This is a genomic window from Amycolatopsis antarctica (assembly GCF_002262875.1).
GTDB lineage: Bacteria > Actinomycetota > Actinomycetes > Mycobacteriales > Pseudonocardiaceae > Amycolatopsis > Amycolatopsis antarctica.
On sequence record NZ_NKYE01000022.1, the window covers coordinates 1 to 57,671 of the forward strand.

At 71.1% G+C, this 57,671-nt stretch carries 43 protein-coding genes (1 of these 43 running past the window's edge); 24 read left to right on the top strand and 19 right to left on the bottom strand.

Translation table 11 applies throughout. The annotated features are described in order from the left end of the window. From CFN78_RS26160 to rlmN, 3 genes are all read left to right on the top strand, one after another. A partial coding sequence (locus CFN78_RS26160) for an SDR family NAD(P)-dependent oxidoreductase (RefSeq protein WP_133116491.1) occupies positions 1-9,744 on the top strand: 9,744 nt, incomplete at its 5' end. Positions 9,745-9,990: 246 nt separating this feature from the next. Continuing rightward, positions 9,991-10,755: a thioesterase II family protein gene (locus tag CFN78_RS26165; protein WP_094865708.1), complete on the top strand. Its 765-nt coding sequence runs from the start codon at positions 9,991-9,993 to the stop codon at positions 10,753-10,755. 280 nt (positions 10,756-11,035) lie between these two features. Continuing rightward, positions 11,036-12,157 (top strand): dual-specificity RNA methyltransferase RlmN, encoded by a 1,122-nt coding sequence (gene rlmN / locus CFN78_RS26170; RefSeq protein ID WP_094865709.1) that lies wholly within the window; start codon positions 11,036-11,038, stop codon positions 12,155-12,157. Between the two features lie 639 nt (positions 12,158-12,796). On the opposite strand, the gene CFN78_RS26175 is transcribed toward rlmN, so the two are convergent. From CFN78_RS26175 to CFN78_RS26195, 5 genes are all read right to left on the bottom strand, one after another. Continuing rightward, positions 12,797-13,906 (bottom strand): alpha/beta hydrolase family protein, encoded by a 1,110-nt coding sequence (locus tag CFN78_RS26175; protein WP_240519701.1) that lies wholly within the window; start codon positions 13,904-13,906, stop codon positions 12,797-12,799. Between the two features lie 75 nt (positions 13,907-13,981). Beyond that, positions 13,982-14,521, bottom strand: a complete 540-nt coding sequence (locus CFN78_RS26180) for a GNAT family N-acetyltransferase (RefSeq protein WP_240519702.1) — start codon at positions 14,519-14,521, stop codon at positions 13,982-13,984. A 95-nt stretch (positions 14,522-14,616) separates the two neighbouring features. Beyond that, positions 14,617-16,296, bottom strand: coding sequence for an alpha/beta hydrolase (locus CFN78_RS26185; RefSeq protein WP_165777719.1), 1,680 nt, complete (start codon positions 16,294-16,296; stop codon positions 14,617-14,619). A 124-nt stretch (positions 16,297-16,420) separates the two neighbouring features. After that, positions 16,421-17,116 carry a response regulator transcription factor gene (locus CFN78_RS26190; RefSeq protein ID WP_094865710.1) on the bottom strand — a complete coding sequence of 232 codons (696 nt, stop codon included), beginning with the start codon at positions 17,114-17,116 and terminating at the stop codon, positions 16,421-16,423. Further along, positions 17,104-18,279: a sensor histidine kinase gene (locus tag CFN78_RS26195; RefSeq protein WP_094865711.1), complete on the bottom strand. Its 1,176-nt coding sequence runs from the start codon at positions 18,277-18,279 to the stop codon at positions 17,104-17,106. The genes CFN78_RS26190 and CFN78_RS26195 overlap by 13 nt, the downstream gene beginning before the upstream one ends. 409 nt (positions 18,280-18,688) lie before the next feature. On the opposite strand from CFN78_RS26195, the gene CFN78_RS26200 reads away from it, so the two are divergent. Then, entirely contained in the window at positions 18,689-19,624 is a 936-nt protein-coding gene (locus tag CFN78_RS26200) for a DUF5996 family protein (protein WP_094865712.1), read from the top strand. An 81-nt stretch (positions 19,625-19,705) separates the two neighbouring features. Here CFN78_RS26200 and CFN78_RS26205 read toward each other — a convergent pair whose 3' ends face one another. Genes CFN78_RS26205 through CFN78_RS26230 form a run of 6 tightly spaced genes read right to left on the bottom strand, consistent with a single transcriptional unit; the run spans position 19,706 to position 27,138 of the window. Beyond that, the gene (locus CFN78_RS26205) at positions 19,706-20,491 is read right to left on the bottom strand and encodes an alpha/beta hydrolase family protein (RefSeq protein ID WP_094865713.1); all 786 of its coding nucleotides are present in this window, start codon (positions 20,489-20,491) and stop codon (positions 19,706-19,708) included. Beyond that, positions 20,488-21,762 (bottom strand): transporter, encoded by a 1,275-nt coding sequence (locus tag CFN78_RS26210; protein ID WP_094865714.1) that lies wholly within the window; start codon positions 21,760-21,762, stop codon positions 20,488-20,490. The genes CFN78_RS26205 and CFN78_RS26210 overlap by 4 nt, the downstream gene beginning before the upstream one ends. Positions 21,763-21,765: 3 nt before the next feature. Continuing rightward, positions 21,766-22,314 carry a hypothetical protein gene (locus CFN78_RS26215; RefSeq protein WP_094865715.1) on the bottom strand — a complete coding sequence of 183 codons (549 nt, stop codon included), beginning with the start codon at positions 22,312-22,314 and terminating at the stop codon, positions 21,766-21,768. After that, positions 22,311-24,452 carry a hydantoinase/oxoprolinase family protein gene (locus CFN78_RS26220; RefSeq protein WP_094865716.1) on the bottom strand — a complete coding sequence of 714 codons (2,142 nt, stop codon included), beginning with the start codon at positions 24,450-24,452 and terminating at the stop codon, positions 22,311-22,313. The genes CFN78_RS26215 and CFN78_RS26220 overlap by 4 nt, the downstream gene beginning before the upstream one ends. Positions 24,453-24,472: 20 nt before the next feature. Continuing rightward, entirely contained in the window at positions 24,473-26,110 is a 1,638-nt protein-coding gene (locus tag CFN78_RS26225; protein WP_094865717.1) for an FAD-dependent oxidoreductase, read from the bottom strand. Continuing rightward, positions 26,107-27,138 (bottom strand): LacI family DNA-binding transcriptional regulator, encoded by a 1,032-nt coding sequence (locus CFN78_RS26230; RefSeq protein WP_094865718.1) that lies wholly within the window; start codon positions 27,136-27,138, stop codon positions 26,107-26,109. Before CFN78_RS26230 ends, CFN78_RS26225 begins: the two co-directional genes overlap by 4 nt. Positions 27,139-27,335: 197 nt before the next feature. Between CFN78_RS26230 and CFN78_RS29980 the strand changes: the two genes are divergently transcribed. Continuing rightward, on the top strand, positions 27,336-28,325 hold the full coding sequence (locus CFN78_RS29980) for a glycoside hydrolase family protein (RefSeq protein ID WP_094865719.1): 990 nt from the start codon (positions 27,336-27,338) through the stop codon (positions 28,323-28,325). Positions 28,326-28,376: 51 nt separating this feature from the next. On the opposite strand, the gene CFN78_RS26240 is transcribed toward CFN78_RS29980, so the two are convergent. After that, positions 28,377-29,093, bottom strand: a complete 717-nt coding sequence (locus CFN78_RS26240; RefSeq protein ID WP_094865720.1) for a MerR family transcriptional regulator — start codon at positions 29,091-29,093, stop codon at positions 28,377-28,379. 272 nt (positions 29,094-29,365) lie between these two features. Between CFN78_RS26240 and CFN78_RS26245 the strand changes: the two genes are divergently transcribed. From CFN78_RS26245 to map (CFN78_RS26265), 5 genes are all read left to right on the top strand, one after another. After that, a complete protein-coding gene (locus CFN78_RS26245; protein ID WP_094865721.1) occupies positions 29,366-29,758 on the top strand; it encodes a GntR family transcriptional regulator in 393 nt (130 codons plus the stop codon). Then, complete coding sequence (locus CFN78_RS26250; protein ID WP_205660658.1) at positions 29,755-30,615, top strand: ATP-binding cassette domain-containing protein; 861 nt, start codon at positions 29,755-29,757, stop codon at positions 30,613-30,615. The genes CFN78_RS26245 and CFN78_RS26250 overlap by 4 nt, the downstream gene beginning before the upstream one ends. Next, positions 30,612-31,565: a hypothetical protein gene (locus CFN78_RS26255; protein WP_094865722.1), complete on the top strand. Its 954-nt coding sequence runs from the start codon at positions 30,612-30,614 to the stop codon at positions 31,563-31,565. Before CFN78_RS26250 ends, CFN78_RS26255 begins: the two co-directional genes overlap by 4 nt. A gap of 220 nt (positions 31,566-31,785) precedes the next feature. Further along, on the top strand, positions 31,786-33,060 hold the full coding sequence (locus CFN78_RS26260) for an alpha/beta hydrolase family protein (RefSeq protein WP_133116492.1): 1,275 nt from the start codon (positions 31,786-31,788) through the stop codon (positions 33,058-33,060). Between the two features lie 133 nt (positions 33,061-33,193). Then, on the top strand, positions 33,194-33,970 hold the full coding sequence (map, locus tag CFN78_RS26265; protein WP_094865724.1) for a type I methionyl aminopeptidase: 777 nt from the start codon (positions 33,194-33,196) through the stop codon (positions 33,968-33,970). A 145-nt stretch (positions 33,971-34,115) separates the two neighbouring features. On the opposite strand, the gene CFN78_RS26270 is transcribed toward map (CFN78_RS26265), so the two are convergent. Then, the gene (locus CFN78_RS26270; RefSeq protein WP_094865725.1) at positions 34,116-34,385 is read right to left on the bottom strand and encodes a DUF2631 domain-containing protein; all 270 of its coding nucleotides are present in this window, start codon (positions 34,383-34,385) and stop codon (positions 34,116-34,118) included. Positions 34,386-34,488: 103 nt separating this feature from the next. On the opposite strand from CFN78_RS26270, the gene dxr reads away from it, so the two are divergent. From dxr to CFN78_RS26295, 5 genes are all read left to right on the top strand, one after another. Then, positions 34,489-35,715 (top strand): 1-deoxy-D-xylulose-5-phosphate reductoisomerase, encoded by a 1,227-nt coding sequence (gene dxr, locus CFN78_RS26275; protein WP_420807929.1) that lies wholly within the window; start codon positions 34,489-34,491, stop codon positions 35,713-35,715. 3 nt (positions 35,716-35,718) lie between these two features. After that, positions 35,719-36,945, top strand: coding sequence for a M50 family metallopeptidase (locus CFN78_RS26280; protein WP_094865727.1), 1,227 nt, complete (start codon positions 35,719-35,721; stop codon positions 36,943-36,945). 131 nt (positions 36,946-37,076) lie between these two features. Then, positions 37,077-38,237 carry a flavodoxin-dependent (E)-4-hydroxy-3-methylbut-2-enyl-diphosphate synthase gene (gene ispG, locus CFN78_RS26285; RefSeq protein WP_094865728.1) on the top strand — a complete coding sequence of 387 codons (1,161 nt, stop codon included), beginning with the start codon at positions 37,077-37,079 and terminating at the stop codon, positions 38,235-38,237. A gap of 143 nt (positions 38,238-38,380) precedes the next feature. After that, entirely contained in the window at positions 38,381-39,172 is a 792-nt protein-coding gene (locus tag CFN78_RS26290) for an AraC family transcriptional regulator (protein ID WP_094865777.1), read from the top strand. Further along, positions 39,169-39,561: a VOC family protein gene (locus CFN78_RS26295; RefSeq protein WP_094865729.1), complete on the top strand. Its 393-nt coding sequence runs from the start codon at positions 39,169-39,171 to the stop codon at positions 39,559-39,561. The genes CFN78_RS26290 and CFN78_RS26295 overlap by 4 nt, the downstream gene beginning before the upstream one ends. 8 nt (positions 39,562-39,569) lie before the next feature. Here the strand turns inward: CFN78_RS26295 and CFN78_RS26300 are convergent, their stop codons facing one another. Beyond that, positions 39,570-39,776: a DUF4177 domain-containing protein gene (locus CFN78_RS26300; RefSeq protein ID WP_094865730.1), complete on the bottom strand. Its 207-nt coding sequence runs from the start codon at positions 39,774-39,776 to the stop codon at positions 39,570-39,572. Positions 39,777-39,882: 106 nt separating this feature from the next. Here CFN78_RS26300 and CFN78_RS26305 point away from each other — a divergent pair, with 106 nt between their 5' ends. The 7 genes from CFN78_RS26305 (at position 39,883) to CFN78_RS26335 (ending at position 48,635) form a co-directional block, all read left to right on the top strand. Beyond that, positions 39,883-40,737 (top strand): GNAT family N-acetyltransferase, encoded by an 855-nt coding sequence (locus tag CFN78_RS26305; RefSeq protein WP_094865731.1) that lies wholly within the window; start codon positions 39,883-39,885, stop codon positions 40,735-40,737. A gap of 65 nt (positions 40,738-40,802) precedes the next feature. Further along, entirely contained in the window at positions 40,803-42,608 is a 1,806-nt protein-coding gene (locus CFN78_RS26310; RefSeq protein WP_094865732.1) for a penicillin-binding transpeptidase domain-containing protein, read from the top strand. A gap of 32 nt (positions 42,609-42,640) precedes the next feature. Then, positions 42,641-43,498, top strand: coding sequence for a type I methionyl aminopeptidase (map, locus tag CFN78_RS26315; RefSeq protein WP_094865733.1), 858 nt, complete (start codon positions 42,641-42,643; stop codon positions 43,496-43,498). 90 nt (positions 43,499-43,588) lie between these two features. Next, entirely contained in the window at positions 43,589-44,353 is a 765-nt protein-coding gene (locus CFN78_RS26320) for a 3-hydroxybutyrate dehydrogenase (RefSeq protein WP_094865734.1), read from the top strand. Between the two features lie 61 nt (positions 44,354-44,414). Continuing rightward, entirely contained in the window at positions 44,415-45,767 is a 1,353-nt protein-coding gene (locus CFN78_RS26325) for an MFS transporter (protein ID WP_165777720.1), read from the top strand. Positions 45,768-45,792: 25 nt separating this feature from the next. Continuing rightward, the gene (locus CFN78_RS26330) at positions 45,793-47,685 is read left to right on the top strand and encodes a helix-turn-helix domain-containing protein (protein ID WP_420807930.1); all 1,893 of its coding nucleotides are present in this window, start codon (positions 45,793-45,795) and stop codon (positions 47,683-47,685) included. A 71-nt stretch (positions 47,686-47,756) separates the two neighbouring features. Then, the gene (locus tag CFN78_RS26335) at positions 47,757-48,635 is read left to right on the top strand and encodes a TIGR03619 family F420-dependent LLM class oxidoreductase (RefSeq protein ID WP_205660659.1); all 879 of its coding nucleotides are present in this window, start codon (positions 47,757-47,759) and stop codon (positions 48,633-48,635) included. Positions 48,636-48,741: 106 nt separating this feature from the next. Here CFN78_RS26335 and CFN78_RS26340 read toward each other — a convergent pair whose 3' ends face one another. After that, on the bottom strand, positions 48,742-50,121 hold the full coding sequence (locus tag CFN78_RS26340; RefSeq protein ID WP_094865736.1) for a 3-hydroxybutyrate oligomer hydrolase family protein: 1,380 nt from the start codon (positions 50,119-50,121) through the stop codon (positions 48,742-48,744). A gap of 117 nt (positions 50,122-50,238) precedes the next feature. Next, complete coding sequence (locus tag CFN78_RS26345; RefSeq protein WP_094865737.1) at positions 50,239-50,907, bottom strand: FadR/GntR family transcriptional regulator; 669 nt, start codon at positions 50,905-50,907, stop codon at positions 50,239-50,241. A 63-nt stretch (positions 50,908-50,970) separates the two neighbouring features. Between CFN78_RS26345 and CFN78_RS26350 the strand changes: the two genes are divergently transcribed. After that, positions 50,971-52,218, top strand: coding sequence for a CynX/NimT family MFS transporter (locus tag CFN78_RS26350; RefSeq protein ID WP_094865738.1), 1,248 nt, complete (start codon positions 50,971-50,973; stop codon positions 52,216-52,218). Positions 52,219-52,230: 12 nt separating this feature from the next. On the opposite strand, the gene CFN78_RS26355 is transcribed toward CFN78_RS26350, so the two are convergent. The 3 genes from CFN78_RS26355 to CFN78_RS26365 all read right to left on the bottom strand — a co-directional run bounded on the left by CFN78_RS26355 (position 52,231) and on the right by CFN78_RS26365 (position 56,761). Further along, on the bottom strand, positions 52,231-53,625 hold the full coding sequence (locus CFN78_RS26355) for a mycothione reductase (RefSeq protein WP_094865739.1): 1,395 nt from the start codon (positions 53,623-53,625) through the stop codon (positions 52,231-52,233). Between the two features lie 417 nt (positions 53,626-54,042). Next, positions 54,043-55,248, bottom strand: a complete 1,206-nt coding sequence (locus CFN78_RS26360) for an HNH endonuclease signature motif containing protein (RefSeq protein WP_420807931.1) — start codon at positions 55,246-55,248, stop codon at positions 54,043-54,045. An 829-nt stretch (positions 55,249-56,077) separates the two neighbouring features. After that, entirely contained in the window at positions 56,078-56,761 is a 684-nt protein-coding gene (locus CFN78_RS26365) for a M15 family metallopeptidase (protein ID WP_165777721.1), read from the bottom strand. 476 nt (positions 56,762-57,237) lie between these two features. Between CFN78_RS26365 and CFN78_RS26370 the strand changes: the two genes are divergently transcribed. Further along, positions 57,238-57,671, top strand: the 5' portion of a protein-coding gene (locus CFN78_RS26370; protein ID WP_094865742.1) for a S1 family peptidase. 397 nt of this gene lie beyond the right edge of the window; only the first 434 of its 831 coding nucleotides appear in the window; its start codon is at positions 57,238-57,240; its stop codon lies off the right edge, out of view.

Here is a 57,671-nt window from a genome sequence, read left to right on the forward strand (position 1 = left end):
GGCCGGTGTAAGGCGTTTTCGGGTGCGGCGGATGGGACTGGTTGGTCGGAGGGTGTTGGGGTGGTGGTGTTGGAGCGGTTGTCGGATGCGCGGGCGAATGGGCATCGGGTGTTGGCGGTGGTGCGGGGTTCGGCGGTGAATTCGGATGGTGCGTCGAATGGGTTGACGGCGCCGAGTGGTCCGTCGCAGCAGCGGGTGATTCGTGCTGCTTTGGCGGCGGGGGGTGTGGCTGCGCGGGATGTGGATGTGGTGGAGGGGCATGGGACGGGTACGAGGTTGGGTGATCCGATTGAGGCGCAGGCGTTGTTGTCGGCGTATGGGCAGGGTCGGGATGTGCCGTTGTTGTTGGGGTCGGTGAAGTCGAATTTGGGTCATACGCAGGCTGCTGCGGGTGTGGCTGGTGTGATCAAGATGGTGATGGCGATGCGGCATGGTGTTGTGCCGCGGTCGTTGCATGTGGATGAGCCGACGCCGCATGTGGATTGGTCTGCGGGGTCGGTGGAGGTGGTGGGGGTCGAGCGTGGGTGGCCGGAGTCGGGTCGGTCGCGTCGGGCGGGGGTGTCTTCGTTCGGGGTCAGTGGCACCAACGCGCACGTCATCCTGGAGCAGGCGCCCGCCCCCGAGCCCGCAGCCGAGTCCGCAGCCGAGCCCGCTCCCGTCACGTCGACGCCGTGGGTGCTCTCCGCGCAGACGGTGCCGGCACTGCGCGCCCAGGCCGCCGCCCTGGCCGAGGCCGCGGAGACCGCCGCCCTCGCACCGGCCGACGTCGGCCGGTCCCTGCTCGCCACCCGCGCCGCTCTCGACCACGGCTGCGTCGTCGTCGGCGCGGACACCGCTGCCCTGGCCGCCGAACTGCGGGCCGTCGCCACCGACCTTCCCGACGCCCCCGCGGTCACCGGCGTCGGGGCCGGGGCCGGCCGCGGCCCGGTGTTCGTCTTCTCCGGTCACGGCGCCCACTGGGTGGGCATGTGCGCCGAGCTGCTCGATGAGTCGCCGGTGTTCGCCGAGTCGCTGCGCGCCTGCGCCGAGGCGCTGGCCCCGCACATCGACTGGTCCCTGATCGACGTGTTGCGCGGGGCGCCCGAGGCTCCCGACCCGGACCGCTTCGACGTCGTGCAGCCCACGCTGTGGGCGTGCATGGTCTCGCTGGCCGCGGTCTGGCGCGCGCACGGCGTCCACCCGGCCGCGGTGGTCGGCCACTCCCAGGGCGAGGTGGCCGCGGCATGCGTGGCCGGAGCGCTGTCACTGGCCGATGCCGCCATGATCATCGCGGTGCGCAGCCGGGTCATCGCCGAGGAACTGGGCGGCATCGGCGGCATGCTGTGGCTGCCGGTCTCCGCCGAACAGGCGCGCGAGCGGCTGCGCCCCTGGGAGGAGCGGCTCTCGGTCGCCGCCGAGAACAGCCCGACCGCATCGGTGGTGTCCGGCGACTACGTGGCGCTGGCCGAACTCGCCAAGGCGTGCGCTGCGGACGGCGTGCGCAGCCGGGAGGTCGGCGGCGACGTCCCCGCCCACTCCGCCTACTTCGACCGGGTGCGTGACCAGGTCGTCGCCGCGCTGGCCGGCGTCTGCCCGCGAGGCGACGCCGAGATCCCCATGCTCTCCACGGTCACCGCTGACTGGATCGCCCCAGCCGCACTGGACGCCGACTACTGGTTCGCCAACATGCGCGAGACCGTGCGGCTCGAGTCCGCCGTGCGCGCGCTGACCGAGCACGGCCACACCCTGTTCGTCGAGTCCACTCCGCATCCGGTGCTCAGCCCCAGCGTCGCCGACACCTCCGGCGCGGTCACCATCGGCACCTTGCGCCGCGACGACGGCGGTCTCGACCGCATGCTCCGCTCGCTGGGCGAAGCGCACCTGGCCGGTGTCCAGGTCGACTGGTCCCCGTGCTACCCGGGGGCGTCCATCGTGGACCTCCCGACCTACGCCTTCGACCTTGCCCGTTACTGGCCGCCGGCCAGGGCCGACGCCTCGGCCGGTCTCACCCCGGCCGGGCACCCGGTGCTGGACGGCACGATGGAGCTGGCCGAGAACGGCGAGTTCGTGCTCACGGGCGGCCTGTCCGTCGCCACCCATCCGTGGCTGGCCGACCACCTCGTGTTCGGTGCCGTGCTGTTCCCCGGAGCCGGGTTCGTCGAGTTGGCTGTGCGCGCGGGCGACGAGGTGGGCTGTGCCGAACTGGTCGAGCTGACCCTGGACGCGCCGATGATCATCCCCGCACAGGGCACGCTGCGGTTGCAGGTCCTGGTTGGCGCCGCGGAGGGTGACCGGCGGCGGATCGGTGTGCACTCTCGCCCCGCCGGCTCCGAGCAGCCGTGGACCCGGCACGCGGCCGGTGTTCTCGCCACCGGCTCGAACGCCCCGGCCACCGGGTTCGATGTCACCGCCTGGCCGCCACCCGGCGCGGATCCGATGCCCGTGGCCGGCTGCTACGACGAGTTCGCCGCCCAGGGCTTCGACTACGGCCCAGCGTTCCAGGGGCTGCGCGCGGCCTGGCGCCGTGGCGACGAGATCTTCGCCGAGGTCGACGGGGACACCACAGAAGGCGACGGGTTCGGACTGAGCCCGACCCTGCTCGACGCCGCCCTGCACGCCTGCCTGCTCGGCGAGGCCGCCACCGAGGGCCGGCTGCCCTTCTCCTGGGAGGGCGTGCGGCTACACGCCGCCGGAGCGGGCGCCCTGCGGGTCAGGGTGGCTCCGGCCGGGACCGACGCGGTGACGGTCGTCGCGGTCGACCCTGCGGGCGACCCGGTCGTCACGGCGGACGCGCTGCGCCTGCGGGCTTGGTCGGCCGCCGACCTGCCCACCGACCGGATCGCGTCGCTGCACGCGCTGGACTGGATCCCGGTCCAGTCGCCGGCCGGAGACCCGCCGGAGATCGGCGTACTCGGCCCGGACCCGTGGGGCCTGCCCGGACCGGCCGTGGACACGGTGGACGCCGCGCCCGTCGTGCTGGTCCCGGTCGCCATGTCGGCGAAGGACCCGGCTGCCGGCGCGCACCAGCTCACCCGGCGCGTCCTCGGTCTGTTGCAGGACTGGCTCGCCACCGAGCCGGACACCCGGCTGGTGTTCGTCACCACTGGTGCCACCACGGGCGCCGACCCGGCCGCCGCCGCGGTGTGGGGGCTGGTCCGCACGGCCCAGACCGAGAACCCCGACTGCTTCGGCCTGATCGATCTCGACCCCTCCGCCGATCCGGTCCTGCCGCCGGGCACGCTCGTCGGCGACGAACCACAGCTGCTGGTCCGGGACGGCGCCCTGTTCGCCGCCCGGCTGGTCCCGGCCCCCCCGCCGGCCGAGGCGTTCGACTGGCGGACCGAGGACACCGTGCTGGTCACCGGTGGCCTCACCGGGCTGGGCGCGATCACCGCGCGCCACCTGGCGGACCAGGGCGTCGGTCGGCTGGTGCTGGTCGGTCGGCGTGGCCAGAACACTCCGGGCGCCGCCGAGTTGGTCGCCGAGCTGGCCGAGCACGGCGCGACGGTCGCCGCCGTGGCCTGCGACCTCGCGGACCCGGCCGCGGTGGCCGAGCTGGTGGCCGACCTGCCCACGCTGACCGCGGTGGTGCACGCGGCCGGAGTGATCGAGGACGCCACGATCCCGGCGCTGACCCCCGAGCGACTCGACGCGGTGCTGCGCCCCAAGGTCGACGCCGCCTGGCGACTGCACGAGGCGACCCTCGGCCACGACCTGCGCGCCTTCGTGCTGTTCTCCTCCTCGGCCGGGCTCACCGGCGCGGCCGGGCAGGGAAACTACGCCGCCGGCAACGCGTTCCTGGACGCACTGGCCCGGCTGCGGCACGTCTCTGGTCTGCCCGCGACCGCGATGGCCTGGGGCGGCTGGGCCACGAACACCGGCATGATCACCGGACACGACGACGCCGAGCGAGACCGGATGGCCCGTCGCGGGATGCCGTTGCTGACCGTCGAGGAGGGGCTCGACCTGTTCGACGCCGCGCTCGCGCAGGGTGGACCGGACCTGCTCACCGCTCGTCTCGACCTGCCGGCCATCGCTGCCGGTGGCGAGGCGCCGACCTTGTTCCGCGGCCTGGTCCGGACCCGCCGCCGAACCGCGCGCCAGTCCCCGGCCGCGGCGGCCGACCTGGCCGGGCGACTCGCCGCGCTTCCCGCCGACCAGCGTCTCGACTTGCTCGGCGAGCTGGTGCGCACCCAGATCGCGGTCGTCCTGGGCCACGACGAGGCCGTCGCGATCGACCCGGACCGGGCGTTCAAGGACCTCGGCTTCGACTCGCTGACCGCCGTGGAGCTGCGCAACAAGCTCGGCGCGGCGACCGGGCTGCGGTTGCCTGCCACCCTGGTGTTCGACCATCCTTCGGCGACGGCGCTGACCGCCCACCTGCTGGCCGAGCTGGTCGGGAACGAAGCCCCGGCCACCCCTGTCGCCCGGGCGTCGGTGGTGGATGAGCCGGTCGCCATTGTGGGGATGGCCTGTCGTTATCCGGGTGGGGTTCGTTCGCCGGAGGACTTGTGGCGGCTGGTGTCCGATGGGGTGGACGCCATTACCGAGTTCCCGACGGATCGGGGGTGGGATCTTGGTCGGGTCTACGACCCCGATCCGGCGAATCCGGGCACGTCCTATACCCGGCACGGCGGATTCCTGCACGACGCCGCCGGGTTCGACGCGGCGTTCTTCGGGATGTCGCCGCGCGAGGCGATGGCCACCGACGTCCAGCAGCGACTGCTGCTGGAGGTCTCGTGGGAGGCGCTGGAGCGAGCCGGGGTGGACCCGACCTCGCTGCGCGGTGGTGACACGGGCGTCTACGCCGGGGTGATGTACAACGACTACGCCGCCCTGCTCACCGACCCGGAGTTCGAAGGCTTTCGCGGCAACGGCACCTCGCCCAGCATCGTCTCCGGTCGGGTGGCGTATGCGTTGGGGTTGGAGGGTCCGACGATGACGGTGGACACGGCGTGTTCGTCGTCGTTGGTGTCGTTGCATTTGGCCGTGCAGGCGTTGCGATCGGGGGAGTGTTCGTTGGCGCTGGCCGGTGGCGTCACCGTGATGGCCACCCCGCATCCGTTCATCGAGTTCTCCCGGCAGGGCGGGCTCTCGGTCGACGGCCGGTGCAAGCCGTACTCCGACGCCGCCGACGGTGCCGGCTGGTCTGAGGGTGTGGGTGTGGTGGTGGTGGAGCGGTTGTCGGATGCGGTGGCCAATGGGCATGAGGTGTTGGCGGTGGTGCGGGGTTCGGCGGTGAATTCGGATGGTGCGTCGAATGGGTTGACGGCGCCGAGTGGTCCGTCGCAGCAGCGGGTGATTCGTGCTGCTTTGGCGGCGGGGGGTGTGGCTGCGCGGGATGTGGATGTGGTGGAGGGTCATGGGACGGGTACGAGGTTGGGTGATCCGATTGAGGCGCAGGCGTTGTTGTCGGCGTATGGGCAGGACCGGTCGAGTCCTTTGTTGTTGGGGTCGGTGAAGTCGAATTTGGGTCATACGCAGGCTGCTGCGGGTGTGGCTGGTGTGATCAAGATGGTGTTGGCGATGCGGCATGGTGTTGTGCCGCGGTCGTTGCATGTGGATGTGCCGTCGTCGCATGTGGATTGGTCGGCGGGGTCGGTGGAGGTGGTGGGGGTCGAGCGTGGGTGGCCGGAGTCGGGTCGGTCGCGTCGGGCGGGGGTGTCTTCGTTCGGGGTCAGTGGCACCAACGCGCACGTCATCCTGGAACAGGCGCCCGCCCCGGTCGTCGGCTCACCGACTTCGGAACCGGAAACACTGCCCTGGCTGGTCTCCGCTCGCACGACCGACGCGCTGCGCGCCCAGGCCGCCCGGTTGGTGGCCGGCCTCGACGACGCGCCGCCGGCCGCGGTCGCCCGCGCCCTGGCCACCTCGCGGACCGCGTTCCGCCGTCGGGCCGTCATCGTCGCCGAGGACGCTCGGCGCGGCCTGGCCGCGCTGGCCACCGGCCGGGAAGACTCGACGCTGATACTCGGGCCTGCCGCGCCGACCCCCGGCCGCACCGCGGTCCTGTTCACCGGTCAGGGCTCGCAGCGCCTGGGCATGGGCCGCGAGCTGCACGCCCGGTTCCCGGTGTTCGCCGACGCGTTCGACGAGGCACTCGCCGAGCTGGACCGGCATCTGGACCGCCCGCTGCGCGAGGTGATCTGGGGCGAGGACGCCGACCTGCTCAATCGCACCGGCTGGACACAGCCGGCGCTGTTCGCCATGGAGGTCGCGCTTTACCGGCTGGTCGAGTCCTGGGGGGTGGTCGCCGACCAGGTCGCCGGACACTCGGTCGGCGAACTGGTCGCCGCGCACGTCGCCGGGGCGCTGACGCTGCCGGACGCCTGCGCGCTGGTGTGCGCCCGCGCCCGGCTGATGGAGTCGCTGCCCGGCGGAGCGATGGTTGCCGTACGCGCCGAGGAGGATCAGGTGCGGCCGCTGCTGGGCCCGTGGGTGGCGATCGCCGCGATCAACGCGCCCGGCTCGGTGGTGCTGGCGGGTACCGAGCCCGCGGTGGGTGAGGTGACCACTCGGCTGGCCGAGGCCGGCTGCGAGACCAGACGACTCGCGGTCAGTCACGCCTTCCACTCGCCGATGGTGGACCCGGTGATGAACGAGTTGACCGAGTTCGCGGCCGGTCTGACCGTCGCGGACCCGCGGATTCCGCTGGTGTCCGCGGTGACCGGCGAGCCGATCGAGGGGGACCAGCTGCGCGAGCCCAACCACTGGGCCGTTCACGCCAGGGAGACTGTGCGCTTCGCCGAGGTTGTGCACACCCTGCGCGCCGCCGGGACCGGTGTGTTTGTCGAACTCGGCCCCGACGCCGCGCTCACCCCGATGGTGGGGGACACCCTGGGCGCGGACAGCGAAGCGCTGGTCGTCCCGGCCCAGCGGGCCGATCGTGACGAGGTGGAGACGCTGCTGGGTGCGCTCGCCACCTTGCATTGCGCCGGGCGGCCGGTGGACTGGCCCGCGTTCTTCGGCGGCTCCGGCGGAGCGGAGCTGCCGACCTACCCGTTCGAACGCGCGCGCTACTGGCCCCGGCCCACGTTCGCGGTGGCCGGCGACGTCGGCGCCGTTGGCCTGGCCTCGGCCGCACACCCGCTGCTGGGCGCGGTCGTCGATCTCCCCGACGACGCCGGCGTGCTGTTCACCAGTCGGCTGTCGCTGGACACCCACTCGTGGCTGGCCGATCACGCCGTCCTGGGCCGGGTGCTGCTGCCCGGCTCCGCGTTCGTCGAGTTGGCCGTCCGCGCCGGCGAGCGGGTCGGCTGCGCGCGGGTGGCCGAGCTGACCATGGCCGCGCCGCTGCTGTTCGCCGGGCACGCCGCGACCCGCGTTCAGGTCCGGGTCGGCGCTCCCGACGCCGAGGGCCAACGCCCGGTCACCGTCCACTCCCGGCCCGACGACGACGGCGGTGGGCAGTGGATCGCGAACGCGGTCGGTCTGCTGGCCGAAGCGACCGGAGCCGTGGCAGTCGGTCCGCCTGGGCAGTGGCCGCCACCCGGGGCCGAGCCGGTCCCGCTAGCCGACTGTTATCCCGGCTTGGCCGAGGCCGGCTTCGCCTACGGGCCGGCCTTCCAGGGGCTGCGCGCGGTGTGGCGGGTCGAGGACGGCGTGGTGGCCGAGGTCGAGTTGGCTGACGAGCTTCGCGCCGAGGGCGGCGACTACGGCCTGCACCCGGTGCTGCTGGACTCCGCGCTGCACGCGTTGATGGTCGCCGAGGGGAACCGTGACGCGGTCGAGATCCCGTTCTCCTGGGAGGGTGTGTCGTTGTTCGGGTCGGGAGCGGTCGCCGCCCGGGTCCACGTTCGGGACCAACGCGCCACCGGTGGCGCGTTGTCGGTGGCACTCTCCGACGCCGATGGCCGGCCGGTCGCCGCGGTCGAGGCTCTGCGTGTCCGCGCGCTCACTCCGGCCGACCTGGCCGGAGCCGACGCCGCGGTCGATGACTCCCTGTTCGGCCTCGGCTGGACTCCGGTGTCGCCCGGACCGGCCGCCGTCGTTCCCGACCTGGCGGTGCTGGGCGCCGAGGCCCCGGATCTGCCCGGCGTGTCCGGCCGGCGGTTCACCGGGCTGGCTGAGCTGGCCGAGCTGGCCGACCTGCCACCGCTGGTGCTGACCGTCCTGCCGGCGGGTCCGGCCGCCGACGTTCCCGCTGCGGTGCGGGACCGGACCGCGGCGGCGCTGGCGCTGATCCGGGACTGGCTGGCCGAGGAGCGGTTCGCGGAGGCGACCCTGGTCCTGGTCACCCGAGGCGCGAGTACCGGTGACCTGCCGGCCGCGGCTGTCTGGGGCCTGATCCGCTCCGCCCAACGTGAGCACCCAGGCCGGTTCGCCCTGCTGGACCTCGACGGCGAGCCGGCCGATCTGGCCCCGGCGTTGACCTCCGGCGAGCCGGAGGTGGCCGTGCGCGGCACCGAGACCCTGGCCCCCCGGCTGGCCCGGCTGGACCCGTCGGGCGACCACCCGGTCTGGCCGACCTCGGGGACCGTCCTGGTCACCGGCGGCACCGGCGGGCTCGGCGGAGTGGTCGCCCGGCACCTCGTCGCCGAGCACGGCGTGCGTCGACTGCTGTTGCTCAGCCGGCGCGGACCCGCCGCCGACGGGGTCGAGCGGCTGGTGACCGACCTGGCTGAGCACGGCGCCGTCGCCGAGGTCGTGGCCTGCGACGTCAGCGACCGCGAGGCGCTGGCGACGACGCTGGCCGCGATTCCGGCCGAGCATCCACTGCGGGCCGTGGTGCACACCGCCGGAGTTCTGGACGACGGGGTGATCACCGGTCTGACTCCCGACCGGCTGACCGCGGTGCTGGGCGCGAAGGCGGAGGCCGCCTGGCATCTGCACGAGCTGACCGCCGGACTCGAGTTGGACGCCTTCGTGCTGTTTTCCTCGGCGGCCGGAGTCCTGGGCGCGGCCGGACAGGCCAACTACGCGGCGGCGAACGCCGCGATGGACGCGTTGGCCGCCCGCCGACGCGCGGCCGGTCTGCCCGCGGTGTCACTGGCCTGGGGTCCGTGGGACCCGACGATCGGAATGACGGGCGAGCTGAGCACCGCCGATGTCGAGCGAATGCGGCGGGCCGGCACCCGGCCGATCTCCGAGCGGGAGGGGACCGCCCTGTTCGATGCGGCCCTGGGCGCTCGTGCCGCGGTGGTCGTGCCGATTCACCTCGACCTATCCGCGCTGCGAGCGCATGACCAGACGCCGCCGCCGTTGCGGTCCCTGGTCCGCCCCACCACCCGCCACCCGGCCGGGCCGGTGCGGCCGGTGGAGTCGTTCCAGGAGAAGCTGGCCACGGCGAGTGGCGGTGCGCGCCGCGCGGCGGTGGTCCGCGGCCTGATCGGCGCCGAGGCCGCCGCCGTGCTGCGCACCGACCCGGCCGCGGTCGATCCGGACACCCGGTTCCAGGATCTGGGCTTCGACTCGTTGACCGCCGTGGAGCTGCGCAACCGCCTCGGCGCGGCGACCGGGCTGCGGTTGCCGGCCTCCCTGTTGTTCGACCACCCCACTCTGGAGGACCTGACCGCGTATCTGCTGCCGCGTCTCGCCCCTGGGCAGGACACGCCGACCGCGCTGCTCGCGGAGCTGGACCGAGTCCAGGCCGCGTTCACCGCGGACGGTCTGGACAGCCGGACGCGTCAACAGGTGACCGACCGCCTTGAGGTCCTGCTGGCCGCCCTCACCGCTACCCGGCCCGATCCCTCCGAGGAGAACCTCGACCTTGACGCCGCCACCGACGAGGAGATGTTCACCATGCTGGACTCCGAGCTGACCTGACCATCCCGGACGCGGAGAGTCCGACTGCCATCCGCCGGGCGTGAAGGCCGGATCGGGCGTAGGTCACGCAAGGATCCTGTGACCATCAGCGCCTCGGCCTCGTGTCCCGGAATCGACCGCACGTGTCATCGACCGCGACGTCGAACGGCTCCCGTCCGATTGACCCCACCGAGTGAGAGACCATCGTGAACCGGCCCGTCGCACCGGCGGAACCGGTTCCGGTGAGAGTTGAGAGGAGTACCAGGCATGTCGGTACCGACGGCTGACAACGCGCTCTGGATCCGGCGGTTCCATCCGTCGCCGGATCCTGCCGTTCGCCTGGTGTGCTTTCCGCACGCGGGTGGTTCGGCGAGCTTCTTCTTCCCGGTGTCGAAAGCGTTGTCCGGTTCGATGGAAGTGCTCGCCGTGCAGTACCCCGGCCGGCAGGATCGGCGAACCGCGCCGTGCATCGACAACATCGAGGCGCTCGCCGAGGAGATCTACACGGTGATGAGGCCGTGGACCGATTCACCGCTGGCGTTCTTCGGTCACAGTATGGGCGCCGTCCTGGCTTTTGAGGTTGCCCGACGTCTGGAGGACCGGGATGGGGTCGAACTGGTCGGTCTGTTCGCTTCCGGCCGGCGGGCGCCCTCACGGCACCGCGACGAGTACGTGCACACCCGCGATGACAACGGAATCATTGCCGAACTGCGGCAGTTGTCCGGCACGGACGCGGCGCTGCTCGGGGACGAAGAACTGCTGCGGATGATCCTTCCCGCGATCCGCAGCGACTACAAGGCGATCGAGACCTACCGTTGCGACGCCACTGCCACCATTCGCTCTCCGATCAATGTCATGGTCGGCGACGACGACGCGAAGACGACCCTCGACGAGGCACGCGACTGGGCTCGGCACACCACTGGCGAGTTCGACATCCGGGTCTTTCCCGGCGGCCACTTCTACCTGAGCAACCATCAGGCCGAGGTGATCGATGCGATCTCCGACTACGTCCGCGACGTGCCCTCGTCGTGACGGACCGGCCGGCCGGAGGTCCGTCGGAGGCCAGCCTCACTCGTGAGCGGGTGGAACTGTCCCGGCAGATCCGCCTGGGACAGATGCGCTCCCGCACGCCACAGAACCCCTACTCCTGCTCCAGCAACCGGATCGCGGCGAGGACACCGGCCTCGGTCCAATCCCGTAACCGGCGCCGGCACCGCACCCCGGGCGTGCGTGTCGGGCCGTTCCGGACAGGGCCAGCGGCGAGAACGGCCAGTACGACGGACGTCCGGGCGTCGTGCGACAATCATCGGCTGTGTCGACTCTCCCACTCGTCTTCGACTCTCCCAAGCGTGGCCAGCCGCCTCGTCATCTGGCTGATCTGACTCTGAGTGAGCGGATCGACGCGGTGATCGAGTTGGGCGAGAAGTCGTACCGCGCAAAGCAGCTCTCGCATCATTATTTTTCCCGGTTGACTGTCGACGCCGACGCGATGACGGACATACCCGAGGCGTCTCGCAAGCGATTGGTGGACAGCCTTCTGCCGTCGATGTTGACCGAAGTGCGTGCAGTCGCGTGCGACGACGGCAGCACCCGGAAGACGTTATGGCGCGCGCACGACGGCATCATGCTTGAAAGCGTCTTGATGCGTTACCCCGACCGTGCCACCTTGTGTATTTCGAGTCAGGCGGGCTGCGGCATGGCCTGCCCGTTCTGCGCCACCGGCCAGGGCGGGCTCGACCGCAACCTCTCCACCGCCGAGATCGTCGACCAGGTGCGCTCCGCCGCCGCCGTCATGCGCGACGGAGTCATGGCGGGCCCGGACGGCGTGCCGAGCGCGGGCAGGCTGTCCAACATCGTCTTCATGGGCATGGGTGAACCTCTCGCGAACTACAAGCGGGTGGTGGCCGCGGTGCGCCGGATCACCGATCCGGCGCCGGAGGGGCTGGGGATCTCGCAGCGTTCGGTGACGGTGTCGACGGTGGGTCTGGCGCCGGCGATCCGGAAGCTGGCGGACGAGAAGATGCAGGTGCGGCTGGCGTTGTCCCTGCACGCGCCGGACGACGAGTTGCGGAACGAGTTGGTGCCGGTGAACAACCGGTGGTCGGTGGACGAGGTGTTGTCCGCGGCGCGGTACTACCTGGATATGTCGGGCCGGCGGGTGTCGATCGAGTACGCGTTGATCCGGGACATGAATGATCATCCGTGGCGGGCGGATCTGCTGGCGAAGGTGCTGAAGCAGCATCTCGGGCATTTGGTGCACGTGAACGTGATTCCGTTGAATCCGACGCCGGGCAGCAAGTGGGACGCTTCGCCGAAGCCGGTGGAGCGGGAGTTCGTGCGGCGGGTGAACGCCGGAGGAGTGGCGTGCACGGTCCGTGACACCCGTGGTCAGGAGATCGCGGCGGCCTGCGGTCAGCTCGCCGCCGAAGGCTGACCACGGCGGAGCCGCGTAGGCACTGGTCGTCCCATCAGCGCCCAACTGGGCCAACGACTCCGCCAGCTCGGACCGCAGCCAGGACAGGCCCGATCACCGCCCTGTTCCGACTCGCCACAGACCTGCCGGCTGCTGCCGTCCTGGCCAAGTGCTTGGCGTCGCCAGCAGCGGTGACTGGGCCGCCTACGCCGCCAACCTCGCCGCGAATGCGGCCGTCGGGGGGCGACTGCTCGCTACAGCGGGCGGCCCCCAGGTCGACACCGCGCCGGTGTTGATGTCGCAGATGACGATCCCCGAGGTCAAACGCGCGGCGCACCGCATGCTGCCTGGAGCCGTCATTCAGCGACGGCCATTTCTGGCGGTCCTCCCTTATCTACAGACACTCCCCGGCGCGGCACGATGACTCTTGACACCCCACCGGCGAGAGGTATTCGGACAGTTGCGATATCCGACCTCGCCAGAGGCTGTCTACCCCGTCGAGACAGTTGAGGCGCCTCGCGCGTTCCTGACCCGGTGCCGTGCAACCAGGCCCAGCGAGTGAGATGAGCGAACACGCTTCGCGAGCTACCTGCGGGGTGATCTTGCCGTCCCATCGTCATTGTCCTGGGACGCAACGAGGTCGGGGCCCTGTGTCCTTGGTCAGGGTCGGAGCCAGCGGTCGAACCAGGCACGGGTCCGGTGCAGGACGTCGAGTTGGTGGTTGCGTTCCCGGATCGAGTGGCCCTCTCTCGGATAGATCACGAACTCGTGTTCGGCGCCGAAATGGCGCAGTGCCCGGTGGAAGTACACGGCTTGGCCGAGGGGAACGTTGGTGTCCTCGGCGCCGTGCAGGATGAGCACCGGAGTGCGGACGCGGCTGGCGAAGGAGATCGGGCTGAGTGCGTCATGTGGGTGTGGGCCGATCCCATCCCAGCCGATGCTGCCACTGAGCGCGGCCTCGAACTGGCCGTTCTCGCCGGTCGCGGCGAGCATGCCCCAGTCGGTGATGCCGGCGTTGACCAGCGCGGCGCGAAACCGGTTTGTCTGGCCGACGGCCCAGGCGGACATGAACCCGCCGTGGCTCCCGCCGGCGATACCCAGCCGATCCGGATCGGCGACGCCCTCGGCGATGAGCAGGTCGATGCCGGTCAGGATGTCGGTCCACTCCTCCTGCCCGACTTGGCCGGCCACGCTGAGGGCGAACTGGTGGCCGTGGCCTTGGCCGCCGCGCGGGTTGGGCAGGAACACCGCGTACCCGGCGGTGGCCAGCCACTGCGCGCTGGGGAACCAGAACAGCTGGAAACGATCGGCGTAGCGGTCGTAGGGGCCTCCGTGCGCGATCGTGACGAGTGGGAACGGGCCGTCCGAGGCGGACTTCCCGACCGGCAGTACGAGCAGACCGTCCAGGTCGAGGCCGTCGGCGGCACGGTAGGACAGCGGTTGTTGGGTCCCGAGAGCGATGCCGTTCAGTTCCGGACGAGTGTCGGTGATCTTTCGCAGCGGCCCGGTCGGTGGCCCGACGTGAACGTTCGCGGGCTGGTAACGGGTGCCGGTCAGCGCCGTGACTGTCTCCCCGGTGGGTGTGGTGGTGAGGTCGTCGAGGCGTCCGGGGTGCTGCGACAAGGTTGTGGGTCCGGTGGGATCAAGCCGCGCCAGGGTCGTGTTCAGGCCGTCTGCGAACACAACCAGTGCGGCGGTATCGGTCTGGTGCAGTTCGGTCGGGCACATCGGCAGGTCGGCGGTGCGGTTGCGGCGGACGCGGCTGCTCATAGCCAGGTCGAACACGGTGGGTGTGACATCGCCGAGCAGGACACAGCAGCGAGCACCCGCTGACCTGGGGGATTCTCAGAGGGTCTTCGTCATGAACGTACTGTTCGGATCGGGCCGGTAGTCCGCGAACGGCTCGCACTGGACGAACCCGAACTTCGCGTACAGCTTCCTGGCGGGCAGGAAGAACTCGGCCGTGCCGGTCTCCAGGCTCAGGCGTGTGAAACCCATGGCCCTGGCCTCGGTGATGATGTGTTCCAGCAGCCGGGATGCGATCCCGCTTCGCTTGCGCCCCGGTGTGGTGCGCATCGACTTCAGTTCCGCGTGCCCCGCCTCCAGCTTCTTGATCGCACCGCAGCCCACCACGGTGTCACCGTCCACGATCGACCAGAACGTGATCTCGGCCTTGCGAAGCTCGTCGAGATCGAGTGCGTGCTTGCTCTCCACCGGCGTGATGGACCGCATCTGCCGAACGTGCTCGTCGAGAAACCTGGCGATCTCCGAGCCGGACAGGTCGTCCACCGTGATCTTGATCTTGCTCCCCTCCCGCCTCGTGGTGCTGCGCCCCCAGCGATCTACCCACGGTGAATGCTCGCAGGCCGATCCGGGGCTGTTCAACGGTTCAGCGCGGACCGTCCGGTGGCGCCCGGCACGAAGTGGTGCCGGTGGTCGAGTTTCGACCACCGGCACCCTGGCGCACGCGATCCCCGGGGCTACTGCCCGTTCGGTCCGGGAGGCCTGGTGGTGCCCGGGGGCACCTCGCAGACGGTGCCCCCGGCGGGCAGGACCCCGTTGATCAGGGTGGCGTCCACCGCGTCGTCGATGCACGGGCCGCTGCGCCGGTAGGAGGTGTGGCCGACGCCCTCACGGGTCAGCAGGACACTGTTGTCCATCGTCTCGGTCATCGCCTCGGCCCAGTGGTACGGGGTCACGTTGTCCACCCGGCCACCGACTATCAGTACCGGCGGGGCACCGGCGCCGGTGAGCGGTTCGGTGAAGCGATCGGTGTTCGGCGCGGGCCACAGGGCGCAGTTGAGCGCGCTGTATCCCGCCCTGCTCGCCAGCCGCTTGTCCCGGTCGGCGATCTTCGTGGCGGCGGCCGTGTGCGCGGCGATGTCGGTCGTCCTCGGCCAGTCGGCGCAGCGCACAGCGGTGTGCGGTTCCTGGAGAATCGCGTACGGGCCGCCGAAGGGCGCGACCGTGACCTTCGATATCAGAAAGTGCAGGAGCGTGCCGTTGCCCTGCTGCGCGGCCAGCAGGCCCGCGGTGAGCGTTGGCCACAACTCCCGGGCGCCCGCGCCTGCCCTGGCGGCTTCGAGCGTCACGGCACCGTCGAGCGTGCCGCCCGGCGTCAGGCCCTCGACGGGCGGGACCTGCAGCGGCTGTGCCTCCAGCCGAGTGATCAGGGCGTCGAACGCGGCTTCCGGGTCGCCGTTGCCGAGCGGGCACACCTGCGGGCCCTCGGTGCGGCAGGTCTCGAACCACGTGTCGAGCGTCTGCTCGTTGGACCGGGAGACGTCGTCGAGGAAGTCGAGCGTGTTGTTGTGCCAGAGCTTGGTGTCGACGGGTGCGTCGATCACCATCTGGCGGACACGGTCCGGGAACAGCGTGGCGTACATGGGGCCGACCACCGTGCCGTAGGACATGCCGTAGAAGGTGATCTGTTCCTCGCCGATCGCCGCGCGGACCTGGTCCATGTCACGTGCGACGTTGTCGGTGGACAGGCTGGCCAGGAACTCCGGGCTGTGGTGCGCCAGGCAGCCGTCGGTGAAGGTGCGGGCGTCGTCGAGCAGCTCCGGCAGTGGCTTCCCGCCCGGGACGGCCGGGTCGAAGTCGGCGGCGGTGGCCTCGGCGCGCTGCTCGTCGGTGAGGCAGCGGACGGCACCGGAGTCGCCGACGCCGCGCGGGTCCATGCCGACGACGTCGAAGCGGGCCAGCACGGCGGGCGAGTACGGGCCGGTGTCGCTGCCGGGGTCGATCGAATCGATCGTCTCGGTGGCAGGCACTCCCGGCCCACCCGGGTTGATGAACAGGCTGCCGATGCGCTGTGCCGGATCGGTGGCGCGGTGGCGCTTCACCGCGAGCGGGATCCGCTCTCCGTCGGGCTTGCCGTACTCCAGGGGCACCTCGACGGTGGCGCAGTCCAGGTTGGGTCCGCACTCGCTCCAGGCGACCGGGGTGGGTGCCGGGGCCGAGGAGCCGGGTTCTGCCGACTCCGACGACCCGCTGGTGCACCCGGTCAGCACCAGCGCGGTGAGGGCGAGAGCGGTGGCACCCCGGAGCGCGGTTCTGCCCGGCCCGGTTCTCCGGCGGGGGATCGGGCGGGCCTGGCTGGGTGCGGCGTGCGGCGAGAGCGCGGCCGCCACACCGGTCTGTCGAGTTGATCCGGGCATGCGACGGAGGCTAGGAGGGCCACCCGGTCCGCCGGATCGGCGAAGCGGTCCGACTCTGCCGACCAAAGTCGGAGCGTCCGCGACGCGGGGCGGGTCCGGCACGGTGCGTGGTCCCGGTGTGCGCTCAGTCCTGCCCGTCCGGGTGGTCGAGCTCCGCGTCGTGTACGAGCAGGGCCACCTGTACGCGGTTGTTGAGGTCGAGCTTGGTGAGTATCGCCGACACGTGGGTCTTGACCGTGGTCAGGCCGAGGTGGTGACGGGCGGCGATCTCGGAGTTGGAGCGCCCGGTGCCGATCTCGACCGCGACCGCGCGTTCCCGGTCGGCGAGCAGGTCGAGGCGCTGGCGGGCCGCGCCCCGGCGGGTGTCCCGCTCCGACTCCGCGACCCTGGCGATGAGCCGCCGGGTCACCTCCGGCGAGAGCACGGGACGTCCCTTGGCCGCGTGCCGGATCGCGACGACGAGTTCGTCCGGCGGGGTGTCCTTGAGCAGGAACCCCGCGGCCCCCGCCCGGAGGGCGCGCAGCACGTGGGCGTCGGCGTCGAAGGTGGTGAGCACGATGACCTGGGGCGCGGATGGCCGGCTCCGCAGTGTCTCGGTCGCGGTGAGCCCGTCCGTACCGGGCATCCGGATGTCCATCAGCACGACGGCCGGGCTGTGCAGCCGGGCCAGCTCCACCGCTTCCGCACCGTCGCTCGCCTCGGCGACCACCCGCAGATCGGAGGCGCCGCGCAGCATCATCTTCAGCCCGAAACGGACGACCGGGTCGTCGTCGGCGACCAGCACGTCGATGGTCGGTACAGGGTCGGTCACGTCGGCCACGGTAGCCACATCCGCACCCGCCAGCCGCCCGAGACCGTCGGGCCGTATTCGAGTCGCCCGGCCACCAGGCGCGACCGCTCGGCCAGGCCGCGCAGCCCCTCCCCGGACCCGCCGGGCCGCGAGGTTTCCGCCGCCGGTGGCGTGTTGACGATCTCGGCGGCCAGGTGGTCACCCGGCCCTCCGGTGATCCGGATGACGACCGAGGCACCCGCGGCGTGCTTGCGCACATTGGTCAGGCACTCCTGTACGAGGCGGTAGAGCGTGCGCCCCTGCGTCGCCGGGAAGGCCCGGCCCTCGCCCGTCACCCCCGTCTCGTCCCGCAGTTCGACCGGGGTGCCCGCCTGGCGGGCCTCGTCGACCAGTTCCAGGACGTCCTCGACGACCGGCAGTGGCAGTTCTCCCACCGGTGCCCGGAGCACCCCGATCACCTCACGGAGATCCTGCAGGGCGCGGTGCGCGTTCTCCCTGATCACCTCGGCCGCCCGCGCGACGTCCTCGGCCGGCGCCTCGCGGTAGTAGGTGAGGGCACCCGCGTGCACGCTGAGCAGGGACAGCCGGTGACCCAGGACGTCGTGCATCTCCCGCGCGAGAGCCTCCCGCGCTTCGTGCTGCGAGTGGGCGGCCCGTAGTCGCGCCTCGACGCCGGCCGCCTCGGCCCGCTCCCGCAGGGACGTGACCAGGTCGCGGCGGCTGCGCACGGACAGCCCCCAGGCCACAACCGCGATGTGCCCCAGGACGATGGCGGCGAACACCAGGACCGGCGAGGCCACCGGCTCGGGCCGCAGGAGCTGGTACACGCTGAGCGCCGCGAGGCTGGCCGCACACAGTGCCGCCGTGGCCCGGGTCGAGCAGTGCACGGCCACCGTGAACAACGCGACGACCGCGGGCCCGGACACCGACTCGGAGAACGAACTCGACGCGACCAGGACCGCGGCCAGCACCACCGGGAATCGGCGCCGCCACCACAACGCGACGCAGCCGAGCACGCCTGTCGCCCAGTCCCCGTACACGATCCAGACCGGCACTTCCTCCGGCACGTTCATCCGGTGGGCGGCGGCGAGCAGCCCGACCGCGGCGGCCACCACGATCAGGGCGCCGTCGACCACCCGGTCGCCGATCGCTTCCCTGAGCGTCCGCCGCCCGCTGCCCGTCGATCCACTCATCGCCGCGAGCCTAGGCCCTGCCCTGCGATCGGCGTTGGCGGAAAGCCCCGAGCACGACACCGGTACGAAGCCTTCCCACCGCCGTGCCGTGGGTCCGCCCGCAGGGCGTGGAATATCGCGGCCGCCATCGTGGTTGCCGAGTTGCCTGACGCGCACGACGCCGCCATGACACGACGAAGGTGAGAGAGCCACGCCTGCCCCGGGAACGCGGCAGTTTCCGCACACCGGATCGGCGGTTCGCGAGCACTCGGCGGAGGTCCTTCATGTTGGATCGGTTGATCTGCTTGGGCGGCAACAGTTCCGTGACGAAGCGGGTGATCGGGCGGCGCCACGGTCACTCCGGCGTTCTCGGCAAGGCCGGACCCGGCAACGCGAATCCCGGCTACCGACAATCGGAAGGATCAGACACATGACGAACCAGCGCAGCACCGCCTGGCCCGCCCTGCGGGTCGCGGACTGGGAGGACACCCGCGACACCCTGCACATGTGGACGCAGATCGTCGGCAAGCTCCGACTCGTCCACGCTCCACTGCTCAATCACTGGTGGCAGGTCACCCTCTACCTCAGCCCCCGCGGTCTGACGACCGGAAACGTGCCGTACAGCGACGGTGCCTTCGACATCGAGTTCGACTTCGTCGAGCACCAGTTGCGTATCCGCACCAGCGACGGTGCCGGCCGGACGGTCGCGCTGGAACCCAAGACGGTGGCCGAATTCTACGAGCAGACCATGCGGGCACTGGACGAACTCGGCATCGAGGCGACCATCCAGGACCGGCCGAACGAGGTCGACCCTGCCATCCCGTTCGCCGAGGATCACCAGCACGCCTCCTACGATCCGCGGGCCGCGCACCTGTTCTGGCGTCAGCTCCTGCAGGCCGATCGGGTCATCGGCGAGTTCCGCTCGCACTTCGTCGGCAAGGTCAGCCCGGTGCACTTCTTCTGGGGCGCCATGGATCTGGCCTGCACCCGCTTCTCCGGACGCCCCGCGCCTGAGCATCCCGGCGGGGCACCGAACTGCGGCGACTGGGTCATGGTGGAGGGCTACTCCCGCGAACTGTCGAGCTGCGGATTCTGGCCGGGCGGCGGAGAGGAAGGCGCGTTCTACGCCTACGCCTATCCCGAGCCCGAGGGCTTCGCCGACCATCCCGTCGGTCCGGACGGCGCCTACTACAGCGTCGAGAACGGTCAGTTCCTGCTGCCGTACGAAGCTGTGCGCACCGCGGCCGATCCCGACGCGGCGTTGACCCGGTTCCTGCACGACACCTACGAAGCCGCGGCGCAGCACGGCGGTTGGGATCGCGCGAGCCTCGAGGACGACCCGGCCCGCTGGAGCGACCGCAGGTAGCGGCGCGCCCCCGCAACGAGACACGGCCCGCCCGGTCGCGCCGGAACTCCGGCACATCGAGGTACTGCGGTTCGCGCGGCGTCAGCGGACGCCTGCCACGGACTGCTCCCGTGACCGGAGCCAGTCCGCGGTCACCTCAATCAGTTCGCGGGCGTGCCCCGGCGGGCGGAAACCGTGGTCGGCGCCGGGAACGACGTGGAAGACGGTGTCCGGCCGGTTGTCGGCGGTCGCACGGGCCACGGCACAGGGCACGTGCCGGTCCTGGTCGCCGTGCACGATCAGTGCCGGACCGCGCCAGCCGGAGAGGGCTCGCAGCGGGTCGTGCCGGGTGAACTCCTCGAACAACGCCGGGTCCACGTCGAAACCGTCACGGATACGCAGGAAACCCCGGCGGGCGAAGCTTTCCGCCGCCCCGCCATACAGTTCCCTGCCGCGTGGCAGGGACGGTTCCAGGAACGTCCGGCGCAGATCGAGCACCGGGTTCCACAGCACGAGACCCCGGAGCCGGGGGCCGAGCAGCGGCAGCGACAGCAGCGTCGACACCGCACCGAAACTGGAAGCCACGAGGAACAGCGGCCCGCTGGTCACGGCGAGTGCGTACCGTGCGGCGGCCAGCAGATCGAGCCGCTCCCCTTCGATCGTCACGCCGCGCGGGGTGCCACCGCTCGCGCCGTGCCCCCGATAGGAGAACCGCAGCACGGTGACGCCCCGCTCGCCGAGCCGGGCCGCGAGCCGGGGGAAGTGCCCGAGCTCGTCCAGGTCGCCGGTGATGCCGTGGGCGAGCACGACCGCCGCCCGGCCCTCCGCCCCCTGGTGCAGGCGGGCGTCGAGCCGGATCCCGTCGGCGGCGAGCAGTTCCGGTGTCATGCCAGGAACAGCACCGAGGTCAGCACCAGCCCGCCGATCGCCATCACCCAGGTGTACGGCAGCGTGGAGAGCATCACCTTCTCCGGGCGCACCCCGGCGTACTGCGCGCTCCACACCGTCTGCGTGCTCGTCGGATCGGACACGCACAGCACCTGACCGTAGGACGACATCAGGCCGAGTACCGCGGGCGCCGGGTAGATCCCGCCGGAGATCAGTACCCCGGCGACCCCGACGCCGAGCCCGTAGACGTTGAGCGGACCCCGATAGAGGCACAGCGGTACCAGTGCGGCGAAGACCAGGACGAACAGCCAGGGAGCGGACGGGCTGATCGCGGACACGATCGGCGACAGGGCCTCGACCGCACCCGGCAGCTTCACCGCCGAGAGCAGCATGCCGATGGCGATGAACAGCACGATCGGCGGCGCGGCCACGTCGAACGCCCGGTACAGCGATTTCAGCGCGGTCGCCCCGAAAGCACCGGGCCGGGTGGTGGTGAGCAGCGCGTAGACCACCCCCGCCAGCAGCGAGGGCACGATCGGCACCTCGAACCCGAGTGCCAGCACGATCGGCAGCAACGGTGCCACCAGCGCGTACCACGGCGCGTCCCCCCGGCGTACCCGCGCCTTCCGCGGCGCCCGCACGGACCAGGCGTGCCGGACACCCTTGCGGCGCAGTTCCACGACGATGTAGACGATCCCGATCAGCAGCGCGATCGGGAAGATCTTGAGCTGGAACGAGCGCACCTCCTCCAGCGGCAGTCCCACCGCGTCGGAGAGGAACTGCCAGCCGATCAGCTCCAGCGGCAGGCCCGCCGCGAGTCCCATCAGGACGGTCCCACCCGCGACCACCGCCGGTATCCCGACCGCGATCATCGCCGGGATCCCGACGACACCGGCCAGCATGGCCGCGGCCGCCGAGCCGGTGATGCTGCCACAGAGGATCGACACGGCGAACACGCCGAGCGCGACCACGGTCGGCCGTTCCCCGCCGAACTCGACGATCTTGCGCACGATCGTCGCGGCGATCCCGGTGTCCTCCATCAGCGTCCCGAGCCAGGAACCGAGCAGCACCGCGATCATGGTGGCGGCGAGCATCGGCGCCCCGGTCTGCAGCACCGCCTCGGCGACGCTGTCCTCACCACCGAACGGGGGAGCGCCCGCGCACAACGCGATCGCGATCGCCATGAAGCCCAGTGCGAACGCGGTGGGCAGGATCCTGGTCAGCATCAGGATCACCCCGATGGCCATGACGGCGAGAATGAGCACGCCCATGGGTCAACCTCCGAACGTGTGCTGGGCAAGCACCGTGGTGAGCAGCAGTGGACTGCGCTCGAGCCCGGTGCGCAGGTGGGCGAAACGGTGCGCCGCGATCTCCTCGGCGCCGGTGACGTGCCCGCGGATCCGCCACCGGCCGATCCGTGCCGTGGTGTGGCCGAGCCGCCGGGCGAGTTCGCGCCCGGTGCCGCCGTGCATCCGGTGATGGGCGATCTCGTGTGCGACGGCGGTGGCGCGTAGTTCCGCCCGGGTGACCGTGCAGCCCGCGCGGGCCAGTACCTCGGTCGCCCGGGAGATTCCGGCCGGGTGAACGAGAATCATCCGCCGGCGGGTGTCGTACTCGGCGAGGATCAGCACGTCCGCACGCACACCGTCCGGCCGGTCGACGGTCTCCGGTGCCGGGCCGGGGTCGGGCGTGGCCGCCAGTTCGTCGCCGAACGCCAGCGCGATCCGCGCCCAGTCGCGCAGCCGCTCCTCTGGCCGGTTCTCGTGCGTCGGGGTGGCCCGCAGCAGTTCGACCGCGAGGTCCTCGTCGGTGGCGGTGCTCATCGGGCCTCCAGGATCGCCACGACGGGCTCGTCCGCGGGACGGCTGCCCGTCTCGGTCCGGATCAGCGCGAGCAACTGCCCGGGATCGAGAACCCCGGACAGGTCGGCGATCTTCGTGCCGACCAGCAGGCGGACGGCCGGGGCGCGCGAGCCGCCGTCACCGAAGCTCGTGCGTTCGTCGACCGCCGCGGCCAGTTCCGTGGCGGCCGTGCCCGCGGTGACGCCGCGGACCACCGCGTCCGGGCTGTGCACCCGGATCACCCCGTCGTCGTCGATCACCCGCAGCCGCAGTCTCGGTGGTTTCAGCCTGCCGAGTCCGCGCCCTCGCACGTGGGCACCCAGCACGCGGTGGTGTGCCGTCCTGGCGAGTTCGGTCACCTCACCGGCATCGACTCCCAGCGAGCGGGCCACCTCGGCGTCCAGCTCGGCGCGTTCCGCCCTCGCCGACCGGTCCCTGGTGCGCAGTTCGGTGGAGCCCGTCGCGATCGCCCGGATCAGGTTGCGCTGCGGATCGACCGTGACGTCGACCTCGACCCCGGCCGGATCGGCTCCCTGCGCGACGACCGCGTTCTCCGCCTCGGCGCGGATCGCCAGTACGTCCGTGTGCGAGGGGCTGGGCACGATGCGTTCCACCGACTCGCGGACCAGCGCGAGCGCCGCCCCGAGCGGACTGATCACCTCGCTGTGCGCGGCGATCCTCCAGTCCAGAGTGGACGATTCGCCCAGGTACGGCGTGACGGCCGCCGCTCCACCGCCGCCACCGACCAGTGTCAGGGTGTCCCGCTCCAGACGGTAGGCATCGGTCAACTGGTCCACCACGGCCCGTACCGGGCGGACGGCGTGGTCGAGCACCAGCCGTGCGGCGTCCACTATGGACAGACCTAGGGTGCGCGCCAGTGGGGCCAGTGCCGCTTTCGCCGCCTCGGGGTCGCTGTGCGCGTAACTGTCACGGGGAACGACCCCGGCGGCGTTGGCCGCGCAGGTCACCGTGATCGCGTACCGGTTGCCGTCGCGGGCACGCAGCGCGACGTAGTCGGCCGGGTCGTCCGGCCTCGGGGCGACACTGACCAGTTCCGCACCATCCAAAGCGGACGGATCGGCGAAACACGCGTAGGACAGCCCGGCGATATGGGCGCTGCGCGGGCCGACCCCGGTGACCGAGGCACCGCCGAGCCGGATCAGCGAACCACCACCGATACCGACCGTGCGGATATCCAGCGACGGCAGGTAGGTTTCACGTCCGGCGAGCCGGGCGTGCCGGACTTGCACCCGCCCGCGCCGGATCACGCTGATGTCGGTCGAGGTTCCGCCGGTCTCCAGGAAGACGCCCTCACTGAGCTTCTCGCCCATCAGCGCTCCGGCGACCCCGGCCGCCGGGCCGGAGAGCGCGGTCAGCAGCGGCCGTGCGCGCATCTCGGGCAGCGCCATCACGCCGCCGTCACCACGCATGACCATCAGTGGGGCGGTGATTCCGGCGGCGGTCACGCTGCGCTCCACCAGATCGGCGGTCTCCACCATGCGCGGCATGATCGCCGCGTTGAGCGCCGCCGTCCGCGCGCGTTTGGCCAGGCCGTAGAGCCCGGTGATCTCGTGCGTCGCGGTGGCGAGCAGTCCCTGTGCCCTGGCCTCCGCGACGACGGCGCGTTCACCGAGCGGATCGTCCACACTGAACGGCTCCACCGCCGCGACCACGGCCGCGCCCTCGGCCTGCAGCCGGTCGACCGCCTCCTTGACCGCGACCGCGTCCCCAGGATCGCGCACCGCCGCGTACCTGATCGGCAGGGTGCGTCCCGGCGCGAGCTCCAGCTTGCCGAGCGCGCGCAGCCTGCGCGTGGCGAAGGCGTCGAACCCACTGCCGATTCCGGCGATCCCGACCACGGCCACGTCGCCTTCGAGCAGTGCGTTCGTGGCCTGCGTGGTGCCGTGCGCGAGGAAGGAGACGTCGTCGGCGCCGATTCCGGCGTCCGCGCGCAGTTTCTCCAGTGCCAGCAGGATTCCGTTGGCCACCCCGTCGGCGTGATCGTGGCTGGTCGGCACCTTCGCCTTGGCGAGCAGCTCGAACGTCCGCGCGTCCACCGCCACCGCGTCGGTGAAGGTACCGCCCACGTCGATGCCGATCCGTACTCGTTTTTGCGCCATTGCAAAACCTTTCGGACTGCTCAGTAGCCCTGCACTTCGGGCCAGTGCCGTTCGACCCCCGCTTGGTCGAGTTCGGCGGCGAACTCGTCGAAGAGCTTCTCCTCGGCACGCACCGCCTGCGGGGTGACCCCGCGCCGCAGCGCGAACCCGGCCAGCAGGCCGGCCACCTCGCCGATGTTCCACTCCACCGGATGCAGCCGGAAGCAGCCGTTCGTCAGGTGGGTCGTACCGACGTTCTTGGCCGAGGGCAACAGGTTCGTAACCCGCACCGGCAACAGGGCGCCGAGCGGGATCTCGAACGGAACGCTCGCCACGTCGATGTAGCGGTCACCCGAGGTGGACGGATGCAGGTCGATCCGGTAACTGCCGACACCGACCGAATCGGGCCGAGACACCCGGCCGCGTACGCCGAGAATCTCGGCCGACACAGCGTGTTCGGTGACGGTGGTGACGGCCCGGATCCGCCGGGATTCCCTGACGTAGGCGGATTTCGCCAGCCCGTCCCGGGTGCCGGTGACGTCGGGGCGGAGCCTGAGCCCGGGGAAACCGGTGCCGCCGTCGGGTCGCGGGGCCTCGGTCTGCAGCCAGTAGAGCACCGACAGGGAGAGCTGCTTCGCCTCGTAGTGCGCGCGTTCCACGTCGGCGGGGCCGGTCCTGCCCTCGATCTCCAGCGCGGGCCGCAACCAGTAGTCGTTGAGCGGCCAGTTCACCAGGGTGATGTCGGAGTCGAAGGCGCCGGGCTCGTGCAGGCCGCGGGCCAGGATGCGGCGGAACCCCCACAGTTCCTTGTCGCCCGCGTCCGCGCTCTGGTCGGCGCTGACGTCGAGCGGGTCGGTGTCCGGGTTGGGCACGAAGGTCCGTTCGACGGGTTCCAGCGTGCGCGGGTCCGGTGCCAGGAAACCGAGCAGCGGCCCCGGCCAGAACTCCGGTGTGTACTCCCGCCAGAACTCGTACATCGCCGGTCGCTCGATGACGTGGTTCTCGCCCTCGTGGTGGGACAGTGCGAAGCAGTAGGTGATTCCCTGCAGATTGACCGGATCGGCCTCCTCGGGGGCGTGCGGCTCCGCGTGCTCGGCGCGGGACTCGGCGCCCACGACGTACTCGACCCCGGCCATCGGTAGCAGGTCGCCGTTCTCGGTGGCGTCGAGCACGTATTCGGCGCGCACCAGGACGTTCTCGCCGTCCGGGCCGGAGAGGGTGACCGACTCGACCCGGTCTCCCTTCGCCGACGCGCCGACCGGCCGGTGCTCCAGCAGCAGGGTGATCCGGCCCGCGCTGATCTGCGGCGCGAGAAGTTCCCGCAGCACCGCGAGCGCGACCCTGGGTTCGTGGCACAGCTTGCTGACGCGTCCGGCGCCCGGGTTCAGTTCCGGCAACCGCAGTGCGCCCGCCCGCAGCGGGTAGTTGCGGCGGTAGTAGTCGCGGATCCGCTCGCGCAGCTCGCGATACGTGCGGGTGCCGCCGAAGCGCTCGATCCACGGATTCTCGTCCGGCGGCACCGCCTGCGCGGTGAGCTGACCGCCGATCCAGTCGGTCTCCTCGGTGAGCACGACGCGGTGTCCCGCGCGGGCCGCCGCGAGCGCCGCGGCGACACCGCCGAGTCCGCCGCCCGCGACCAGGATCTCCGTGTCCAGTTCCGTCTTGCCCAATGTCGTCATACGTCCTGATTCCGTCGGATTGTGTCCCCCGCGACGGGTGCGCAGGGCAAGAGCCGGTGCAGCTCGGGTGCCGCCCGGCGGTCCGGGCCGACCAGTGCGTCGAGCAGGCGGACCGCACCGCGGCCCATCTCACGCCGTGGTACCTCGAACCCGCTGACCACCGGCCCGGGTACGCCCGCCGGCGGGCGGCCGAGAACGGCGAGCGACAGATCCCCTGGCGCCGACATCCCGGCGGCGGCGAGCGCGCCGGTCACGGCGTGGAAGACCGCGCCGGTGTCGGTCTCCTCGACGACCACCGCGGTGACGCCCTCGGCGGCCCAGCGTCCGAGGTCGGGCAGGCCCGCACCGTCGAACCGGTCCACCCGGACGTCCAGCCGGTGCGCGGCGGCACCGGCGAGCACACCCTGTTCGCGGTCCCTGGACGAGGGCGCGTCGTCGTCCTCGCGCAGGTACCGGATCGTGGTGTGCCCGGCGTCGGCCAGCCTGCCGATCAGCTCGGCGGACGCGGAGACGTAGTCGGCGCCGACGTACGGGATGGTCCCGCCCAGCTCCTCGCGCCGTCCTATGTAGACGACCGGGAAGCCGCTGGCGACCAGTTCGCGAATCGGTTCGTCCGGCACGTGCCTGCCGAGGAAGAGGCAGCCGTCGGCGAGCCTGGTGCGGTGTATCCGGGTGTGGTCGTGCGTCCGAGTGCCCGCGCTGGACCCGGTGAACAGGATGAGGTCCTGGCCGAGTTCGGCGGCTTCCTCCTCGACGCCGACCAGGATCGGGTAGTACGAGTCGGCGACGTCGGTCGGGAAGGTCGCGGTGAAGGTGTAGAGCCCGAGCAGGTTGTTCCGCGAGGAGGCGAGCCTGGTGGCCACCGGATCCGGGACGTAGCCCAGTTCCTCGGCCGCGGCGAGCACCCTCCGGCGGGTGTCCTCGGCCAGCCGCACACCCGCGCGGTTACCCCCGAGCACCACCGAGACGGTCGCCTGGGACACCCCGGACATCCGGGCGATGTCGGCCTGGCGTGGTCCCCGTGCCATCGACACTCCCTTCGGCTACCGCGTTGAGCTAATGCGAATTAGCGACAGCCTGAATCGCTCGAAGGTGTGCGTCAACGTTTCTGTCCGAATCGGCCAGAAATCGATCAGTGGCTGCACTAATACGTATTAGCACGTTGACCGGTGTCGAAGCCTGTGCTTACCGTCGTTTGAGCCACTTCAGCGACGAAGGAGCCGCCATGAGCCTGTCCCGACGTCAGATGCTGCTCGGAACCGCGAGCCTCGGAGCCGCGGCGGGCCTGGGGGCGGCGTTCCCCGCGACCGCCCTCGCCGGCCCCGCCGGTTTCCCGGACTACCGCTTCGTCCGGACCGCGTTCGACAAGGACAAACTGATCTACAATCCGACCAAGGAACTGATCTTTCCTTGTATCCGCGGGGTTTCCGGACGGATCGCCAACCCGCTCGGCCGCTACTACCTCTACTACGCGCCGCACGACCCGCCGGGCGGGATCTGCCTGTCCTACGGCGATTCTCTGGAGGGCCCGTTCACCGAGTACCCCCACAACCCGATCGTTTCCCGTAACTGGCCGGGGGAGTACTCGGTCAGCCATGTCTCGTCACCGCACGTGCTGTGGAACGAGGACGAGAAGGAACTCTGGCTGTACTTCCACGGGGAGAACACCGTCACCAGGCTCGCCCGTTCCAAGGACGGCATTCACTTCGACTACGACAAGGAAGTGCTGTCCACCCGCCTGCAACCGGAGGGCACCACGGAAACCTCGTACGCGCGGGTGTTCCGGCACGACCTGCCGTCGAAGAACGCGCGGTACGTGATGGTGTTCATGGTCAACAACAGCACCGACCATCGCGACATCGGCTGGGGCTGGTCGGCCGACGGCCGGAACTGGACCTTCGCCCAGGAGCCGCTGATCAACCATGCCGAGGTGGGCGCGGCCAACGTCGGGGGCCCGCACCTGTTGTGGCGCAACGGCAGCACCTACGTCGTCTACAACACCAACATCGAAGCCGGCGGCAACCTGCTGATCACCGAGGTCGGCAACGACTTCAGCAGGCGCGAGCACCTCGGGATCTTCCACCGGCCGCTGGCAGGCGCACCGGACCGCGGCCGGTGCGCGGCACCGAGCTTCGGCACCGAGAACGGCCGGGAGTACATGATCTACGAGGCCGGAGCCCGGCTCGAAGGGTCCATCGCCATCGCCCGCGCCTGAGCGGGCCGCGGTGCCCGCCGCCCGCTCAGGCACGCGATTCGCGGAGGCCGTCTACCGCCGCGCGGCACTGGTGCCGGTGTCGCGGAGCGCGCGCCGGACGCGGCCGAGAACGTCCACCTGGGCGGGGTTGTAGAGCTCGTCGATCGCGTGCTCGATCGTGTTCGCGGCCGAACGGACACTCGGGTCACGCAGTCCGGGGTGCTCGGCGAGCAACCCGCGTGCCTGCGGTGCCAGGCGTTCGGCGAGTTCCCGCCGGGTCTGTTCGTCCGCGTCCGGCGGCAGGCCGTCGAATTCGGCGGAGTCGGGCAGGCCGCGGTGGTTCCGCAGGATCTCGGCGTAGGCGTCGAGCGCGGGGGGACTGAGTACCTCGGCCATGACGGCGGAGAACGCGCGGTCGGCCTCGGACAGGCCCGCCGCGGCGGCTTCGGACGGCAGGCGGGCCGAACCGTCCCCGCGCAGCCGTATCGCGAGATCGAAGCGCGCCCGCCGTAGCCGGTCGACGGTCGCTGCGAGTGTGGCGTCCACGGACCGGAGGGACCCTCCCGGTCGCTTGTCGGCGCGGTCCAGGGCGGCGATCTGGCGCAGTGAGTACCCGAGTTCGGTCAGCCGCCTGATCCGCAGCACGCCCATCAACTCGGTCATGCCGTAGTACGTGTCGCCGTTGTGGCGTCGTTCGGGTTCGGCGAGCAGGCCGAGCTCGTGGTAGTGCCGCACCGTACGCAGGTTCGTGCCCGCGAGTTCGGCGACCTGACGAGTGTTCCACGCCATGACGGACGCTCCTCGGGAGTCGATCGGGTCCACCGGCACGGGCGTACCGGCGACCGTCAGTAAAAGGGGTGCCGGTGCGGCATGGTCAACCGTCCGCACGGCACAGGTCGGTGTCGTAGGTCACCGGCTTCACCGTGGCACCGCGGGTTTCCCGGCCGGGCTTCGTTCGCTCCGCGCCCGCGACGGAATACCGCGCTCGACCTGGCTTCTTGACGTCCAGCGCGCTGATTGATCTACTATTGTTCTAGTTAAGCGACACAATTAGGGTTGGCATGGTCGAGTTCCGAGTGGATCGATCCGCCGGGCTGCCGGCTTACCTGCAGCTCGTGCGGCAGGTCCGGGAGGCGTTGCGGATGGGCTGGCTGGTGCCGGGAGACCGGCTGCCGACGGTGCGGGCGGTGGTGGCCTCCAGCGGGGTCAATCCGAACACCGTTCTCAAGGCCTACCGCGAACTGGAGGTCGCGGGCCTTGTCGAGGCGCGGCAGGGGTCGGGCACCTACGTCCGGCGGTCCCTGAACACCGTCGAGGCCGACACGATGACCGGCCTGCGTGCGGGTCTGGCCGAGTGGGTGCGCGGCGCACGGGACGAGGGGCTGGCGAACGACGACATCGAGGCACTGCTGGGCGCGGTGCTGTTCGAGGACCAGGGGGAGGTCGGCCGGTGAACGAGACCAGAAACGACGCTGTCGCCGTGCGGGTGGACGGCCTGACGAAACGGCTGGGCCGCACGCGGGCGCTGCGGGACTGTTCCTTCGACCTGCGGTCGGGCACCGTCTCCGCGCTGGTCGGCGCCAACGGGGCGGGCAAGAGCACCTTGCTGAAAGTGCTGGCGGGGCTCTACCGGCCGGACGAGGGCAGCGCCGTCAGCTCGGGCCGGGTTTCGTTTGTGGCGCAGGAAAAGCCGTTGTACCGCTCGCTCACGGCCTCGGACATGTTCCGTGCTCTCGCCCGGCTGAACCGGGTGTGGGACGTCCGGCGCGGACACCGCTGGCTGAGCAGATTCGGCGTGCCCGCGGACCGGGCGTGCGCGAAGTTGTCGGACGGGGAGCGGACGCAGGTGGCGCTGGCGCTCGCCCTCGCCGCGGTGCCCTCGGTGCTGCTGCTGGACGAGCCGCTCGCGAGCCTCGACCCGCTCGTGCGCAGGGAGGTGACCGCCGAACTGCTGACCGAGGTCGCGGACAGCGGAACCACCGTGGTGATGTCCACGCACGGGGTGACCGAACTCGACGGCGTCGCCGACCATCTCCTGCTGCTCGCCGGTGGCAGACTGCTCGCCCGCGGCGAGATCGATTCCCTGCTGCGGCAACACATCCGCTATGTCGGCCCGCGCAGCGACACACCCCCCGTCGGCGGCGAGGTGGTGCACGCGCGGCACGAGGACGACCAGTCCAGCTTTCTCGTGCACGCCGCCGAGGACGTTCCCGGATCGCCGCCCGCGGGCTGGCTGGCCAGACCCGTGCCGCTGGACGACCTCGTGCTCGCCCACCTCGCGGCGAGCCGGACCGCGGAGGTGCCGGCGTGACCAGTACCGAACGGTCGATCGGAACGAGCAGCCTGGCCGCGCTCGCGCTGCGTCAGCACCGGTGGGTCATCGCCGGGACCACGGCGCTGGTGCTCGGGTACCTCGTGTACGCGATCAGCACGGGATCGGAGCAGGCGCGGGAACTCACCCCCGCCCCTCCTGTCGGGGCGACCGGTTCGAGTTCCTTGCTGGTCGACCTGCTGCCGGGGCTGGCCGCCCTGTTCGCGGTGTTCTGGGCGGCACCGCTGCTGAGTCGCGAGTTCGAGCAGCGCACCCATCTGCTGGTGTGGAGCCAGGACGTCTCACGGACCCGCTGGTTCCTCGGCCAGACGATCGTCCTGCTGGTCGCCGCTGCCGTTCTCGCGGCGATCGCGGGCCTGACCGCGAGCGCGGTCGTCGACCGCATCGTCGCCGTCCGGCAGGATTCGTACCCCCGCTTCCTCATGCCGGCCTTCGAAGCCTCGCCGGTCGTGCAGGTGGGTTTCGCCGTCTTCGCCATCGCGCTCGGCGTGACACTGAGCGTGCTCCTGCGCCGAACGGTGCTCGCCATGGGCGGCACCCTTGCCGTGTTCCTCGCCGTCCGGTCGGCGGTCAACTCGCTGATCCGTCCGTACTACCTGCCACCCGAGCGGATCGCGACGCCCCTGCCGAACCGTGACCACGTCAGGAACATCCCTGACACCGCGCTTCAGGTCGATTCCGGCTATCTGGACGCCACCGGCGCGGTCGTCGGCGACCACACCCTGTGCAAGCCCGAGGTGAGCGCACCGTTGCGCGAGACCGAGAACTGCCTGCGGCGGCGAGGCGCCATCACCGAGTACACCGATGTGCAGCCCGCGGAGCGGCTGCTCACCTTCCAGTTGATCGAGACCGGGCTCTTCCTCGTTCTCGCCGTGGGACTGTTCTTTCTTGCCGCGCGGGCACTGCGCCGCATCCAGTTCACCGGCTAGCCAAAAAGGGGGACGCGGGGGCCGTCGTGCGCATCGCCGTGCGGCGGTCCCCGCGTGTGCGCGGGTCCCGGACCCGCATCGGTAGTGCGGGTGCTACCCGTTTCGTAGCGCGGCGATGATCGCGCACCCTCCTCGTTTCCGGTCGAATCGATCACCGTGACCGGACCCGGCATCGGCGACAGCGGCCGTGGTCGACGCGAACGATCGGCAGGAGCTCGACATGACCGGACGGAAGATCCTGGGCGGCGCGGCCGCGGTGATGGCGGCCGCGCTGCTGTTCACCGGGCTGCCCGCGGCGGCGGCACCCGAGGGGGCGGCGATGCGCCCGAGTGTGGCGCGGCCGACCGGCCCGCACGCGGTCGGGAAGACGGACCTGCGGCTGCTCGACCCGGATCGGGCCGACCCGTGGGTGGGCTCCGAGAAGCGGCAGCTCATGACGACGGTCTGGTATCCGGCGGGCGGCGGCGGTGAGCCCGCCCCGTACACCGGACCGGAGCTGGCGAACCACCTCGACCGGACCGTCACGCCGGAACTCGGTCTGGACCAGGGACGGGTGGACTGGGCGAACATCGAGACGCACGCCGCCGCCGCACCGCCGGTGACCGGGCGGGCGGGCGGGTATCCGGTGGTGCTGTACTCGCCGGGCGCGTTCGAGTCCCGCGTCTACGGCAGTGGCGCCGCCGCGGATCTGGCCAGTCACGGCTACGTGGTCGTCACCGTGGACCACACCTACGAGACCGAGGTCGAGTTCCCCGACGGGCTGCGGCCCAGAGTGGCCGACGCGGGTGACCCCGACCAGGCGGCGCTGCTGCGAAAGGTCTTCGACGTCCGCGTCCGGGACACCCACTTCGTGCTCGACGAGCTCACCGAACTCGGTGCGGGTCGTAAGCCCGACGCCGACGGGCGAGCCCTGCCGCCGGGCCTCGGCGCGGCCCTGGACCTCGACTCGGTGGGCATGGTCGGGCACTCGGCCGGTGGCGACACGGCCGCCCAGGCGATGTCCGAGGATCGCCGGATCGACTCGGCCGTCGACATGGACGGGTTCCTCGCCTACGACTCGATGGGGGAGCAGCCGATGCCGGTCGCCGAGCATGGTCTCGACCGGCCGTTCCTGCTGATGGGCTCGGAGAGTTCGGTGTCGGAACTGCCCCCGCCCGGTCAGCAGCCGGACTGGATACTGCGCACCCACCACAGCAATCCGGCGTGGGCCTCACTGTGGAACCGTTCCACCGCGGGGAAACTGGACCTGGCGATCCCGCGCGCCAGGCACCACGTGTTCACCGACCACCTCGCGATTCTGTTGCAGCTCGAGGAGATCGGTGTTCCCGGCGAGACCGTCGCCGGGCTGATCGGCAGCACCGCTGATCCAGGCCGGGTGTCCGGGTCCGTGCGTGCCTACGTGGAGGCGTTCTTCGAACAGCATCTCCGGCACCGGCCTCAGCCCCTGCTCGACGGCCCGTCACCGCATCATCCGGATATTCGCTTCGTCCGTTAGCCACGCAGGCAACGGATACCGGCCGGACTCGGGCACCGCCCGGGTCCGGCCTTCGCGGACGTCCCGTGGAACCGAGGACCGCACCGGTATAGTATGGACGGGATAGTTATTGGTAGCGTGAGAAGGGCGCCGCATGATCGAGATCCTGACCCCCACCGAGCTGGCCCACGCACGGGGCACGGGCGCACTGGTCGCCGACATCCTGCGGACGGTGAGAAGTCGCAGCACTGTCGGCACCAGCCTCCTGGACATCGATCGGTGGGCGAAGGACCTGATCGTCGAGGCCGAGGCGCAGTCCTGTTACGTCGACTACGCGCCGTCCTTCGGGCGCGGACCGTTCGGCCACTACATCTGCACCGCCGTCAACGACGCCGTGCTGCACGGACTGCCGCACGACTACCAGCTCGCCGACGGCGACCTGCTGACGCTCGACCTGGCCGTCTCCAGGAACGGGATCGCCGCGGACTCCGCCATCAGCTTCATCGTGGGCGACTCGGCACCCGCGGAGAGCGTGGCGATGATCGAGGCGACCGAACGCGCGCTGCACGCGGGGATAGCAGCAGCAGGCCCCGGAGGCCACGTCGGTGACATCTCCCATGCCATCGGCTCCGTCCTGGACGAGGCGGGCTACCCGATCAACACCGAGTTCGGCGGCCACGGCATCGGATCGACGATGCACCAGGACCCGCACGTGTCGAACACCGGACGACCCGGTCGTGGATGCCCGCTGCGCCCCGGACTGCTGCTGGCGCTGGAGCCGTGGGTCATGGCGGACACCGCCGAGCTCGTCACCGACGCCGACGGCTGGACCCTCCGGAGCGCGACGGGCTGCCGGACGGCGCACAGCGAGCACACGATCGCCATCACCGAGGACGGAGCCGAGATCCTCACCTTGCCCAGCGCGGGCTGACCGCACGGCCGGAGCGCCGCGTTTCCCTTGCCCCGCAGGCACGTCACCGCGAACCTCGGCGATCCTTGGAATGTGTTCGGACGGGACCTGGTAGTCGTGCCGACTCGGGACATCGGCCACGGCGGCGGGCCGCCGGGAGACCGGCTCAGCGCCGCCAGGAGGTGCGACCGCGGCGGATGTCCCAGAGCAGCGTCGCCACCAGGGACACTCCGAGACCGATCAGCCAGATGTCCTCCATCGCGTTGACGTGGTTGCCGATGAGCATGAGGAACAGCGCTAACGCGCTGAACCACGCGGCGATCCGGGTGGCCTTCGGGAAGGTCCCGTGCCAGCCCCACTCGGCGGAGGGCTCGTCGCGCGGATCCACGGCGCCGACGTCCGCCCGTTGCTGCTTCTCGACGGCCTTGCCTGCCACGATCTCTCCTCACGGCCCACGTCACGCTGACCCCTCGATGATTTCACATCGGACGGGGTGGCTCACCGAGGACCCGCTCACACCGTGGGCGACAATGGCCGCGATGACTCCTCCCAGCTCGGCTCCCGCCCCCGGCCGGACCGTCCTCGTACTCGGCTCCACGGGCTCGATCGGCACGCAGGCGCTCGACGTGGCCGCGGCGGCCCCCGAGCTGTTCCGCATCGCCGGGATCGCCGCGGGCGGTTCCGATCCGGCGGTCCTGGCCGCGCAGGCCATCGCGCACTCGGTGCGGGCGATCGCGGTGATCCGGCCGACCGTGGTGGAGGACCTGCAGCTCGCGCTCTATGCGGAGGCGCAGAAGCGCGGCTACTCCCGGGGCGAGTTCCGGCTGCCGCGCATCTTCGCCGGGAAGAACGCCGTGCTGGAGTTGATCGACGCGGTCCCGGTGGACGTCGTGCTGAACGGAATGCCCGGCTCCCAGGGACTCGAGCCGACGTTGCGCGCGCTCGGCACCGGCGCCACGCTCGCGCTGGCCAACAAGGAATCGCTGATCGCGGGCGGCCCCCTGGTGCTCGGCGCGGCACGACCCGATCAGCTCGTACCGGTCGACTCCGAGCACTCGGCCCTGGCGCAGGCGATGCGCGGCGGCCGGGCCGAAGAGGTGGAGCGGCTGGTGCTGACCGCCTCCGGCGGGCCGTTCCGCGGCCGGAGCAGGGCGGAGATGGACGAGGTGACCGTCGAGCAGGCGATGGCGCACCCGACCTGGGCGATGGGCCCGGTCATCACCGTCAACTCGGCGACCCTGGTCAACAAGGGCCTGGAACTGATCGAGGCGCAGTTGCTGTTCGACATGCCCGCCGAGCGCATCGACGTCGTCGTGCACCCGCAGTCGATCGTGCACTCGATGGTCACCTTCGTCGACGGCTCGACGATCGCCCAGGCCAGCCCGCCGGACATGCGCCTGCCGATCGCGCTGGCCCTGAACTGGCCGGACCGGGTACGGGGGGCGGCGCGGCCGTGCACCTGGGACACCGCGGGCTCGTGGACCTTCGAACCGCTCGACGACGAGGCCTTCCCCGCCGTCGGGCTGGCCCGGCACGCGGGCACCGTCGGCGGCTGCCTGCCCGCCGTCTACAACGCGGCGAACGAGGAGATGGTGGCCGCGTTCCTGGCACAGAACGCCAGCTTCACGTCCATCGTGGACACTGTTGCGGAGGTGGTCGAGGCCGCCGACCAATGGCATCGCGACCCCCGCGATGTCGCCGACGTACTCGCGGCCGAGGAATGGGCACGTTCCCGGGCCGCCACGATCATGGCCGGAGGGAACTAGCGCGTGGCCGCCTACATTTTCGGAGTCGTGCTGTTCGCGCTGGGGATCTGCATCTCCGTCGCCCTGCACGAGGCGGGCCACATGGTCACCGCCCGGATGTTCGGGATGCGGGTGCGGCGCTACTTCGTCGGCTTCGGCCCCACCGTCTTCTCCTTCCGCCGCAAGGACACCGAGTACGGCCTGAAGGCGATCCCGCTCGGCGGATTCTGCGACATCGCGGGCTTCACGGCGATGGACGAGGTCACCCCCGAGGAGTCCTCCCGGGCGATGTGGCGCTTCAAGACGTGGAAGCGCACCGTGGTGCTGGCGGCCGGCTCGGTCACCCACTTCATCGTGGGTTTCATCATCCTCTACGCGATGGCCGCGACGATGGGCCTGCCGAACCTGGCGGGCACGCCGCAGGTGGCGGCGGTCGCCCCGTGTGTCGCCGACGCCCGCACCGAGGCGGAACTGCGCACCCCCGCCTGCGGGCCGGGCACCACCGCACCCGCCCTGCAGGGCGGGATGCGGGCAGGCGACGAGATCGTCTCCGTGGCCGGGGCGGCCACCCCGTCCTACGCCGACGTGACGGCGAAGGTGGAGCCGCTGTCCGGGCCGACACCGATCGAGGTGGACCGCGACGGCACGATCGTCCCGCTGACCATCAACGTGGAGCGGGTCGACCGCCCGGTGGTGGATCCGAAGAACCCGGACGCGGCCCCGCAGGTGGTGGAGAAGGGTTCCATCGGCGTCACCTTCCCGCGGATGTTCGAGTACAACGCGGGCACCGCGGTCGGCGGCACGCTGGCCTTCACCGGCGACATGTTCGTGCAGACCTTCCAGCGGCTGATCGAGTTCCCCGAGCGCATCCCGGCGGTGGTCGAGGCGATCTTCGGCGGCGAACGCGACCCGAACACCCCGGTCAGCGTCGTCGGCGCCAGCCGGATCGGCGGCGAGGCCGTCGAGCAGGGCCTGTGGGAACTGTTCCTGCTGCTGCTGGCGAGCCTGAACTTCTTCGTCGGTGTGTTCAACCTGCTGCCGCTACTGCCACTGGACGGCGGGCACATCGCGATCACCTGGTACGAACGTGTTCGCGACATGTTCCGCAAGATGCGCGGGAAGGCGGCGGGCGGGCCCGTCGACTACTCGAAACTGTCCGCGGTGACGATGGTGCTCGTCTTCGTGGGCGGTGCCGTGGTCCTACTCACGGTCACCGCGGACATCGTCAATCCGATCCGCATCTCGCCCTAGCGTTTCCCCAGGTCGTCCCGCGCACGCCGAGTCGTCTCCCGCCCGGGGGCGACCGGCTCGCGGCGGGTGACACCCGGTCGGGCGGTATCGTGGCGGACGGACGCATTCGCAACGCAGCAGCAGAGGATCCGATGACCGTCGCGCTCGGTATGCCCGCCACCCCGCCCCCCGTGCTCTCGGACCGTCGCAAGACCCGTCAGCTCCAGGTCGGACCGGTCGGCGTCGGCAGTGACCACCCGGTCTCGGTGCAGTCGATGACCACCACGGTCACCTCCGACATCAACGCCACCCTGCAGCAGATCGCCGAGCTGACCGCCGCGGGCTGCGATATCGTGCGCGTCGCCTGCCCGACCCAGGACGACGCCGAGGCGCTGCCCGCGATCGCCCGCAAGTCGCAGATCCCGGTGATCGCCGACATCCACTTCCAGCCCAAGTACGTCTTTGCCGCCATCGAGGCCGGCTGCGCCGCGGTGCGCGTGAACCCCGGCAACATCCGCAAGTTCGACGACCAGGTCGCCGAGATCGCCCGCACCGCACGGGACCACGGCACGCCGATCCGCATCGGCGTCAACGCCGGTTCGCTGGACAAGCGGCTGCTGGAGAAGTACGGCAAGGCGACGCCGGAGGCGCTGGCCGAGTCGGCCATGTGGGAGGCCTCGCTGTTCGCCGAGCACGGCTTCCACGACATCAAGATCTCGGTCAAGCACAACGACCCCGTCGTCATGGTGCGCGCCTACGAGCTGCTGGCCGAGCAGTGCGACTACCCGCTGCACCTCGGCGTCACCGAGGCGGGCCCGGCGTTCCAGGGCACCATCAAGTCGGCCGTCGCCTTCGGTGCGCTGTTGCGCCAGGGCATCGGCGACACGATCCGCGTCTCGCTGTCCGCCCCGCCGGTGGAGGAGGTCAAGGTCGGCACGCAGATCCTGCAGTCGCTGAATCTGCGCCCCCGCAAGCTGGAGATCGTCTCCTGCCCGTCCTGCGGTCGTGCGCAGGTGGACGTCTACAAGCTGGCCGACGAGGTGACCGCCGGGCTCGAGGGCATGGAGGTTCCGCTGCGGGTGGCTGTCATGGGCTGCGTCGTCAACGGTCCCGGCGAGGCCCGCGAGGCCGACCTCGGTGTCGCCTCCGGCAATGGCAAGGGGCAGATCTTCGTCAAGGGCGAGGTCATCAAGACCGTGCCCGAGGCGCAGATCGTGGAGACGTTGATCGAGGAGGCCATGCGGATCGCCGAGGAGTCCGGCGAGGCCGCCGAGTCCGCCGAGGCCGGCGGTCCCACCGTCACGGTCGGCTGATCGCGCCCGGAGCCCGTTCCGTCGTTCCCGGCGCGAGTACCGCGAGTACCGCGAGCACGGGATCGCGGGACAGCGCCTAGTCTGGTGCGGTGAGCCAGGCCGACGAGTGGGCCGTCTCCGCACCGCATCCCGCGCTGCGGCGGATGATCACGCGCTACACCGGCTACACCCAGCACGGCTGCACGCTGAGCCTGCACCGCGGCCTGCCCTCGCGGCACCTCACCCTGGTCGTCAGCCTCGCCGCCCCGGTGCGCATCGTGGGAATGCCCGGCGGCCAGGCCCCGGCCGAGCTGTCCGGTTTCGTCGGCGGCATGCACACCAGCAGTGCGCTGATCGCGCAGGACGCCGAGCAGAGCGGCGTGCACATCGATCTTCATCCGCTGGGCGTGCGGAACCTGCTGGGCCTTCCCTCGGCCGAGCTGTCCGGCCATGTCGTGGGACTCGCCGAGCTGGACCGGCCCCGGCTGGCCGAACTGCCGGAGCGGCTGCACGAGGCGGGATCCTGGCCGCGCCGGTTCGCGATCCTGGACCAGACCTTCCGTGCCGAGTCGGTGCAGGCTCCGGGCCCGGCACCGGAGATCGGCTGGGCGTGGCGCCGGATGCTCGCCGACGGCGGTACCGGAGCCGTGGCGACGCTGGCCGGCGAGGTCGGCTGGAGCAGGCGCCATTTCTCCGAACGCTTTCGCGCGGAACTCGGCCTCTCCCCGAAACAGGCCGCCAGGGTGCTGCGCTTCGAGCGCGCCTGCGAGGCGCTGCGTGCCCGGCCGGACACCGATCTGGCCGAGCTGGCCGTGGCGTGCGGCTTCTACGACCAGCCGCACCTGAGCAACGAGTGGCGCGCACTGGCCGGATGCACGCCCGGCACCTGGATCGCCGAGGAACTCCCAAATCTCCAATACGAGCCGCGCTCTCCCGGCGAACACTCGACGACATGAACAGCCCAGGAGTATGGCCCTGTCTCACCTACGCCGATGCCGACGCGGCCCGGCGCTTCCTCACCGAGGTGTTCGGTTTCGCCGAGGCGCTGACCGTGCGGGGCGAGGACGGCACCGCGATCGTGCACGCGGAACTGACCTGGCCCGAGGGTGGCGGTCTCATGTACGGCTCGGCCGGAACGCCGTCCGGGGGCGTGCCCGAGCCGCCTGCGGGCGGGCAGTGGCTCTACGTGGTGACGGCCGATCCGGACGCCGTCCACGAGCGCGCGGTCGCGGCCGGGGCCACGGTGGTGCACGCGCCCTACGACACCGACTACGGCTCCCGCAACGTCGGCCTCGCCGATCCGGAGGGCAATGTCTGGACCTTCGGGACGTACCGGGGCGCGTGAGCGCGGACTCAGCCGGCGGGACGCTCGAAGGTCAGCAGCAGGCCGTCGACGCCGCCGGGGCCGATCCGGCCCTTCACATCGGCCGAGGTGATCGCCTTCAGCGCCCAGCCTTCGGCCGCCTCGGAGTTGAGCACTCGCTCGAGGCGGTCGCCGGACATCTTGCCGCCGATCATCTTCTCGCGGAGTTCGACGACGCGGTACTCGAATCGCTGCATGGACGCCGATCCAACCGGCATCGGCCGGCCAGGGCAAGCGGCCGGCCGCGGGCGCACCGGAACGCGGGTTTTCCCTATTCGGCGTCCGTCTGGCACTCTTAGTCCTGTGTTGCGGCTGGCCGGTGCACGGCTACTCGACGAACGGGACTACCCGGCGGTTCGTGCCGCGCTCTCGGCGGACCCGGTGGGCACCTGCATGGTCGGCGCCCGGGTCGAGATCGCCGGGGTGAACCCCCGGCGGCTCGGCGGCGAGCTGTGGTCTGCGGACGCTCGTTCCCCCCGGCAGGGCCGCATCGAAGCTCTGTGTTTCTCCGGCCCGAACCTCGTCCCCCTGTGTGGCGACGCCCCGGCTCTGCGCTCGTTCGCCGACCGGGCGCTGCGCAGGGGACGAACCTGCTCCTCGCTGGTCGGCCCAGCGCAGCAGGTGCTGGGCTTGTGGGACGAACTGGCACCGGAGTGGGGGCCGGCCCGTGAGGTGCGGCACGACCAGCCATTGATGGCCATGGACGCGCCGTCCTCGGTCCTGGCCGATCCGCTGGTCCGCGCCGTCCGCCCGGACGAACTCGACCGCTATCTCCCCGCCGCGGTCGCGATGTTCATCGAGGAGGTCGGCGTCGACCCGAGGGCCGGCGACGGCGGTGCCAGCTACCGCGCCCGGGTCACCGAGCTGATCGCGGGTGGTCGCGCGTTCGCCCGCTTCGACGGGGACGAGGTCGTGTTCAAGGCGGAGATCGGTGCGCTGTCCGGCACGGTCGGGCAGATCCAGGGTGTCTGGGTGCATCCGAGCAGGCGTGGTCACGGGCTCGGCTCGGCAGGCACCGCCACGGTGGTGAACCGCTTGGTGCGCGGCATGAACCGCACCGCGAGCCTGTACGTCAACTCGTACAACGGTGCCGCGCTGGCGTCGTACCGGAAGATCGGTTTCCGGCAGGTCGGCTGCTACGCGACCGTCCTGTTCTGAGCGGTCCGCCACGACACGGCGTTTCGGCCCGGCGGCTCGGTCCGTGACGGGCATACTTCCCGCTCGTGGGAGTTCGGCATCGGTTCGCGGTCGCGTTGCTGGCGGCGGCGACGGCCGTCACGGGCGCCGGCTGCGGTGTCTTCGGCGACGACGGGCCGGAGGAACTGGTCGCCGAGTTCCTGGCGGCGTTCGGCTCCGGTGACGTCGAACTCGCGGCGGGGCTCACCGACTCGCCGGACTCCGCGCGGACCGTCCTCGGCCAGGCCAGGACGGCGCTCGCACCCGAGTCCCTGACGGCCGAAGTGCTGTCGGTGGACGTACCGGCGGGAGCCTCCAGCGCGACCGCGACCTACCGGGTGGACTGGCGGTTGCCCCAGGGACGCGACTGGTCCTACGAGGCACGGGCCCAGCTCTACTCCGCACAGGAGGAGTGGCGACTGCACTGGCTGCCGTCGCTGGTGCACCCGGACCTGGCCGCGCAGCAGACCCTGGGTGTGCGCACCGAGACGCCGGAACCGGCCCCGGTACTCGACCGGGACGGCGCGGCCCTGCTGCAGCCGGAGACCGTGGTCGCGGTGGCGCTGCACCCGGCCGAGGCGGGCGACGTTTCCGCGGTCGCCGCCGCACTGGCGAACGCGCTGGGACCACTGGAACCGGCGATCACCAAGAAGTCCATTGTGGACGGCGCCGCCACGGCAGCACCGGAGCGCCCCTATCCGGTGGCGGTCCTGCGTACGGAGGACTACCGGCGGGTGAAGCCCGCGATCTACGAGTTGCCGGGTGTGCGGTTCACCGAGCAGGAACGCATGCTCCCGGCGGACCGGGACCTCGGCGAGCAGGTCCTGCCCGCGATCCGCACGATCGTCGAGGACCGGGTCGCGGGCGGTGCGGGCTGGCGGGTGGTGACCGTCGACGCGACCGGTGCCGAACTCGCCGAGCTGCGCGCCGAGCCCGCCCGCCCGGCCGACGCGGTGGTGAGCACGCTGAGCCGCCGGGTCCAGGGCGCGGCGGAGGACGCGCTCGGGCCGGTTCCGGTGCCCGCGGCGATCGTTGCGCTGGAACCGGAAACGGGTGAACTCCTCGCCGTGGCACAGAACCCGGCGGCGGACGAGCAGGGCCCGATCGCGCTCACCGGCCGCTATCCGCCGGGGTCGACGTTCAAGATGGCGACCGCGGCGGCCGCGCTCGGTTCCGGGAAGGCGGGGCCCGAGACGGAGGTGGACTGCCCGTCCACGACGGTCATCGGCGGCAGGCTGATCCCCAACGACGACCGGTTCGCCCTCGGCACCGTGCCGGTGCGCACCGCGTTCGCCCGGTCCTGCAACACCACTTTCGCGCGGCTGTCGGCCGAGCTGCCGGCCACCGCGCTCACCGACGCCGCCGCCTCGCTCGGCATCGGCGCCGACTTCGTGCTGCCCGGCGTCACCACCATCACCGGCGCGGCGCCGCCCGCGGGCACGGTGGTGCAGCAGGCGGAGAACGGCTTCGGCCAGGGGACCGTGCTGGCCAGCCCGTTCGGGATGGCGGTCGCCGCGGCCACCGTGTCGGCGGGCCGGACCCCGGTGCCGACGCTGATCCGCGGGATGCCCGCGGAGGCGAGCGGGCTGGGCGCGCCCTTGCGGCCCGAGGTACTGACGGCGCTGCGGTCGATGATGCGCGAGGTGGTCACCGGCGGTACCGCCGGCGCGCTCGCGCAGCTTCCCGGCGTGCACGGCAAGACGGGAACCGCCCAGTTCGGCGACGGCACCGGTTCGCACGGCTGGTTCGTCGGCTACGACGACGACCTCGCCTTCGCCGTTCTGCTGGTGGGCGGGGGAACGTCCGCACCGGCCGTGGACGCGGCGCATCGGTTCCTGACCGGGCTCGGCTGAGCGTCCGCGCGGGGCGTCGTAAGGTGGAGGTCATGTCCACGCGCGCCCCGTTGCTGCCCGGCGTCCAGACGCCGCGCCGCCCCGTACCCGCCAGCATCGCCCGTCCCGAGTACGTGGACCGGCCCGCGCCCAAGCGGGACAACGGCAACGGGGTGCGTACCCCCGAGGTCATCGAGGCGATGCGGGTGGCGAGCCGGATCGCAGCGCAGGCGCTGCAGGAAGGCGGCAAGGCCGTCAAACCGGGTGCCACCACCGACGACGTGGACAAGGTGGTGCACGAGTTCCTGGTCGACCACCACGCCTACCCCTCGACGCTCGGCTACCGTTCGTTCCCCAAGTCGTGCTGTACCTCGCTGAACGAGGTGATCTGCCACGGCATCCCGGACTCGACGGTGATCGAGGACGGCGACATCTGCAACATCGACGTCACCGCCTACATCGGCGGCGTGCATGGCGACACGAACGCCACCTTCCTCGCCGGCGACGTGGACGAGCGGGTGCGCCTGCTGGTGGAGCGCACCCACGAGGCCACCATGCGCGCGATCAAGGCGGTGCGCCCCGGGCGCAGGCTGAACGTGATCGGCCGGGTCATCGAGGCGTACGCGAACCGTTTCGGCTACGGCGTCGTCCGCGACTTCACCGGGCACGGTGTCGGGCCCGCGTTCCACACCCCGCCCACCGTGCTGCACTACGAGGAGCCCTCGGTGACCACGGTGATCGAGCAGGGCATGACGTTCACCATCGAGCCGATGATCACCCTCGGCACCATCGAGTACGACGTATGGGACGACGACTGGACGGTCACCACGCTGGACAAGAAGTGGACCGCCCAGTTCGAGCACACGCTCGTGGTCACCGAGACCGGCGCGGAGATCCTGACCCTGCCCTGACCGGCCGTGGCGCAGCACCACACCGGTGCGGGAAGTTGTGGCCCGCGACCACATAGCTGACCTGCCGGCGGGTCCCTACCGTCGGCACCCATGAATCGCAGCTCATCCCCGGCCGACCTGCGGGGCCGGACCGCACTGGTGACCGGCGGCGCCGCTGGGATCGGCCTCGCCTGCGTGCGGGCGTTGACCGGCGCCGGCGCCAAGGTCCACCTGGTGGACCGCGACCCGGCGGCCACCGTCGAGGCGGCCGAGTGCACCGGGGCCCTCGGGCACGTGGCCGACCTGCTCGACCCCTCCGCCATCGGCGCACTGCCCGCCGACGTCGACATCCTGGTGAACAACGCCGGCATCCAGCACGTCGCACCGATCACCGAGTTCCCGCCGGAGCGCTTCGAGGCCATCCAGCGGCTCATGCTCACCGTGCCGTTCCTGTTGATGCGCCATTGCCTGCCGGTGATGTACGAGCGCGGCTGGGGCAGGTTGGTCAACATCTCCAGCGTGCACGGCCTGCGCGCGAGCCCGAACAAGGCGGCCTACGTGGCGGCGAAGCACGGCCTCGAGGGACTGAGCAAGGTCGCCGCGCTGGAGGGCGCCCCGCGCGGGGTCACCAGCAACTGCGTCGACCCCGGCTACGTGCGTACCGCCCTGCTGGAGAGCCAGATCGAGGCGCAGGCCCGTACTCACGGCATCGGTGAGGACGCCGTCGTCGAGGAGGTCTTCCTGCGGCGCACCGCGATCAAGCGGCTCGTCGAGCCCGACGAGGTCGCGGCGCTGGTCACCTGGCTGTGCGGGGACCACGCGGGCAGCCTGACCGGCGCGTCCCTGCCGGTCGACGGCGGATGGACCGCCTCGTGATCTCGCACCGCACCGCAATTCAGCCCGGTTTCGCCCACCCCACAACGAAGTGGTGATCGATGTGACGGACGCAGTCACGCCCGAGAACACGCCAGCAAAGAATTCGATCAAGAAGATCGTCGGAGCGAGCCTGGTCGGCACCACCATCGAGTGGTACGACTTCTTCCTCTTCGCCTCCGCGGCGAGCCTGGTGTTCAACAAGCTGTTCTTCCCGACCGCCGATCCGTTCAACGGCATCCTGCTGGCACTCGGCACGTACGCCGTCGGTTTCCTCGCCCGTCCGGTGGGCGGCCTCGTGTTCGGTCACTACGGCGACAAGATCGGCCGGAAGAAGCTCCTCGTCATCAGCCTGCTGATGATGGGCGGGGCCACGTTCCTCATGGGCGTGCTGCCGACGTACCAGTCGGTCGGCGTGGCGGCGCCATTGCTGCTGATCTTCCTGCGCCTGGTGCAGGGCTTCGCCCTCGGCGGCGAGTGGGGTGGGGCGGTGCTGATCGTCTCCGAACACGGCGACGCCCGGCGGCGCGGCTTCTGGGCATCCTGGCCACAGGCCGGAGCTCCCGGCGGCAACCTGCTCGCCACGGCGGTTCTGGCGATCCTGGCCGCGGTGCAGACGGACGCGGCCTTCGAGGCCTGGGGCTGGCGCATCCCGTTCCTGCTGTCGGGCCTGCTGGTGGCCATCGGCCTGTGGATCCGGCTCTCCGTGTCGGAATCGCCGATCTTCCTGGCGGCGCAGGCGAAGGCCGAGGCCGAGGGGAAGCCGGAGAAGGCACCGATCATCACGGTCTTCAAGGACAGCTGGCGCGCGGTGCTGATCGCGATGGGCGCCCGGTTCGCGGAGAACGTCTCGTACTACATCCTCACGGCGTTCATTCTGATCTACGTCACCAACGAACTCGAACTGTCGAAGTCGGTCGGACTCAACGCCGTGCTGATCGGCTCGGCCGTGCACTTCGTGTCGATTCCGTTGTGGGGGCTGCTCTCCGACCACCTCGGCAGGCGCATCGTCTACATCTTCGGTGCGACGTCGATGATCGTCTGGAGTTTCGTCTTCTTCGAGATGCTCGACACCAAGTCGTCCGGGCAAGCCATCCTCGCGGTGACGATCGGGCTGGTGCTGCACGGCGCCATGTACGGCCCGCAGGCGGCGTTCTTCTCCGAGCTGTTCGGTACCCGGGTCCGCTACTCCGGCGCCTCGGTGGGCTACCAGCTCGCCTCGATCCTGGCGGGTGGTCTAGCGCCGCTGATCGCCACGGCGATGCTCAAGGACCTGGGCGGCAGCCTGCCGATCTCCATCTACATCGCTGCTACCTGCGTCGTCACCATCGTCGCGGTGTATCTGGCGAAGGAGACCCGGGGCGCTTCGCTGGACACCGAGGTCTCCCCGGCGACGCAGGAACGTGCCAGCGTCTAGCGCGGCACGGTAGCGGCGTAGAAGCATGGCCGGCATGGACCGCATCGACGACGCCGCGGGAAACCTGCTGGAACTACTGGCGGCGGGGGCGAGCAGCGACCGGCTCGCCTCCGTCGTCGCCGCGGCCCGCGGCCTGGCGACGGGTGACGGCGAGCGGGTGGCGATCGACCGGGCGGGCGATCTGGCACTGCGGGTGCGCCGCACGCTGACCGACCACAGCAGACGCGAGGCGGAGCTTGCGGCGCTGTTCGACACGGCCAGTGACCTGGCCCGGCTGCGCGATCTCGACGCGGTTCTGCGATCCATCGTGCACCGGGCGCGGATGCTGCTGCGTGTCGACATGTCGTATCTGAGCCTGAACAGCGACGACGCCGAGGCCACCTACATGCGGGTCACCGACGGCTCGGCCTCGGCGCTGTTCCAGCAGGTGCGGCTCGGCATGGGGGAGGGCCTCGGCGGTCTCGTCGCGCAGACCGCGCGGCCGTACGCCACCGCCGACTACCCGTCCGACGACCGCTTCGACCACACCGGGCCGATCGACGAGGCCGTCACCGACGAGGGACTGATCGCGATCCTCGGCGTGCCCCTGTCGCTGGGCGGCACCGTGATCGGCGTGCTGTACGCGGGCGACCGCGCGGGCCGGACCTTCACCCCGGACGAGGTCGCGCTGCTGTCCTCGCTCGCCGACCACGCCGCCATCGCGATCGACAACGCCCGCCTGATCGAGGACACCGAGGCCGCCCTCGCCGAGCTGGGCGCGGCCAACGCCACCATCGGCGCGCACAACGAGGCCATCGCCCGCGCGCAGGAGGCGCACGACCGGCTGACCAACCTGGTGCTGGCAGGTGGCCGGGTGCCGGAGGTGGCGGCCGCCGTCGCCGAGGTACTGGGCGGCGGCATCGCCGTGCACGACGCGGACGGCGGCGAGCTCGCCACGGCCGGCACCGGTGCGGTGCGGCAGAACGAACGGCTGCTGAACGTCTCACGGGCGAGTGGCCGTGCGGTCGCCGAGGGCGGCACCTGGACGTGCGCGGTGTCGGCGGGCCCCGAACTGCTCGGCAGCATCACCCTCACCGGCCGTCCGGTGCTCGCCGACGCCGACCGCAGGCTGTTCGAGCGCTCGGGCATCGTGACGGCGCTGTTGCTGCTGCTGCGCCGTTCGGCCGCCGAGGCGGAGGACCGGGTGCGCGGGGAACTGCTCGTCGACCTGCTGAACGCCCCCGGCCGCGACCCGGCGGCCCTGTTGCGCCGTGGCAACCGGGTCGGCGTCGATCTGGCGGCCCCGCAGGTCGTCCTGGTACTGCGGGCGGACGGGGTCTCCCGGACCCGGCTGGCCACGGCGGCGGGCAGGCACGGCGCGCTCGCCGGCGTCTACGCGGAACAGGTCGTGCTGCTGAGCTGGAACGGCCACCCGGGAGAGGTCGCCGCCCGGGTGGCCAAGGAACTGGGCGTCACCCTCGGCTGCCCGGTGACGGCGGGTGCGTCCGGCCCGGCGTCCGGCCCGGTCCCGCTCGCCGAATCGCATGCCGAGGCGGTCCGGTGCCTGCGGGCCCTGATCGCGCTCGGCCGCGTCGGCGACGGGGCGGCCCCGGAGGATCTGGGTTTCGTCGGCGTGGTGCTGGGCAGGCACGCCGACCTCGGCGGTTTCGTGCGGTCCACGATCGGCCCGGTGCTGGACTACGACGCCCGCCGCGGCACCGAACTGCTGCGGACGCTGCGCGCGTACTTCGCCTGCTCCGGTCAGCTCAGCAAGGCCAAGGACGTGCTGCACGTCCACGTGAACACCGTCGTGCAGCGGCTCGAACGCATCTCGACCCTGCTCGGCTCCGACTGGCAGGAGCCCGATCCTGCGCTGGAGATCCAGCTCGCGCTGCGGCTGCACACCCTCGGCGGGCTGGCGGAGCCCGCGCCGGAATAACCTGTGCGTCCGGCCGGTTGGTGAACCGGCGGATGACATAGGCGAGACCTGGGGGCGGTATGCGGTACGGCGTGATGATCGTGAACTTCGGTGACGGGACGGATCCGTCCACTCTGCTCGGCTGGGCGCGGTACGCGGAGGATCGCGGATTCGGCTTCGCGATGACCTCCGACCACGTCGCGGTGACCCCGGACGTCGCCGAGCAGTACGAGGCGCCGTTCTACGATCCGTTCGCCACCCTGGCGTGGCTGGCCGGGCAGACCTCCCGCATCGAGCTGGGTACCACCGTGACGGTGCTGCCGTACCGGCATCCGCTGCTGACGGCCCGGATGGCCGCCAACATCGACAGGTTCAGCGGCGGGCGGCTGATCATGGGTGTGGGCGTGAGCTGGCCGCGTCAGGAGTTCGCCGCGCTGGGCGTGCCGTTCGCCGAACGCGGCGCCATCACCGACGAGTACCTGGACATCGTGATCCGAGCGTGGAGGGAGGAGAAGATCTCCGCGCACGGCCGGTACGTCTCCTTCGACGACGTGGCCACCGGCCCACTTCCCGTGCGCCCTCCGCCGGTCTGGGTCGGCGGGGCCAGCCCGGCCGCGATCCGCCGCGCCGCCCGGTTCGGTGACGCCTGGCATCCGCTCAACCTGCGGCTGGACTGGCTGCGTGAGAAGGGGCTGCCCGCGCTGCGGGCCGCCGCGGAGGCGGCGGGACGCCCGGTGCCGGACTTCGCCCCGCGCCTCCCGTTGCGGATCACCGACTCCGCGCTCGGCGAGGACCGGCTGCTCGGACAGGGCACACTGGACCAGATCCGGTCCGACATCGAGGCGCTGGACGGACTCGGCGCCACGCACGTCCTCTTCGACACCTACCCGGGCAGCCCGGCGGAGTTCCGCCCGCCCGCGCAGGAGCAACGGATCCTGGACCTGCTCGCCGAACGGGTCCTCGGCTTCTGACGCCGGCGGGCCAGGTACTCGCAGGCCACGTACCTGCTAGTCACGTGCCGCCCGGCCGGTTCGTCGCGGTGCGCGAGGCTACGGCTTCCCCCGACGCCGCGGGAGTTCAGTCGCCCAGCGCGCAGCCGTCCCCGGTCACCTCGGTGGCGGGCACGGTGCGCGAGGCCGGTGGCGCCTGTCCGTCCAGCCAGCCGCCGAGAGCGTCGAACGCGCTCCGGAAACACGGGGCGATCGGGCGCAGCCGGTCCGGGTGGACGTCGACGAGTCCGTCGGAGTGGGTGCCGTTCTCGATCCGGTAGTAGCGGTGCCGGTCACCGCGGCCGCGGCCGCGGTCGGCGGTCATCCCGGCGTAGACGTCGGAGTCCCGGGAGATCGGCAGCAGGGTGTCCAGCGTGCCGTGCAGGGTGATCAGCGGCGCGCCGATCCGGCCGGTGAGCCCGATCCGTTCGACGGCGCGGTGCACCTCGGGTGGGCGGGAGACGTAGTCGTAGTCGGCGTCGCAGGCCGGGGTTCCCGTCGCGCAGTAGGGGATCCCGGCTTCCAGTTCGCCGTCGAAGGCCGGGTCGAACTCCTCGCGGTACACCCGCTGGGTCAGGTCCCAGTAGACCTCGTGGTGGTACTGCCACAGGAACTCCGACCCGGGGGCGAAACCGGCGTCGAGGATGCGCTGCCTGGCCGTTTCGGCGTCCGGGCCGCCCGCCGCGTACACCGGGAAATCGCGCAGGGTGGCGGGCAGGTAGTCGAACAGGTTCGGGCCTTCGCCGCGCCAGAGTGTGCCCTCCCAGTCCACTCCGCCGTCCCACAGTGCCGCCCTGTTCTCCAGTTGCCAGCGCACCAGGTAGCCGCCGTTGGACAGGCCGGCGGCGAGTACCCGGTCCGGGGCGCGGCCGTAGTAGCGGTGGGCGGAGGCGCGGGCGGCCAGGTTGAGCTGGGTGACACGGTGGTTCCACTCGGCGACCGCGTCACCGGGGCGCCGCCCGTCGGTGTGGAAGCCGGCGCCGGTGTTGCCCTTGTCGGTGGCGGCGAAGGCGTAGCCCTGCGCGAGCACCTGGTCGGCGATGGCCCGGTCGTTCGCGTACTGGGCACGGTTGCCGGGCGATCCGGTGACGACGAGCCCGCCGTTCCACCGATCGGGCAGGCGCAGGGTGAACTGTGCGTCGTGGTTCCAGCCGTGGTGGGTGTTGGTGGCCGAGGAGTCCGGGAAGTAGCCGTCGATCTGCACGCCCGGCACCCCGTGCGGCTGGGGGAGTGCCTGCGCGGTGAGCCCGGCCCAGTCGGCGGGCACGGTGTGCCCGGAGGCGACCGTACCGGCCGTGGTCAGCTCGTCCAGGCAGGCGGACTTCTGTTGCTGCGCAAGGGGAACGCGGGCGCGTTCGATGCCGGAGCAGTGTCCGTGCTCCGAGGCCCCGGCGGCCGCGGAGGGGGACAGCACGGTGCTGGCGGCGAGTGCCGCGGCGCAGACGGCGAGCAGGCGGCGGGCACGCATCGGGGCCTCCTGGGGGTTCGGTGTCCCCGCACGGTAGGGATCCGCTCGTGAACGCGGTATGGGCGCCGGTCATACAGCGGTGGGTGCGCGCGTGGTGCGCGGGACCACCCGTCTCGTTCAGCCGAGTCCGGCGAGCAACTCGTCGAGGAAGCCGCCCGCTTCGGCCGCGGCCCGGCCCGCGTCCTGGTCGCGGATGGCGTCGAGCAGCCCGTCGTGCCGGATCTGGTGCAGGTTCACCGGCTCGCCGGCGGTGGAGCGCACGCTCGCCGTGACGGCTTCGGCCAGGCCCTGGTACAGCTCGGCGAGCAACGTGTTGTGTCCACATCGGACGACCGCGAGGTGGAACTCGGAGTCGACGCGGGCGAACTCGTCCGCCCGGCCGGCCCGCTGCGCCTCGTCACGTGCGCCGAGCAGCCCGGTCAGCTCACGCAGTTCCTCTTCGGTCCTGGCGGTCGCGGCGAGCCGGGCGCCCTCGACCTCCAGCGTGCGCCGTACCTGCAGTACCTCGCGCAGTTCCGATCCGCACAGTCTGCGCACCGCACCGGAGACCTCGCTGGTGGCGCGGACGTAGGTGCCGTCACCCTGGCGGACCTCCAGCAGTCCGGCGTGCGCCAGCGCGCGCACCGCCTCGCGGACGGTGTTGCGGCCCACGCCCAGGCTCGCCGCCAGCTCGGCTTCCACCGGGATGCGGTTGCCCACCGGCCACTCGCCGCCGCGCACGGCTTCGCGAAGCTGCTCGATCGCCTGGTCGACGAGACCGGTGCGGCGTGTGGTCGCCAGCGGCACTGTGACGAACCCTCCCGTTGAGATCGGTTCAACCAATCATCCTATGTCTGTCATAGTAGCCGCATGGTCGCCGGATCCACCGTGCCCGCGTGGGGGCAGGAGCCCGAGCTCGACGGTGCCGTCGAGCTCGCCGGGCGAGGCTCGCGCCGGGTGCTCACCGGCGGGCTGCTGCTGGCCGTCGCGGTGGTTCTGGTGGCGGTCAACCTGCGACCCGCGATCACCAGTGTGGGCCCGCTGCTCGACGAGGCGCGGGTGGCGCTGGGTGCCTCCGCCGTGTGGGCGGGCGTGCTGACGACCTTGCCCGGCCTGTGTTTCGCCGCGGCGGGGCTGGCCGCGCCCCGGCTGGCCCGCCGGGTGGGGATCGGTGCCGCGGTGGGTATCGCGATGGCGGTGCTGGCGGCCGGGCTGGCGGTGCGCGTGGTGGGCGGCCAGCTCGTGGTGCTGGGCGGCACGCTGGTGGTGACCGCGGGCATCGCGCTGGCGAACGTGCTCATCCCGGTGGTGGTGAAGGATTCCTTCCCGTTGCGCATCGGGCTGATGACCGGTGTCTACACGGCGGCGTTGCAGGGCGGCGGCGCGATCGGTTCGGCGCTGAGCCCGCCGCTGGACACGGCGCTGGGCGGGTGGCGGCCGTCGCTGGCGAGCTGGGCGGTGCTGGCCGTGCTCGCGCTGGTGGTGTGGTCGGTGGCGGCCCGCCGGGGGACGAGGCGGCGGGACTCCGCGGAGGAGGCCGAAGCGGGCGGGCGTTCGCTGTTGCGCAACCCGCTGGCCTGGACGGTGACCCTGTTCTTCGGCCTCCAGTCGTTCCTGGCGTACGTGGTGATGGGCTGGCTCCCGCAGGTGCTGATGGACGCCGGGGTGAGCCGGGGTGACGCGGGGTTGCTGCTGGGGCTCGTCTCGGTGCTCGCGGTGCCGATCAGCCTGGTGGTTCCGGCCGTCGCGGCCAGGCAGAACGGGCAGACGGGCTGGATCGTCGGGCTGACCCTGTTCGCGATCGCCGGGCTGACCGGGCTGATGATCGCGCCCGGCGGCGCGCCGCTGTTGTGGTGTGTGCTGCTGGGTATCGGTATGAGCGTGTTCTCGATGGCGTTGACGACGATCGCGTTGCGGTCGCGGACCGGCGCCGACACCGCCCGCTTGTCCGGGATGGCGCAGGGCTTCGGTTACCTGCTGGCCGCGGCGGGCCCGTTCCTGTTCGGCCTGTTGCACGAGCTGACCGGGAGCTGGACGGTGCCGATCGCGATGCTGCTGGTGGCGCTGGTCGCCCAGCTCGTCTTCGGGGGTCTCGCGGGCCGTCCCCGGTACGTCTGAGCGGCGCGCCGGTCAGTCCAGCGGGAGGCCGAGCAGGGCGTTCTCGACGAGTTCCGGCATCGCCGGGTGGATCCAGTACTGGCCGTGGGCCATGCTGCGCGCGTCGAGTCCGAAGCTCATCGCCTGGATCAGCGGTTGCAGCAGGGTCGGTGCCTGCGGGCCGATGATGTGCGCGCCGAGGAGCAGCCCGGTCGCCGGGTCGGCGATCAGTTTGGCGAACCCGCTGTGGTCCTCCATCGCCCAGCCGTAGGCGATTCCGGCGTAGTCCTGGGTGGAGGTGACGTAGCGCAGGCCCTGTGCCTCGGCTTCGCGTTCGGTGATTCCGACGGAGGCGATCTGCGGGGAGCCGAACACGGCGTGCGGTACGTAGCGGTGGTCGGATTCGATCGGCTCGCCGGGGTGCAGCAGGTTGTGCTGCACGACGCGGGCTTCCTGGTTGGCGACGTGTTTGAGTTCGTACGTCGAGGACAGATCGCCGAGCGCGTAGATGCCGTCGACGCCGGTGCGCTGGTGGCTGTCGACCCGGACGAAGCCGCCGTCGGTGGTGTCGATGCCTGTCTTCGCGACGTCGAGCAGGTCGGAGTTGGGCCTGCGGCCGGTGGCGACGAGCAGCACCCCGGCTTCGATGCTCGACGGTCCGTCCGGGCCGTCGAGGTCGACGGTCACGCCGCTACCGGTGGCGCGGACGGCGGTGGTGGCGGTGTTCAGCCGCACGTCGAAGCGGTCGCGGGCCAGTGCGGTGAAGCGTTCGCTGATGTCGGTGTCCTCGCGGCGCAGCATCGCGCCGGAGCGGACGACCACGGTGACCTCGACGCCGAGGGCGGAGAACACGTGCGCGAACTCGGCGGCGATGAAACCCCCGCCGAGAATGACCATGCGCTCGGGGAGTTCGTCGAGGCGCATCACCGTGTCGGAGGTGTGGTACGGCACGTCGGCGAGGCCCGGTACGTCCGGTACGGCGACGCGGCCGCCTGCGGCGAGTACGAAGCGGTCGGCGGTGATGGTCTCGGTGGCGCGGCCGTCGTCGAAGGACACCGCGAGTTCCTTGTCGCCGACGAAGCGTCCGGTGCCTTCGTAGACGGTGGTGCCGGCGTTGTCCTCGTGGTGGAGGCGGTACTCACGGCCGCCCGCGGCGATGGGGTCGATGCGGCCGAAGATGCGGTCGCGGATGTCGCGCCAGCGCACTCCGGTGAGTTCCTCGTCGACGCCGAAGCGCGCGGAGTGGCCGGGCGTGGCCGCGAGGTCGGCGGTGTGCACGAACATTTTCGTGGGGATGCATCCGACGTTGAGGCAGGTGCCGCCGAAGACGCCCTTCTCGACGATCGCCGTTTTCCAGTCGGCGAACCGGTGGTCGAGGATCGAGTTGCCCGATCCGGTTCCCACGATCACCAGGTCGTAGTGCGGCACGACGTCATCCCTCGTTTCCCGTTGTGCGCCTGCGTTGTCGCGGCAAGCGGCCCGTCCGGCGGCATTGGCGGCAACCGTCCGGCCGATGCTTTTGTTCCCGCGCGGTTCGCGGCGGCGCTGTCCTAGTCCGGCAAGTCTAGGACGCCGTGGCCCGTCCGGCGTGCGGGAGTCTTCGCCGGTCACGATTCGCGGGTGAGGGTTCGGCGGCGGGGTTCGGCGGCGGGGTTCGGCGGCGAGGGTGGCGGAGCCGGAGCGCTTCTGGTGCACGGGCGGGAGTCGCGGTTTCCGTCTGCCGCCCGCTCGCCTACCTGGCGTCGGTTTCGGCATGTCCTGTCGTGTCGACGGGCGGGTGCGCCGAAGCGCCGCACGCTGCCCGGCCAGTTCCGGCGGTGGCGCGTTCGGTGCGGCTGTTCGTGGTCAGAAGGGTGGCGCGGCGGGACGTGGATCTGTCAGCGGAGCGGGTCGGCTGGTGTGGACGTTGCCGGTGGGGGTGGTGATGTGCAGGGCGCCGGTGTTGTCGGTGGCGAGGTGCCAGCCGGGGAGGTCTTTGAGGCGGTGGTGTCGTCGGCAGAGTCCGGTCAGGTTGTCGGCGCTGGTTTTGCCCCCTCGTGCCCAGTCCTGGGTGTGGTCGATGTCGGATACGTGGGACGGCCGGTGGCAACCCGGCATCCGGCATTCCCGGTCACGCACCTTCACCCACTCGGCCAACGCCGCCGGCGGCCGGTAGCGGGCCCGCCCAACGTCACGCACCGTCCCGACGACCGGATCGGTGACCACCTTGCGCAGCACCGAACCCGAGTTGGTGGCGAGGTGGCGGGCCAGCCAGGCCGGTACCGGCCCGTGACCAGGTAGCTCGGCGGGATGGTCGTCGACCCCGGCCAGGGTGGTCGCGGCGACGTGGACGAAAACTTCGGTACGTGTCTCGGCGGTGCGGTGGCCGAGGCAGAGTTCGGCGAACACGTCGGTGCGTAACTGTTCCAGGGTGCGGGTTTCGCCACCACCGCGCAGGGTTTTCGCGATCCGGTCCACACGCCCGTAGATCGCCGTGGCGGTGTCGGTGGGCAGATCGGCGATCAGGGTGCTCATGGCGTCGTCCTGGTGCACCAACTGCACGCTGCGTTCCAGACGCCGCTTCCGCGCCCGCTCAGCATGCCCGTCCGGATCGACGGCCACGACTTGCCGCACGGCGGCGCGGCGAATGCTGGACGGATTCCGCCCGTCCAGTCGACCCACCATCGCCGCGTCCACGGCAGCGGCGTGCTCGTCCGACAACGGATTCGTCGCATCGACGATCTTGGATGCCTTGTAGCTGTCGATGGTGCCGGTGTCCAACGCAGCCAACGTTTCCGGTAGCCGTGTGGTCGACGCCTGCGCCATCGCCACCATCCGCTGTGCACGGTGCTCGGTGGTGGCCAGGGTCAACGCGACCTCCGCGCCCACACCGCGCGACTCCTCCGACAACGCGGCGAACCGAGCCACCGCCCGCACCTGCACAGCCTCGGCACGCGATCGGGCGACCTCGGCATCGCGCATCACCCGAAGAAGCCCCCGCGCCGACAACGAAGACAGTCGAACACCAGCCAGACCCCCGTGATCAACCCGCACCGTTTCCCGCGAATCCATATCAAGAATCGCAGCCAACCGAACCTCAACAGATCCCCCATCGATCATGAACCCATTCTACCGACACCCCCGAACAATTCCCATCACACCATCGAGCACCCCTAACAACGAACGGTCCATTCATGCGTAGACCCGTCGACCGAAACGAGGAGAACCAGAGAAACGCTTCCGGTATTGACGTCGTATCCACGAGGAGTCGACGGATCGAGCCACTACGCGCGCGACGCAATATCGACACGTCGACGAATCCCCCAGCGCCAGGCCTTCGCCGACCTCACAACACCCGAACGCGACCAGCGCCGCTGTGCAGTCAGAAACCCGGACGGCCGATGCCGCCCAAGCCACCCACGCCACCAATGCACTCACCGAAGGACAACCGGACGCAGCAGCAGGGGAACAAGCCCGAACGCCGCGCACTAAACAAACGCGACAACCAACCCGCACCGAGAAAAAACGACACCGAGAAACCCGTCCCGTGGGGAACTGTCGCTGACGACCAACAACGGCAAACGCCCCGAGGAGCGACAGTTTCACACGGCCCGCCGAAGGCGTGCCGTAAACCCGAGAAACCCACCCCGATACGCCCCACCGCACCGTACGCGACAGCCCGATATGCCGGGCGTGCCTGAAATCCGCGAGCACCCCCGGTGCGTGCCGGATTCCCGTTCCGCCACGTCACTCCGATACACGGGGCGTGCCCGAAATCCGCGACCCCCGGGATACGTGCAGGGTTTCCATTGCGGCACACCACCCCCATACGCCGAGGGTTCCCGATCCGAGAACACCATCCTCGATGTACGTCCCGAGTTCCCGTTCCAGGAAGCCCTCGTCAACGCCCCGTGGCGGAGAAATGCATGATGTCCTTCGGGTCGTCCCAGTTCCCGCCCCACGTCCAGCCCGCTTCGCCGAACGCCGAGGTCGCCACGTCACCGGGCCGGATCATGCCCGCCCGCTCCACCGAACGGTCCGTGTACGCCGACGCGAGTTCGGGAAGTACCACGTCGTCCTTGACGTACGGGTTGCAGAACGGGTTGACGTCGACCGCTTGGCCGTAGGCGTGCGCGGACCAGGTCCGGGCACCACGGGTGGGCCGGCATACGAACGCGGACGTGTTGTTGCCGTCGCCGGTGGGTGCGGCATCGAGCTCGTCCGCCCTGGTCACCCGCATCTCCTCGATGGGGAACCGCGACTCGAACAGTGTGCCGAACGCCGCGGTCACCGCCTGGGCGGCGGACGCCCCGACGAGCATCTCGCCGGTGTGCGGACGTCCGTCGAAACCCCAGAACGACATCGTCAGGTAGCGCAGTTCGCCTGCTGCGACCGGACATTCAGCCTGCCAGGTGCTGCGGGCGAGCACCTCCGAAGGCACGGCCTGGACGGTCGAGGCGTACCGGCCGTCCTCGGGCGGCGGCAGCAGATCCACCGTCGGCAACGCCCTGTCCACCAGTTCGGGCGGGGTGGACAGGATCTGGCCGTAACCGTCGGATCGCAGCGGCAGCGGCTGGGCGCCCACTCGCCACCGGGGAGCGGGTGGAGGTGACGGAGCCACCGGGGACGTACTCGTCCCAGGCTGCGGCGTTACGGGGGCCGAAGCGGGGCCAGACGCAGGCGCGGGTTCGGGAACGGAAGGCTGCTCGGTGCCGCAACCGGCGACCATCGTCGCCGCAGCGCACACGGCGAGAGCCGCCATCGAAACCCGCACTGTCACACGGTCAGCTTCGCAGAGTCGCGGCCTGCCGGTCGATGCCACCCGTTTCAGTGACACCGGATAGCGCTCGTTGCGGCTAGGGTCGTTCGCGTTGCCACCGGTGACGCTCCGCGCCCGAGTGGTCTCCCGATGTCGCACCCGACGAGGCCGCGGCGGGCCCGGATCCGCGCCGGAACACACGCGACGCACAGACCGAAGAGCACACGCACCGAGCAGCACGAACGACGTACGGAACGACCAGGACGGCAGACGTGGCGCCGTCCGAACGAAAGGGACAACGCATGCCTCAGTCCAACCGGAACCGCAACCGCCGGCGCTGGGTCATCGCGGCCACGGCCGTCGCGGGTGCCGTACTCGTCCCGGCCGCCGCCTCCGCGGTGGCGGCGGAATCCCCGGACTCCGAGGCCGTGCCCGCCCCGGTCGTGGAGCCACGCATCGTCGGTGGCGAGCCCGCCTCCGTCGGTGACCACCCGTACGCCGTGTACCTCGCCGACAGTGCCGGCGGACAGTTCTGTGGCGGCACACTGGTTTCCCGCAACGCGGTGGTGACCGCCGCCCACTGCACCGCCTCGATGAGCCCGGCGGACATCACCGTCGTCGCCGGCCGCGAGGACACCCGGACCGGCGAGGGCGAGATGAGCGCAGTGCGGGACATCTGGGTCTCGCCCGACTACACCGATTACGGTTCCGGCAACGACATCGCCGTGCTGAAGCT

Excerpts from the sequence above, each read along its gene's own strand:
- CFN78_RS26165 (WP_094865708.1), top strand. The coding sequence starts at position 9,991 with ATGTCGGTACCGACGGCTGACAACGCGCTCTGGATCCGGCGGTTCCAT.
- CFN78_RS26175 (WP_240519701.1), bottom strand. The coding sequence starts at position 13,906 with ATGAGCAGCCGCGTCCGCCGCAACCGCACCGCCGACCTGCCGATGTGC.
- CFN78_RS26185 (WP_165777719.1), bottom strand. The coding sequence starts at position 16,296 with ATGCCCGGATCAACTCGACAGACCGGTGTGGCGGCCGCGCTCTCGCCG.
- CFN78_RS26195 (WP_094865711.1), bottom strand. The coding sequence starts at position 18,279 with ATGAGTGGATCGACGGGCAGCGGGCGGCGGACGCTCAGGGAAGCGATC.
- CFN78_RS26200 (WP_094865712.1), top strand. The coding sequence starts at position 18,689 with ATGACGAACCAGCGCAGCACCGCCTGGCCCGCCCTGCGGGTCGCGGAC.
- CFN78_RS26205 (WP_094865713.1), bottom strand. The coding sequence starts at position 20,491 with ATGACACCGGAACTGCTCGCCGCCGACGGGATCCGGCTCGACGCCCGC.
- CFN78_RS26210 (WP_094865714.1), bottom strand. The coding sequence starts at position 21,762 with ATGGGCGTGCTCATTCTCGCCGTCATGGCCATCGGGGTGATCCTGATG.
- CFN78_RS26215 (WP_094865715.1), bottom strand. The coding sequence starts at position 22,314 with ATGAGCACCGCCACCGACGAGGACCTCGCGGTCGAACTGCTGCGGGCC.
- CFN78_RS26220 (WP_094865716.1), bottom strand. The coding sequence starts at position 24,452 with ATGGCGCAAAAACGAGTACGGATCGGCATCGACGTGGGCGGTACCTTC.
- CFN78_RS26225 (WP_094865717.1), bottom strand. The coding sequence starts at position 26,110 with ATGACGACATTGGGCAAGACGGAACTGGACACGGAGATCCTGGTCGCG.
- CFN78_RS26230 (WP_094865718.1), bottom strand. The coding sequence starts at position 27,138 with ATGGCACGGGGACCACGCCAGGCCGACATCGCCCGGATGTCCGGGGTG.
- CFN78_RS29980 (WP_094865719.1), top strand. The coding sequence starts at position 27,336 with ATGAGCCTGTCCCGACGTCAGATGCTGCTCGGAACCGCGAGCCTCGGA.
- CFN78_RS26240 (WP_094865720.1), bottom strand. The coding sequence starts at position 29,093 with ATGGCGTGGAACACTCGTCAGGTCGCCGAACTCGCGGGCACGAACCTG.
- CFN78_RS26245 (WP_094865721.1), top strand. The coding sequence starts at position 29,366 with ATGGTCGAGTTCCGAGTGGATCGATCCGCCGGGCTGCCGGCTTACCTG.
- CFN78_RS26260 (WP_133116492.1), top strand. The coding sequence starts at position 31,786 with ATGACCGGACGGAAGATCCTGGGCGGCGCGGCCGCGGTGATGGCGGCC.
- map (WP_094865724.1), top strand. The coding sequence starts at position 33,194 with ATGATCGAGATCCTGACCCCCACCGAGCTGGCCCACGCACGGGGCACG.
- dxr (WP_420807929.1), top strand. The coding sequence starts at position 34,489 with ATGACTCCTCCCAGCTCGGCTCCCGCCCCCGGCCGGACCGTCCTCGTA.
- ispG (WP_094865728.1), top strand. The coding sequence starts at position 37,077 with ATGACCGTCGCGCTCGGTATGCCCGCCACCCCGCCCCCCGTGCTCTCG.
- CFN78_RS26290 (WP_094865777.1), top strand. The coding sequence starts at position 38,381 with ATGATCACGCGCTACACCGGCTACACCCAGCACGGCTGCACGCTGAGC.
- CFN78_RS26295 (WP_094865729.1), top strand. The coding sequence starts at position 39,169 with ATGAACAGCCCAGGAGTATGGCCCTGTCTCACCTACGCCGATGCCGAC.
- CFN78_RS26300 (WP_094865730.1), bottom strand. The coding sequence starts at position 39,776 with ATGCAGCGATTCGAGTACCGCGTCGTCGAACTCCGCGAGAAGATGATC.
- map (WP_094865733.1), top strand. The coding sequence starts at position 42,641 with ATGTCCACGCGCGCCCCGTTGCTGCCCGGCGTCCAGACGCCGCGCCGC.
- CFN78_RS26320 (WP_094865734.1), top strand. The coding sequence starts at position 43,589 with ATGAATCGCAGCTCATCCCCGGCCGACCTGCGGGGCCGGACCGCACTG.
- CFN78_RS26330 (WP_420807930.1), top strand. The coding sequence starts at position 45,793 with ATGGCCGGCATGGACCGCATCGACGACGCCGCGGGAAACCTGCTGGAA.
- CFN78_RS26340 (WP_094865736.1), bottom strand. The coding sequence starts at position 50,121 with ATGCGTGCCCGCCGCCTGCTCGCCGTCTGCGCCGCGGCACTCGCCGCC.
- CFN78_RS26350 (WP_094865738.1), top strand. The coding sequence starts at position 50,971 with ATGGTCGCCGGATCCACCGTGCCCGCGTGGGGGCAGGAGCCCGAGCTC.
- CFN78_RS26360 (WP_420807931.1), bottom strand. The coding sequence starts at position 55,248 with ATGGATTCGCGGGAAACGGTGCGGGTTGATCACGGGGGTCTGGCTGGT.